At 62.7% G+C, this 56,461-nt stretch carries 54 protein-coding genes (1 of these 54 running past the window's edge); 46 read left to right on the plus strand and 8 right to left on the minus strand.

Annotated elements, in window-relative coordinates; genetic code table 11:
* Positions 1–149: 149 nt before the first annotated feature.
* The 3 genes from JGZ97_RS08090 to JGZ97_RS08100 are packed head-to-tail and all read left to right on the plus strand — an operon-like array spanning position 150 to position 1,147.
* Positions 150–485: a YqjD family protein gene (locus tag JGZ97_RS08090; protein WP_207062113.1), complete on the plus strand. Its 336-nt coding sequence runs from the start codon at positions 150–152 to the stop codon at positions 483–485.
* Positions 486–492: 7 nt separating this feature from the next.
* Entirely contained in the window at positions 493–930 is a 438-nt protein-coding gene (locus JGZ97_RS08095; protein WP_207062114.1) for a hypothetical protein, read from the plus strand.
* Positions 905–1,147, plus strand: coding sequence for a hypothetical protein (locus JGZ97_RS08100; protein WP_207062115.1), 243 nt, complete (start codon positions 905–907; stop codon positions 1,145–1,147). Before JGZ97_RS08095 ends, JGZ97_RS08100 begins: the two co-directional genes overlap by 26 nt.
* Positions 1,148–1,302: 155 nt before the next feature.
* On the opposite strand, the gene JGZ97_RS08105 is transcribed toward JGZ97_RS08100, so the two are convergent.
* Positions 1,303–1,671, minus strand: coding sequence for a hypothetical protein (locus JGZ97_RS08105; protein WP_207062116.1), 369 nt, complete (start codon positions 1,669–1,671; stop codon positions 1,303–1,305).
* A gap of 232 nt (positions 1,672–1,903) precedes the next feature.
* Between JGZ97_RS08105 and JGZ97_RS08110 the strand changes: the two genes are divergently transcribed.
* From JGZ97_RS08110 to JGZ97_RS08130, 5 genes are all read left to right on the plus strand, one after another.
* Positions 1,904–2,488, plus strand: coding sequence for a hypothetical protein (locus JGZ97_RS08110; RefSeq protein WP_207062117.1), 585 nt, complete (start codon positions 1,904–1,906; stop codon positions 2,486–2,488).
* Positions 2,485–3,069 (plus strand): penicillin-binding protein activator LpoB, encoded by a 585-nt coding sequence (locus JGZ97_RS08115; RefSeq protein ID WP_207062118.1) that lies wholly within the window; start codon positions 2,485–2,487, stop codon positions 3,067–3,069. The genes JGZ97_RS08110 and JGZ97_RS08115 overlap by 4 nt, the downstream gene beginning before the upstream one ends.
* A 15-nt stretch (positions 3,070–3,084) precedes the next feature.
* A complete protein-coding gene (locus tag JGZ97_RS08120; protein WP_207062119.1) occupies positions 3,085–4,323 on the plus strand; it encodes a hypothetical protein in 1,239 nt (412 codons plus the stop codon).
* Positions 4,316–5,326 (plus strand): LPP20 family lipoprotein, encoded by a 1,011-nt coding sequence (locus tag JGZ97_RS08125; RefSeq protein WP_207062120.1) that lies wholly within the window; start codon positions 4,316–4,318, stop codon positions 5,324–5,326. The genes JGZ97_RS08120 and JGZ97_RS08125 overlap by 8 nt, the downstream gene beginning before the upstream one ends.
* A 271-nt stretch (positions 5,327–5,597) precedes the next feature.
* Complete coding sequence (locus tag JGZ97_RS08130; RefSeq protein WP_207062121.1) at positions 5,598–5,762, plus strand: hypothetical protein; 165 nt, start codon at positions 5,598–5,600, stop codon at positions 5,760–5,762.
* 139 nt (positions 5,763–5,901) lie between these two features.
* On the opposite strand, the gene JGZ97_RS08135 is transcribed toward JGZ97_RS08130, so the two are convergent.
* Positions 5,902–7,296, minus strand: a complete 1,395-nt coding sequence (locus JGZ97_RS08135) for an L-serine ammonia-lyase (protein WP_207062122.1) — start codon at positions 7,294–7,296, stop codon at positions 5,902–5,904.
* Between the two features lie 319 nt (positions 7,297–7,615).
* Between JGZ97_RS08135 and JGZ97_RS08140 the strand changes: the two genes are divergently transcribed.
* The 6 genes from JGZ97_RS08140 (at position 7,616) to JGZ97_RS08165 (ending at position 14,029) form a co-directional block, all read left to right on the plus strand.
* Positions 7,616–8,221: a helix-turn-helix domain-containing protein gene (locus tag JGZ97_RS08140; protein WP_207062262.1), complete on the plus strand. Its 606-nt coding sequence runs from the start codon at positions 7,616–7,618 to the stop codon at positions 8,219–8,221.
* 425 nt (positions 8,222–8,646) lie between these two features.
* On the plus strand, positions 8,647–9,669 hold the full coding sequence (locus JGZ97_RS08145; protein ID WP_207062123.1) for an amino acid ABC transporter substrate-binding protein: 1,023 nt from the start codon (positions 8,647–8,649) through the stop codon (positions 9,667–9,669).
* 92 nt (positions 9,670–9,761) lie between these two features.
* Positions 9,762–10,955, plus strand: coding sequence for an amino acid ABC transporter permease (locus tag JGZ97_RS08150; protein ID WP_207062124.1), 1,194 nt, complete (start codon positions 9,762–9,764; stop codon positions 10,953–10,955).
* A gap of 4 nt (positions 10,956–10,959) precedes the next feature.
* Positions 10,960–12,066, plus strand: coding sequence for an amino acid ABC transporter permease (locus tag JGZ97_RS08155; RefSeq protein ID WP_207062125.1), 1,107 nt, complete (start codon positions 10,960–10,962; stop codon positions 12,064–12,066).
* 69 nt (positions 12,067–12,135) lie between these two features.
* The gene (locus JGZ97_RS08160; RefSeq protein ID WP_207062263.1) at positions 12,136–12,864 is read left to right on the plus strand and encodes an amino acid ABC transporter ATP-binding protein; all 729 of its coding nucleotides are present in this window, start codon (positions 12,136–12,138) and stop codon (positions 12,862–12,864) included.
* 265 nt (positions 12,865–13,129) lie between these two features.
* The gene (locus JGZ97_RS08165; protein WP_242521620.1) at positions 13,130–14,029 is read left to right on the plus strand and encodes a homocysteine S-methyltransferase family protein; all 900 of its coding nucleotides are present in this window, start codon (positions 13,130–13,132) and stop codon (positions 14,027–14,029) included.
* A 149-nt stretch (positions 14,030–14,178) separates the two neighbouring features.
* Here JGZ97_RS08165 and JGZ97_RS08170 read toward each other — a convergent pair whose 3' ends face one another.
* The 4 genes from JGZ97_RS08170 to JGZ97_RS08185 form a co-directional block, all read right to left on the minus strand.
* The gene (locus JGZ97_RS08170; RefSeq protein WP_207062127.1) at positions 14,179–15,477 is read right to left on the minus strand and encodes a sodium ion-translocating decarboxylase subunit beta; all 1,299 of its coding nucleotides are present in this window, start codon (positions 15,475–15,477) and stop codon (positions 14,179–14,181) included.
* Positions 15,478–15,489: 12 nt separating this feature from the next.
* Positions 15,490–17,307, minus strand: coding sequence for a sodium-extruding oxaloacetate decarboxylase subunit alpha (gene oadA, locus JGZ97_RS08175; RefSeq protein ID WP_207062128.1), 1,818 nt, complete (start codon positions 17,305–17,307; stop codon positions 15,490–15,492).
* A gap of 49 nt (positions 17,308–17,356) precedes the next feature.
* The gene (locus JGZ97_RS08180; protein ID WP_207062129.1) at positions 17,357–17,617 is read right to left on the minus strand and encodes an OadG family protein; all 261 of its coding nucleotides are present in this window, start codon (positions 17,615–17,617) and stop codon (positions 17,357–17,359) included.
* A gap of 223 nt (positions 17,618–17,840) precedes the next feature.
* Positions 17,841–18,686, minus strand: coding sequence for a class I SAM-dependent methyltransferase (locus JGZ97_RS08185; RefSeq protein WP_207062130.1), 846 nt, complete (start codon positions 18,684–18,686; stop codon positions 17,841–17,843).
* A 69-nt stretch (positions 18,687–18,755) separates the two neighbouring features.
* Here JGZ97_RS08185 and gloB point away from each other — a divergent pair, with 69 nt between their 5' ends.
* From gloB to JGZ97_RS08215, 6 genes are all read left to right on the plus strand, one after another.
* Positions 18,756–19,529, plus strand: coding sequence for a hydroxyacylglutathione hydrolase (gloB, locus tag JGZ97_RS08190; RefSeq protein ID WP_207062131.1), 774 nt, complete (start codon positions 18,756–18,758; stop codon positions 19,527–19,529).
* Positions 19,530–19,667: 138 nt separating this feature from the next.
* Complete coding sequence (locus JGZ97_RS08195) at positions 19,668–21,398, plus strand: LysM peptidoglycan-binding domain-containing protein (protein WP_370584030.1); 1,731 nt, start codon at positions 19,668–19,670, stop codon at positions 21,396–21,398.
* Positions 21,399–21,499: 101 nt separating this feature from the next.
* On the plus strand, positions 21,500–23,314 hold the full coding sequence (locus JGZ97_RS08200; protein WP_207062132.1) for an extracellular solute-binding protein: 1,815 nt from the start codon (positions 21,500–21,502) through the stop codon (positions 23,312–23,314).
* Positions 23,314–24,408, plus strand: a complete 1,095-nt coding sequence (locus JGZ97_RS08205; protein WP_207062133.1) for a microcin C ABC transporter permease YejB — start codon at positions 23,314–23,316, stop codon at positions 24,406–24,408. The genes JGZ97_RS08200 and JGZ97_RS08205 overlap by 1 nt, the downstream gene beginning before the upstream one ends.
* Position 24,409: 1 nt before the next feature.
* Positions 24,410–25,441, plus strand: a complete 1,032-nt coding sequence (locus tag JGZ97_RS08210) for an ABC transporter permease (RefSeq protein WP_207062134.1) — start codon at positions 24,410–24,412, stop codon at positions 25,439–25,441.
* A complete protein-coding gene (locus JGZ97_RS08215) occupies positions 25,438–27,042 on the plus strand; it encodes an ABC transporter ATP-binding protein (protein ID WP_207062135.1) in 1,605 nt (534 codons plus the stop codon). Before JGZ97_RS08210 ends, JGZ97_RS08215 begins: the two co-directional genes overlap by 4 nt.
* 6 nt (positions 27,043–27,048) lie before the next feature.
* On the opposite strand, the gene JGZ97_RS08220 is transcribed toward JGZ97_RS08215, so the two are convergent.
* Positions 27,049–27,261, minus strand: a complete 213-nt coding sequence (locus JGZ97_RS08220; RefSeq protein ID WP_207062136.1) for a hypothetical protein — start codon at positions 27,259–27,261, stop codon at positions 27,049–27,051.
* A gap of 186 nt (positions 27,262–27,447) precedes the next feature.
* On the opposite strand from JGZ97_RS08220, the gene JGZ97_RS08225 reads away from it, so the two are divergent.
* The 25 genes from JGZ97_RS08225 to JGZ97_RS08345 all read left to right on the plus strand — a co-directional run bounded on the left by JGZ97_RS08225 (position 27,448) and on the right by JGZ97_RS08345 (position 54,106).
* Entirely contained in the window at positions 27,448–28,569 is a 1,122-nt protein-coding gene (locus JGZ97_RS08225; protein WP_207062137.1) for a phosphoserine transaminase, read from the plus strand.
* 250 nt (positions 28,570–28,819) lie between these two features.
* Entirely contained in the window at positions 28,820–30,271 is a 1,452-nt protein-coding gene (locus JGZ97_RS08230) for a circularly permuted type 2 ATP-grasp protein (RefSeq protein WP_207062138.1), read from the plus strand.
* Positions 30,272–30,273: 2 nt separating this feature from the next.
* Positions 30,274–31,218, plus strand: a complete 945-nt coding sequence (locus tag JGZ97_RS08235) for an alpha-E domain-containing protein (protein WP_207062139.1) — start codon at positions 30,274–30,276, stop codon at positions 31,216–31,218.
* Positions 31,215–34,547 carry a DUF2126 domain-containing protein gene (locus tag JGZ97_RS08240; protein WP_207062140.1) on the plus strand — a complete coding sequence of 1,111 codons (3,333 nt, stop codon included), beginning with the start codon at positions 31,215–31,217 and terminating at the stop codon, positions 34,545–34,547. The genes JGZ97_RS08235 and JGZ97_RS08240 overlap by 4 nt, the downstream gene beginning before the upstream one ends.
* Positions 34,548–34,600: 53 nt before the next feature.
* Positions 34,601–37,153, plus strand: coding sequence for a circularly permuted type 2 ATP-grasp protein (locus JGZ97_RS08245; RefSeq protein WP_207062141.1), 2,553 nt, complete (start codon positions 34,601–34,603; stop codon positions 37,151–37,153).
* Positions 37,150–38,070 carry a transglutaminase family protein gene (locus JGZ97_RS08250; RefSeq protein WP_207062142.1) on the plus strand — a complete coding sequence of 307 codons (921 nt, stop codon included), beginning with the start codon at positions 37,150–37,152 and terminating at the stop codon, positions 38,068–38,070. Before JGZ97_RS08245 ends, JGZ97_RS08250 begins: the two co-directional genes overlap by 4 nt.
* 238 nt (positions 38,071–38,308) lie before the next feature.
* Positions 38,309–39,472 carry a phosphoglycerate dehydrogenase gene (locus JGZ97_RS08255; protein WP_207062143.1) on the plus strand — a complete coding sequence of 388 codons (1,164 nt, stop codon included), beginning with the start codon at positions 38,309–38,311 and terminating at the stop codon, positions 39,470–39,472.
* 151 nt (positions 39,473–39,623) lie between these two features.
* Positions 39,624–41,198: a M48 family metalloprotease gene (locus tag JGZ97_RS08260; RefSeq protein ID WP_207062144.1), complete on the plus strand. Its 1,575-nt coding sequence runs from the start codon at positions 39,624–39,626 to the stop codon at positions 41,196–41,198.
* The gene (locus JGZ97_RS08265; RefSeq protein ID WP_207062145.1) at positions 41,195–41,605 is read left to right on the plus strand and encodes a hypothetical protein; all 411 of its coding nucleotides are present in this window, start codon (positions 41,195–41,197) and stop codon (positions 41,603–41,605) included. The genes JGZ97_RS08260 and JGZ97_RS08265 overlap by 4 nt, the downstream gene beginning before the upstream one ends.
* Before the next feature lie 53 nt (positions 41,606–41,658).
* Positions 41,659–42,294, plus strand: a complete 636-nt coding sequence (locus JGZ97_RS08270) for a YigZ family protein (RefSeq protein ID WP_207062146.1) — start codon at positions 41,659–41,661, stop codon at positions 42,292–42,294.
* Positions 42,291–42,563, plus strand: coding sequence for a hypothetical protein (locus tag JGZ97_RS08275; RefSeq protein WP_207062147.1), 273 nt, complete (start codon positions 42,291–42,293; stop codon positions 42,561–42,563). Before JGZ97_RS08270 ends, JGZ97_RS08275 begins: the two co-directional genes overlap by 4 nt.
* 66 nt (positions 42,564–42,629) lie before the next feature.
* On the plus strand, positions 42,630–43,292 hold the full coding sequence (locus JGZ97_RS08280) for a protocatechuate 3,4-dioxygenase (protein ID WP_207062148.1): 663 nt from the start codon (positions 42,630–42,632) through the stop codon (positions 43,290–43,292).
* A 28-nt stretch (positions 43,293–43,320) separates the two neighbouring features.
* Complete coding sequence (locus tag JGZ97_RS08285) at positions 43,321–44,442, plus strand: HD domain-containing phosphohydrolase (protein WP_207062149.1); 1,122 nt, start codon at positions 43,321–43,323, stop codon at positions 44,440–44,442.
* 274 nt (positions 44,443–44,716) lie between these two features.
* Positions 44,717–45,073 carry a DUF413 domain-containing protein gene (maoP, locus tag JGZ97_RS08290; protein WP_207062150.1) on the plus strand — a complete coding sequence of 119 codons (357 nt, stop codon included), beginning with the start codon at positions 44,717–44,719 and terminating at the stop codon, positions 45,071–45,073.
* Positions 45,063–45,527 (plus strand): ATP-dependent zinc protease, encoded by a 465-nt coding sequence (locus tag JGZ97_RS08295; RefSeq protein ID WP_242521621.1) that lies wholly within the window; start codon positions 45,063–45,065, stop codon positions 45,525–45,527. Before maoP ends, JGZ97_RS08295 begins: the two co-directional genes overlap by 11 nt.
* 84 nt (positions 45,528–45,611) lie before the next feature.
* Complete coding sequence (gene rimK, locus JGZ97_RS08300) at positions 45,612–46,517, plus strand: 30S ribosomal protein S6--L-glutamate ligase (RefSeq protein ID WP_207062151.1); 906 nt, start codon at positions 45,612–45,614, stop codon at positions 46,515–46,517.
* A 1-nt stretch (position 46,518) separates the two neighbouring features.
* On the plus strand, positions 46,519–47,577 hold the full coding sequence (locus tag JGZ97_RS08305) for a succinylglutamate desuccinylase/aspartoacylase family protein (protein WP_207062152.1): 1,059 nt from the start codon (positions 46,519–46,521) through the stop codon (positions 47,575–47,577).
* A 74-nt stretch (positions 47,578–47,651) separates the two neighbouring features.
* Entirely contained in the window at positions 47,652–48,515 is an 864-nt protein-coding gene (locus JGZ97_RS08310) for a LysR family transcriptional regulator (RefSeq protein WP_207062153.1), read from the plus strand.
* Positions 48,503–48,772, plus strand: a complete 270-nt coding sequence (locus JGZ97_RS08315) for an acetyl-CoA carboxylase biotin carboxyl carrier protein subunit (protein ID WP_207062154.1) — start codon at positions 48,503–48,505, stop codon at positions 48,770–48,772. The genes JGZ97_RS08310 and JGZ97_RS08315 overlap by 13 nt, the downstream gene beginning before the upstream one ends.
* A gap of 186 nt (positions 48,773–48,958) precedes the next feature.
* Positions 48,959–49,384, plus strand: a complete 426-nt coding sequence (locus tag JGZ97_RS08320) for a hypothetical protein (protein ID WP_207062155.1) — start codon at positions 48,959–48,961, stop codon at positions 49,382–49,384.
* Between the two features lie 137 nt (positions 49,385–49,521).
* Positions 49,522–49,980, plus strand: coding sequence for a nucleoside deaminase (locus JGZ97_RS08325; RefSeq protein ID WP_207062156.1), 459 nt, complete (start codon positions 49,522–49,524; stop codon positions 49,978–49,980).
* Between the two features lie 57 nt (positions 49,981–50,037).
* Positions 50,038–50,778 (plus strand): sulfite exporter TauE/SafE family protein, encoded by a 741-nt coding sequence (locus tag JGZ97_RS08330; RefSeq protein ID WP_207062157.1) that lies wholly within the window; start codon positions 50,038–50,040, stop codon positions 50,776–50,778.
* Between the two features lie 47 nt (positions 50,779–50,825).
* The gene (locus JGZ97_RS08335; RefSeq protein WP_207062158.1) at positions 50,826–51,140 is read left to right on the plus strand and encodes a hypothetical protein; all 315 of its coding nucleotides are present in this window, start codon (positions 50,826–50,828) and stop codon (positions 51,138–51,140) included.
* 54 nt (positions 51,141–51,194) lie between these two features.
* On the plus strand, positions 51,195–52,301 hold the full coding sequence (locus tag JGZ97_RS08340; protein ID WP_207062159.1) for a substrate-binding domain-containing protein: 1,107 nt from the start codon (positions 51,195–51,197) through the stop codon (positions 52,299–52,301).
* 2 nt (positions 52,302–52,303) lie between these two features.
* Entirely contained in the window at positions 52,304–54,106 is a 1,803-nt protein-coding gene (locus JGZ97_RS08345) for an ATP-binding protein (RefSeq protein ID WP_207062160.1), read from the plus strand.
* Here the strand turns inward: JGZ97_RS08345 and JGZ97_RS08350 are convergent.
* Positions 54,103–56,019, minus strand: a complete 1,917-nt coding sequence (locus JGZ97_RS08350; RefSeq protein WP_207062161.1) for a hypothetical protein — start codon at positions 56,017–56,019, stop codon at positions 54,103–54,105. The genes JGZ97_RS08345 and JGZ97_RS08350 overlap by 4 nt on opposite strands.
* A gap of 237 nt (positions 56,020–56,256) precedes the next feature.
* Between JGZ97_RS08350 and JGZ97_RS08355 the strand changes: the two genes are divergently transcribed.
* Positions 56,257–56,461 carry the 5' portion of a phasin family protein gene (locus JGZ97_RS08355; RefSeq protein WP_207062162.1) on the plus strand. It continues 149 nt past the right edge of the window, so 205 of the gene's 354 nt are visible here — the first part of the coding sequence; the start codon lies at positions 56,257–56,259; the stop codon falls past the right edge of the window.

The raw sequence follows: 56,461 nt of genomic DNA on the forward strand, positions 1-56,461 counted from the left end.
ATTGCAGGCAATACCCCGGCCGTACCGTTAAACACCACTCGGGGCCCCTTGGGGTAGGTAAGCAAACCCGCTGAGCGCAGTCTCCGGCCTCAGAAAAAGGACACCACTATACTGACACTGGCCGCTAGCGGCCCTAAGGGCGAAGGAACATGAGCCAAGGATCCAGCTCTCAGGAGCAGGGTGAGCCGTTGGAATCCACTTCCAATACCAAGGGAGAAAGAGACATGACAAAGGCACAAGCCAATACGGCCGGCGAATCCATATCTCGCCGCGTTGCTGATGAGCTTCACGAGCGCATTGATCAGGCGGCAGAAAAAGGCGAGCAGTTCGAAAATACACTCCACAAGGGTGGCGCCCAGGCGCAACAACGTACCAAGGAGATGACCAGTTCCTTCAATCAGCTGGCCAGAGACAACCCCTGGGCGCTGGTGGGCGGCTCACTCGCCCTTGGCATCTTGATCGGGGCACTGGTCGGCCGCCGCTAAACGACCGATGGCCGCCCCTTACGATCATGAGCGGGCCGACGCCCGGGAAGGGGAGCAGGCCGCGGGGCCGGAGCTGCCCCTTGGCAAAACCGTTGCGGAGTATTTCCAGTCAAACCGGCGCTATATTGCCGAACTGCTGAACCTGCTGACGCTGGAGGTTCGCTACAGTGGCCTGATGCTCGGCAGCGTCATCGCGCTGGCGCTGATCGCGGCCCTCGCCCTGTTCAGTCTCTGGGCACTGGCAAACGCCGCGCTGCTGCTCTGGCTGGTAACGCAGGCCTGGGCGTGGCCTTTCGCACTACTGTTGGGCGCGGGGCTCAACCTGCTGCTATTACTGGCCGCACTCTGGCAGATCAGGCGGGCCCTCGCGCGAATGGGCGTGGACGCAACCCGCCAGGCACTGGGCCTAGGAGGACACAATGCTTCCAAACAAAGCACAGATTGAGGCCCAAGCGCGGGGCCTGGCAGACGCCCGGGCCGATATCCATCATGCAGGGCATCAGCTGCAGACTGCCTTCTGGCAGCGCGCCACCTCACCCAAGGGGCTTGCCGCGAGCTTCGCAGTCGGCTTCGGCATCGGCTATGTGTTCGGCCTGCCGGAGAGCAAGCTCAGCGTCAACCGGCTGGCAGCCCTGACCAATCTGATATCACTGCTGAAATAGCGCGCAGACAGGGGCCATGCCGCGAAAGCCGGTCGTTAACCATTCCCATGAAAAGCGGCTTCCCATGATAAAGCGGCGCGAGACGAAACCCTCAGAGGGGCGAGGCTGCGTTGTTTGACGAGGCGAGTACAACAGCAAACTTACGTCTGCCGGTGCTAACGAATACTGGTGACCTTGTTGACCGGCTCCTTTGACGCCAGTGAAGCATGCTCGTCATTGATCCAGGCCAGCACCTCATCGCTGGTATGAAAGCGCGGCGCACCGGTCCAGAAAGTAGCCATCAGATTGGCGAGTTCAAGCAGCAACTGTTTATAGTGATTGCTAAATAGCCTGTTTCCAAGGCGAGTCGTAAACCACTTCAGAATCATCTTGCGTTCGGGCTCATGGCTGTAGTTGATATGTCCCTTGAGCGACTCCAGCAACGACTCCAGCCGCTCGCGGTCCGCTTCGGAAAGCTCCGCATCCATGGTTACCAACTGCAGCTCGATCCAGATATCCCCGAGCGGTTTCAGTTCGTCTTTCATACCACACCCTCACCCCAAGCAAGGCGCATTGAGCCGCCAATGACTGGCCCCCGGGAAAAACGCGGAAGCTCCAAAAAAGGTTAGCACATGCTGATTTAAACGCGTCCCAGGAGCGGCCCCTTCCGGCCATAAAGCGCGCCTGGCAGGCGGGCCTCGTCAATCGATGAAAACGCCCTTGGCCTATGCTGTTAACAGAGACCTCCAAAGCGCCATACTTACCGAGGAGCAGACGATGGATAGGGGCCTTAAGCGCCTGACTCAGCACCGCTTACTGATGCCAGGACTACTGATACTGGTCGCGACCCTTTGTGCCAGCTGCAGCAGCCGTACCCAGGTTGAATCCGACCTGGGTATCAAAGACGCCCCGCCCTGGGTCAATCAAGGCACCCAGGCTGTGAGCGACCAGCAAGGAAGACTTATCCAGGGGGTCGGCCTCGCCCCCCCTGTCGGCGACTTGGCTTTGCAGCGCGCAACCGCGGACAGCCGGGCCCGCGCGGAAATCGCCAAGGTACTCTCGACCTACGTCGAGGCCACCCTGGATGCGTACAGTCAGAGCCAAGGACCGGCCAGCGATGCCAGCGTGCGCCAGGTGCTGCAGACCAGCAGCCGCGTGGCCCTGGCCGGAAGTCGCATTCTTGCCCATTGGCGGGACACGCAGACCGGCGACCTGTATGCCTTTGCGGAACTGGATTTAAAAGAGGTGGATGCAACATTGGAGCGCACAGAAGCACTGCACGAAGACCTGCGACGCTACCTGCGCGAGCAGGGGCCACAGCGCTTCGACCGTTTCGCCAGGGAAAACGGAGGCCAGCCATGAGAGGCGCCCTAGCCTGCATCTGCCTGTTGCTGGTGGCCTGCGGCACCCAGGTTACCCGGATCGCACCGCAGGAGCAGGTGGATCTGAGCGGCGCCTGGAACGATACCGACTCACGCCTGGTGGCCGAAGCGATGATCGAGGATGCGCTAAGCCATCCCTGGATCACTGATTTTCATCGCGACGAAGGACACCGCCCTGCCGTAATACTCGGCTCCATTCGCAACCTCAGTCACGAACACATCAACGTCCAGGCCTTTCTGGCCGATATCGAGCGCGCCCTGGTCAACTCTGGCCAAGTGACCTTTGTCGCCAACCCGCAGGAACGTCGCCAGGTGCGCGATGAACGTCTTGACCAGGACCTTCACGCGCAGGAGGCAACGCGCAATCCGGCCGGCCAGGAGCTGGGCGCCGACTTTTTGCTCAACGGTCAAATTAACACCATTATCGACGCCAATGACCGACAACAGGTGCGCTACTACCAGGTAGACCTGTCCATGATCAGCCTGGCGGACAACCGCAAAGTCTGGCTGGGTCAGAAAAAGATCAAGAAACGGGTCGATAACGCCAGAATCCGCTATTGATCCAGCCCCGTGTCGATGCCAAATCAACTCTGCTGCTGCCTGGGCGCACTGCTGCTGAGCGGCTGCTCCCTCAGCCACTGGGGCCTCGCCCCCCAGCCCCCGGCACTTACCAATCGAGAGCCCTCCAGCTCGCTGCAAGTGCTGAACGAGGCGGAACCGGCCTCCGAAGACCGACTGTTGCACGGGTTGCAACGGGCCTTGTTTGAACACCTTAACGGCCATTTTGCCGCCAGCAATCTCTTGCTGCATGGAATCACACCGCAGCTCTCGGAACTGAAAGCAACCAGCATCACCGAAACCCTCGGCGCCGGAGCCCTTAATGAAACCCTGCGCGCCTACCTACCCACACCCAGCGAACAAGCCTTGTTGCACCAACTAGCCATGCTCAATTACCTCTTGTTGGGGGAGCCCGCCCGGGCCCGGGTGGAGGCGCTTCAGGCCGATCTGCTCTTTAGGCGTCTGGCCAGCGCCGGCGGCCTTAACGGCCAGCTTGCCAGCACCCGGTTTGTAGCAGGGTTGGTATTCGAAATTCTCGGCGAGTGGGATAACGCCCTGATCGCCTACCGGGATGCTTCGGAGCTGCTGGAAGCCAGGGACGAAACGCCGCCCGCAGGCTTGACGCTAAGCCTGGAGCGCATGCGCCAGCAGCTGGGGCTAACCTCCCCGGCGCCCTCCTCACCCGCTCAGCCCGCGGGGCAAGAGCTGGTAGTACTGCTCTGGCAGGGCCAGATATCCCCGCGGGTCCCGCAGCAACTGCGCCTGTACAACCCGGCGCTACGACAGCACTTGGCGTTTGCACTGCCCATCTACGCCGCCAGCTACCCGCCGCCCCGCGAGGAGCCCATCACCCTTGGCGACGGGCTCTGGCACGCCATGCCGCTGGAAAACCTTGAGCAGCGGGTGCGCGAGGACCTGGCTCGGCAACGCCCGGCGCTGATCGCGGCGGCGACCTCCCGGGCATTCGCCAAGTTCCACATCTCCAGGGAGGCCGGCGCCACGGACGAGATACTGGGAGTGCTGGTGGATCTGGCGTTGACCCTGGGCGAGGTGGCGGACCTGCGCAGCTGGAGCAGCCTGCCTTCCCATATTCTCCTCGCCCGCATCCCCCTGCCCGCGGCGCCAGTCAACCTTGAGGTAGAAATTGGCGGTCGCTCAACGGCGGCGCCCCGCCATCGAATCGGACTTTTATTGCTGCACACGGCCAGCGGCCGGCTGTTCCGCTATCCTGCCATTAAGGAGCCCGCCGATGCTTGATACCCGCCCAGTCCGAAACGCCCTCCTGCTGTTACTCGTCCTCGCCGGCGCAGGGTGCGGCACATCCCCCCTTCCCCCCTGGCAACAATCGACGGAGTCCTACCCACCCGAGCGTTACCTGCGAGCGGACGGCAGCGCTCAAGACCCCAACGACGCCCAACGGCGGGCGCTGGCCAACCTCGCACAGATATTTCAGCTGCACGTCGAAGACCGCGGGCTGGATTTCGTCCAGAGCCAGAGCGCCCGCGACGAAGACCCCGAAGTCATCCGCCGGAGCCGCCGGATCATTGCGGTTTCCGGGGAGCAGGTAATCGAGGGTGCTCGGATCGCTGAACAGTGGCAAGCGAAAGACGGGCGCCACTACGCGCTCGCGGTGCTGGAGAAAGCCCCGGCCGCATTTTCCCTGGGAAGACGAATCGCGGATCTGGACGGGCGTCTGGCGCAGCAGATGCGCGCCGCGAGCGCCGCACCGCCCCTGGCAGCCATTCCCCGCCTGGAACAAGCCCGCCACCTGCAACGGGAACGGGAGGCCCTGGCCCGGAAGCTCGAGGTACTGGAGGCAGCGGCGCCGCCGCCTCCCTACTCCCAAGGCGAAATCGAGTCAGCACTTGAAACCCAGCTTGGACAGCTGCAGTTGCGCTTGGAAGTGCCAGACCCTGCCCTGCACCCCCTGCTTGAAAGCGCCGCCGAATCGCTGGGCATTTCCACCTCGCCCCAGAGCCCAACCCTACTGCAGGCAGAACTGCTGCTGGAGCCGACGGAATGGGAAAGCGGCTGGTACTGGCGGCGCGGTGCACTGCAGCTAACCCTGAGCGGGCCCGAGACCGTCCTCGCCTCGCGGCGCTGGCCGATCAAAGCCGCGGCGCGCAACCGCGCCTACACGGACACCCGGCTGGTTAACACCCTGTCCAATGCCCTACCCGGCTACCTTTATGAGCTCCTCGCTGGCTCCAACGCGGAATCGCGTCAACACCTGCCGCCCACCACCGACCCAGCGCACTGATCGGCACCTGCAGGCAAAGACCTGAAACCCAGGATGAACGCGGCACAACTCTGCGGCAAAAATCACTATTTGTGCGCAATCCAACGAATTGCGCACAACGGCTTTCCCAACCCCCTTTTATTCGATACATTGCCAACGACCCGGGGAGATCCCTTGGGCCAAAACCCAGATTCGGAGGGATTCCGATCAAAAATAAGAAGGGGCATGTCCCCGAGCGGCTGCACGGTGCGAAGGAGGGCCCGGTTCTACCGCCACAGATGAAGTTAACCGAATGGTTATCGAGTGTGTTCGTAACGAAGGGTTTGAAGATCAACTGACGGAAAGCAGCGCCTACCAAGTCCAAGAGCTGGGTAAGAATTCTTATCTGATTCAGAATGATAAGGAAGAGCCCCGCTGGTACGGGCGCCAGCACTTCAACATCAAGCTGGAGGGCTGATTCAGTCGTTGACCAACCTTTCGGGCGCCGTGTTCCGGTGCCCTATTTCCCCCACCGCCTCTTTAACCCGTTCAGACTCCCCGGCCACTAAGCAGTGGTACCGGATTGACAGCCCCCACCCGTTAACAGACCGGCTGCCTCAGCAGGCCACCACGTTGACCGCCAGCCCGCCCTGAGCGGTTTCCTTGTATTTGTCCTGCATATCACGCCCGGTCTGACGCATGGTCTCGATCACACTGTCCAGCGATACCTGGTGACGCCCGTCGCCGCGCAACGCCAAGCGCGCGGCGTTCAAGGCTTTTACCGCCCCCATGGTATTGCGCTCGATACAGGGCACCTGCACCAGCCCAGCAACGGGATCACAAGTCAGCCCCAGGTTGTGCTCCATGCCGATTTCCGCGGCATTCTCGATCTGCGCATTGCTGCCGCCCATTACCGCGGCCAGCCCGGCGGCCGCCATGGAGCAGGCCACACCCACCTCTCCCTGGCACCCCACTTCGGCGGCAGAAAGGGACGCGTTGCGTTTGTACAGCATCCCTACCGCAGCGGCCGTGGCCAAAAAGCAGGAAACGCCCGCCTCGTTGGCGCCGGGCACAAACCGCGTGTAGTAGGCGAGCACCGCCGGTATCACCCCGGCGGCACCGTTGGTAGGGGCAGTCACCACCCGTCCACCCGCGGCGTTTTCCTCGTTCACCGCCATGGCATAGAGATTGATCCAGTCCATCACGCTGAGCGAATCCCGCAGCGCCGCCTCAGGCGCTTGGGTCAGCTCCCGATAGAGATCATGGGCACGCCGCTTGACCCCCAACCCACCCGGCAGCTCGCCGGTTTGCCGACAGCCGCGCTCGATGGACGCCTCCATCACCGACCAGACCTGCCGCAAGCCCGCCTCGACCTCTGCCATCGGACGGCGTGCTGCCTCGTTGGCCAGCACCATTGCAGCGATACTCAGGCCCGATTCATCCCCCAGGGCCAACAACTCCCGGGCATTTGAAAACGGGTAGGGCACCTCGCCCGGACCGGCACCTTCCCCCGCTGGCGCCCCCTCGGGCGCGTCCATCTCCTCCTCGCTGCGTACGAAACCGCCCCCCACCGAAAAATAGCGGCTCTTAAGGGTGCGCACACCGGCGCAGTCGAAGAGTTCAAAACTGAGCCCGTTCGGGTGCTGCGCAAGACGCTCGCCGCACAGGAAAAGCAGGTCCTGGGATTCGCTGAAGGCCAGCCGCTGAACCCCGTCGAGCATCAGGACACGGCTGGCACGGATAGTTTCGACGATCCCGGGCACCCGGTCGGGGTCCACCTTGTCCGGCTGCTCCCCGGAAAGCCCGAGCAGCACCGCCACATCGGTCGCGTGCCCCTTACCGGTCATGGCCAGTGAGCCGTAAAGGCACACGCGAACCCTGCCGGCTCCTTCCAGCAATCCAAGACCTCTTGCCTGGGCCAGGAAACGCTGCGCCGCCCACATGGGGCCGACGGTGTGAGAGCTGGAGGGCCCGATCCCCACTTTAAAGAGGTCGAAAATACTCAGTGACATAGAGACTCCCGGTTGGGTTGCAATGCCAGGGCTGTTTAGACGCCAAGGGCCGAGCGCGGCCGACTGCCGCCGGCGATCACGGGTCCCCGGAGCCTAACAAAGCCCGAGAGAAGCGATCAACTATTTTTCCTTTAGGAAACGCGCACCGCAGAACCGCGTCCCCGGAGATGGCTTAGAGCCTGAAAAAATATTGCGCTATCATTGCGATTTAGGCCGAAATAGTGGCATCCGGCTCAATATCAAAACGGCCTTCGGATGCAATTTGCGTTCACTTTAAGAAACAACGGAGTACCCCATGGCTGATGAAACCCCCGCCTCGATGATCGAGAAAGAACGGGATAAAGGCCGGCAAGGCAGCGAGTCGAACCTGGAGCCGCTTCAGTTGGGAAAACGGGTTCGCGAACTTCGCCTGGCCAACAGCCTGACCCTTGAGGAAGCCAGCCGCCGCACCGGGCTGGCGCGCTCTACGCTGTCGAAGATCGAAAACGAGCAGATCTCCCCCACCTTCCAGGCCGTGCAGAAGCTGGCCCAGGGGCTCGATATCGACATTCCCCAGCTTTTTGTCAGCGCTAGCGACTCGCGCACCTCCGGCCGTCGCGACATCACCCGGGCCGGCGAGGGCAAGCCCCACCCCACCCCAACCTACGAGCACGAAATGCTGGCCGGCCAGCTGACCAACAAGCGCATGCTGCCCTACAAATCCGTAGTCCGGGCCCGTCGCTTCGAAGACTACCCCCAGTGGGTGCGCCACGACGGAGAAGAGTTCCTGCTTATCCTTAGCGGTAGCGTGCGTTTCTACACCGAATTCTACGAGCCGGTGGATCTTCATGCCGGCGACAGCAGCTACTATGACGGAAGCATGGGCCATGCACTGATCTCCATCAGCGACCAGGACGCGGAAGTGCTCTGGGTGACTTCCACCTGAGCGCACCCCGCAAGTGCACCATCAATCACCAGCGCGCACCATTACGGTGCAAGTACAGAGTGGGTAGTTTCCACCCACTCTGTTACTCCCCTCCCCAGGCGCTTAACCCAATAAGCCAAAACAGCGAAAAACCGATGCTAGTTGGCGCTCTAATGCCGACACTCAGCAACACCCTGCACCAACTAGCGATATTGTTGGCCCCATCCGCATTTGCTTCAATCTTTAGGCACCGCAAGGGCTGCGGACCTGTTCCGCCGAGGGCGCCAGTTTGAGCGTTTCAGAAACCGGCGAACGCTTGGCGTTCGAACATGTTTATTATTTTCAACGCCTGGCACAGCCTTTGCTATAAGAACTGCGATTAACCATAAAAATTAACTGTGGTTCTGCCTGTTCGCAGGCAGCGAATCTACCAATAAGGAAAAATCATGAAAAAGATCGCTTCCGTTGCAGCCCTGTCAGCCATCGCCGTGGGCATGTCCACCGCGGCCCAGGCTGAGGGCACTCTCGACGCCGTCAAAGATAAAGGCTTTGTACAGTGCGGCGTCAGCACCGGCCTTCCCGGCTTCTCCAACCCTGATGAGAAAGGCAACTGGCAAGGTATGGACGTCGACGTCTGTCGCGCCATCGCCGCCGCCGTCCTGGGTGACGCGTCCAAAGTTAAGTACATTCCCCTGACCGCCAAAGAGCGTTTCACCGCGCTGCAGTCCGGCGAAATCGACGTGCTGTCCCGTAACACCACCTGGACCCAGACCCGGGACACCACCCTGGGCCTGAACTTCGCCGGGGTTAACTACTACGACGGTCAAGGCTTCCTGGTCAGCAAGAACCTGGGTGTCAAGAGCGCCAAGGAGCTGGACGGCGCCGCGGTGTGCATCCAGTCCGGCACCACTACCGAGCTGAACCTGTCCGACTACTTCAAGCTCAACAACATGCAGTTCGACCCGATCGTCTTCGACACCTCTGACCAGACCGTCAAGGGCTTCGAGGCCGGCCGCTGCGACGTGCTCACCTCCGACCAATCCCAGCTCTACGCCCTGCGCATCAAGCTGGCTGACCCGAGCAGCGCCATGGTACTGCCCGAGGTGATCTCCAAGGAGCCCCTGGGCCCCGTCGTACGCCAGGGTGACGACCAGTGGTTCAACATCGTCAAGTGGTCTCTGAACGCGATGATCAACGCCGAAGAGCTGGGCCTGAGCTCCGCCAACGTCGACAGCATGAAGGAGAGCAGCGACAATCCCAGCATCAAGCGCCTGATCGGTCTTGAAGGACCCAAGGGAGAGGGCCTGGGCCTCGCCGATGACTGGGGCTACCAGATCGTCAAGCAGGTCGGCAACTACGGCGAAGTGTTCGAGCGCAACGTCGGCGCCGGCTCTCCGCTGGGCATCGAGCGTGGCATCAACGCCCTCTGGAACCAGGGCGGCTTCCTCTACGCCCCCCCCATGCGCTAATCCTACCGCGCACCGCCGGGACGGCCTTTGCCGTCGTCCCGGCTCTCATCTATACCTAATTAATTGATTAACTGCCTTCGGGAGCTTTTTCCATGCCCACCGATGTGAACAAAGGCGTGGCGCCCTCCTCGAAACCCAAGTTCTGGAACGACCCCGACAAACGGGCAATGCTGTTTCAGGTACTGATGATCCTAGCAATCGTGGGTTTCTTTTATTACGTCATTAATAACGCGCTTACCAACCTTGATAACCGGGGGATTACCACCGGCTTCGGGTTTCTCAGTCAAGCAGCCGGGTTCGATATCCTGCTGACGCTGGTCCCCTTTGACTCCAGCTATAGTTTTGGCCGCACCTTTATCGTCGGCCTGCTCAATACACTGCTGGTCTCTTTTCTTGGCATCATCCTGGCGACCTTGCTCGGCTTTGTCATGGGGGTGGCCCGCCTCTCCCATAACTGGCTGGTAGCCAAGGTAGCCGCGGTCTACATCGAGACTTTCCGCAACATTCCGCTGCTGCTGCAGATTTTCTTCTGGTATGTAGCCGTGCTTCAGACCCTGCCCTCCCCCCGCCAGAGCATCGAGCTCGGGGCCGGCAGTTTCCTAAACATTCGCGGACTCTATATCCCCTCGCCGGTGTTCGAGAGCGGCTTTTCCGCCGTGGTCATCGCCCTGGTGGCAACCATCATCGGCATCGTGTTTCTGGTACGCTGGAATCACAAGCGCCAGGACGCCACCGGCAAGTACTTCCCTGTCGGCTGGGCCTCACTGGCGCTGTTGATCGTGGTACCCGGCCTGGTATTTCTGCTCGCCGGCTCTCCGCTGAGCTGGGACTACCCGGAGCTGCGTGGGTTTAACTTCCGCGGCGGCACCACCATCATCCCCGAACTGATCGCCCTGCTGCTGGCCCTGACCATCTACACCGGCACCTTTATTGCCGAGACGGTTCGCGCCGGTATTCTCGCGGTCAGCCACGGTCAGACCGAAGCCGCCCACGCGCTTGGCCTGAGCAACAGCCGTACCCTGCGCCTGGTGGTCATTCCTCAGGCCATGCGAGTCATCATTCCACCCCTAACCAGCCAGCATCTGAACCTGATCAAGAACTCCTCTCTGGCCACCGCCATCGGTTACCCCGATCTGGTTTCGGTATTCATGGGCACCACCCTGAACCAGACCGGCCAGGCGATCGAGATCATCTTCATGACCATGGCCGTGTACCTGACCATCAACCTGCTGGTCTCGCTGTTCATGAACTGGTACAACAAGCGCGTCGCGCTGGTGGAGCGTTAATTCAATGATCATAAACGACAAAAAACTGCCTGACCTGCCGCCGCCCACCAGCACCTCCGGGCCTATCGGCTGGCTTCGCAACAACCTGTTCGACACCCCGCTCAACAGCATTCTGACCCTGGTGATCGGCTATCTGCTGGTGACCAACCTGGTTCCGCTGATCCAATGGGCGTTTATCGACGCCGACTGGATCGGCGACAGCCGGGATGCCTGCACCAGTGGCGGCGCCTGCTGGGTGTTTGTCTCGGTGCGTCTGAACCAGTTCCTCTACGGCTTCTACCCCGAGAGCGAGTACTGGCGCATCAACACCCTGTTTGTCCTGCTGGGACTGCTGCTGGCCGGAATGATCTATGAAAAGACCCCCAAGCGGGGCTGGATCGCCCTGTTTACCCTGGTGGTATTCCCGGTCATCGCCTACTTCATGCTCCATGGCGGCTCTTTCGGCCTGCCGGTGGTGGAAACCCACAAGTGGGGCGGACTGACCCTGACCCTGGTGCTGGCCCTGGTGGGCATCGTCGCCTCCCTGCCGATCGGTGTCATGCTGGCACTCGGACGGCGCTCTCACATGCCCATCGTGCGCTCTTTCTGCACCATCTTTATCGAGGTGTGGCGTGGGGTTCCGCTGATCACCATTCTCTTCATGGCGTCGGTCATGCTACCGCTGTTCGCGCCCGAGGAGATCGATCTGGACAAGCTGGTACGGGCCCTGATCGGCATCACTTTGTTCCAGTCCGCCTACATGGCGGAGGTCATCCGCGCCGGCCTGCAGGCCATTCCCAAGGGCCAGTACGAAGCGGCTGACGCCATGGGACTGAGCTACTGGAAAAAGATGGGGCTGATCATCCTGCCCCAAGCGCTGAAGATCGTCATCCCGGGTATCGTGAACACCTTCATCGCCCTGTTCAAGGACACCAGCCTGGTGCTGATCATCGGCCTGTTCGACCTGCTGGCCATCGTTCAGTCGGCCCTGGCCGATCCGAAATGGCTCGGCTACTCCACCGAAGGCTACGTATTCGTCGCTTTCGTGTTCTGGGTCTTCTGTTTCGCCATGTCCCGCTACAGCCAGTATCTCGAACGCAAATTGCACACCGGCCACGGCGCGCGCCAGTAAGCGCGCCAGGTATATAAGAATTAGGAGTTTGTAATGTCTACCGATTCCATGAGCGTCTCCGACCAGGTGATGATCGAGTTAAAAAACGTCAATAAGTGGTACGGTGATTTCCACGTCCTCAAGGACATCAACCTGACCGTCAACAAGGGTGAACGGATCGTCATCTGCGGCCCCTCGGGTTCAGGCAAGTCGACCATGATTCGCTGCCTCAACCGACTCGAGGAACACCAGTCGGGCGATATCATCGTCTCCGGAACTACCCTGACCAACGACCTAAAGCACATCGAGACCATCCGCCGGGAAGTGGGTATGGTGTTCCAGCACTTCAACCTCTTCCCGCACCTCACGGTGCTGGAGAACTGCTGCCTGGCGCCGATCTGGGTTCGCAAGACCCCGCGCAAGGAGGCCGAAGCGACGGCCATGAAGTACCTGGAGCGGGTCAAGATTCCCGAGCAGGCCCACAAGTACCCTGGCCAGCTCTCCGGCGGCCAGCAGCAGCGGGTCGCGATCGCCCGCAGCCTGTGCATGAACCCCGAGGTCATGCTCTTTGACGAGCCCACCTCGGCGCTTGACCCGGAGATGATCAAGGAGGTGCTGGATGTCATGATCGAGCTGGCCCAGGAAGGGATTACCATGCTCTGCGTGACTCACGAGATGGGCTTTGCCAAAACCGTGGCCAACCGGGTGATCTTCATGGACGGCGGCCAGATCATCGAAGAGAACGAGCCGCAGGAGTTTTTCAACAACCCGCAGTCCGACCGGACCAAGCTGTTCCTCAGCCAAATTCTCAACCACTGATACAGCTGCCGATCTTCAAATCGGCCTGCGCCCCCCCAATCCCCGCCTTGTGCGGGGATTTTTGTTTATCCCCCTCGGCCCCTGCCCCCTGACTTATCTAGCGCGCACTTAGCTGGATAGTCCCACGGGCGGCGTCTAGAGTTAACCCGGAGCCAGCAGGTTAAATTAGTCCCGCAGGGCCCTGGCAACGAATCGAGACTTAACGAGCCGGAGGCTGGAAAAGGTGAGACATCGGTTTCCCCCGCAACAGGACGGTGTCCTATACATGACCGAAGGCGGCACCGAAACCGAAATCATGTACAAGTTCGGCTTTGAGCTGCCGCACTTTGCCATGTTCCCCCTGCTCGACAACCCCAAAGCGGTGTCCGCCCTGAACGGCATGTATCAACGCTACCTTGATACCGCCGCCAAGCATGGCTTCAACGCGCTTGTCGGCGGGCTGGATTACCGCGCAAGCCCCGACTGGGGTTCACTGCTGGGCTACTCGAATACAGGGCTCGCCGAGATGCAGTTGCGCGCGATTGAATTCCTGCGGGATGTTGCCAAGCCTTACCAAGGCCAGATTGCCGACATTCAAATCGTCGGCGTGGTTGGACCGCGAGGGGATGCCTACGCCCTGAACAAAACGATCTCCGCCCAGGAGGCAGAGGCGTACCACAGCACTCAGCTGGAGACCCTGCAACAAGCCGATGTCGATCTGGTCTGGGCCGCCACCTTCAACAACGTCCCCGAAGCGGTAGGCGTTTCAAGAGCAGCCGCCCGGTGCCAACTGCCGCTCTGCATGTCCTTTACCCTGGACAGCAACCATCGCCTCAAATCCGGCCCGACACTAAAGCAAGCCATCGAAACCGTTGACCTCAAGGCCGGTGACCGCCGCCCTGACTTTTACGGGATCAACTGCTCACACCCCTTGGAGTTCAGCCCGGCGATCGAACAGGCCGCCTGGTTTGAACGGGTTCGCTGTCTGCGACCAAACGCCGCCATGATGGACAAAATATCGCTCTGTAAGCTCGGTCATTTAGAGGATGGCGACCCCCAGGATCTCGGAGAACAGATGGGCGAACTGGCCCGACGGTTTCCTCACATCGACATCTGGGGCGGCTGCTGCGGAACCTGGGAGCGACACCTCGAGCAGATCGCCACCCAGGTTAAACTGCATCGCTAACCGGTGGGCCCTCGTCAATGCGCTGCACGCTGAGCGAACCCATTTAGAAACGCGCGATTCAGGCGAATAAAAAACCCGGCCAGAGAGCCGGGTTTTTATCCAACCAGTGCCGCTAATTCAACGACGCTGGTATCAGCGCAGGGCGGCCGTCAGCCGACGAACTTGATCATCACCCCGGCTGCCACCGCCGAACCGATAACCCCTGCCACGTTGGGTCCCATGGCATGCATCAGCAGGAAGTTCTGCGGGTTCGCCTCCAGGCCGATCTTGTTAGAGACCCGTGCTGCCATCGGCACCGCCGAGACGCCGGCCGAACCGATCAGGGGATTGATGGGCGTGCTGCTGAACTTGTTCATCAGCTTGGCCATCAAGACCCCGCAGGCGGTTCCGATGCCGAAGGCGATAATCCCCAGCCCCAGGATGCCCAGCGTGTTGATATCCAGGAACTTGTCGGCGCTGAGCTTGGAGCCCACCGACAGCCCCAGGAAGATGGTGACGATATTGATCAGCGCGTTCTGCGCCGTATCGCTCAACCGCTCCACCACACCGCACTCACGCATCAGGTTACCGAAGCAGAACATACCGAGCAGGGGCGCCGCGTCCGGAAGCAGCATCGCCACCAGAATCAGCAGCACCAGCGGGAACATAATCTTCTCGGTTTTGCTCACCGGCCGCAGCTGGGTCATGGCCAGCTTGCGCTCCTCCGGGGTGGTCAGGGCACGCATGATCGGCGGCTGGATCATCGGCACCAGGGCCATGTAGGAGTAGGCCGAAACCGCGATGGCACCGAGCAGCTGCGGAGCCAGCAGGCTGGCCACGTAGATCGCCGTGGGGCCGTCCGCGCCACCGATAATGCCGATGGCGGCCGCATCCTGGATGGAGAATTCCATGAGCCCCAGCGCGGTCAGTCCCACGGCGCCGAGCACCGTGGCAAAGATGCCGAACTGGGCAGCGGCGCCCAGGAACAGGGTCTTGGGATTGGCCAGTAGCGGACCGAAGTCGGTCATCGCCCCCACCCCCATGAAGATGATCAAGGGCGCGGCACCACTGGCAATGGCCACCAGGTAAAAGTTGTAGAGCATGCCGTTGTTGAAGCCACCGTCCATCGCTACCGCTGCGGCGGCATTGTGGGCGCTGTGGCTTGCACTGGCATAGGCCTGCTTGATGACCTTGGGATCGACCGAATCGATCCCAAGGGCCTGGCCGATCTGCGCAATAAGCTCAGGCTTGCCCAGGTGCAGGGCATTCTCCACCGCGGAGAACGCAAGCCCCGCCTCCGGAATGTTGGCGAGAATGCCCCCGAACCCGATCGGCACCAGCAACAGGGGCTCAAAGTTCTTTTTGATCGCGAGGAACAGCAGACCCAGCCCCACCACAATCATCACCGCCTGGCCCCACTGTATCTGATAGATACCGGAGCTGACGAAAAGGTTGATCAGCTTATCCATAGCGCTCGGCCCTTACGACAGGTTCAACAGGGTATCGCCGACCGCGACGGAATCACCCTCTTTGACGGTCACGGCAGCCACGGTCCCGGCGCGCGCCGCACGGACTTCGGTTTCCATCTTCATCGCTTCGAGGATAACCAGCACATCTCCCTCCTGGACCATATCGCCAGGAGAAACCTCGACCTTCCAGATATTCCCCGCCAAGGGCGCGCTCACGGGCTCGCCATCACCGGCGGCGGGCGCCGCCGCTGCAGCTTGGGGCGCCTGAGCCGGTTGAGCGACGGGAGCCAAGGCGCTCACATCGCCACCCTCGGTCACCTGCACCACGTAGCTCTGGCCGTTGACGGCCACGGTGTAGACCTCTTCGCCTCCGGCCGGCTTTGCCGCGACCTTGGGGGCGGGGGCGCTGGCAGCAGCCGCGTCCGCCTCGGTAGGCGCGGGCTCGAAGGCGGAAGCGTCGCCCCGATTCTCAAGAAACTTCAGCCCGATCTGCGGGAACAGGGCGTAGGTCAGGACGTCGTCCAGCTCGCGCTCACCGGTTTCCAGGCGGAAGTCTTTCTCTTTGGCCAGCGCACGCAGCTCCTCGGTCAGCTTGTCCATCTCCGGCGCCAGCAAATCGGCCGGGCGGCAGGTGATGGGCTCGGCGCCATCCAGAACCCGGGCCTGCAGTTCTTTGTTGAAGGGCGCGGGCGCGGCGCCGTATTCACCCTTGAGGATGCCGGCAGTCTCCTTGGAAATGCTCTTATAGCGCTCGCCGGTCAGGACGTTCAGCACCGCCTGAGTACCGACGATCTGGGAGGTGGGGGTAACCAGCGGGATAAAGCCCAGGTCTTCGCGGACACGGGGAATCTCTTCGAGCACCTCGTCCAGCTTGTCGCCGGCGCCCTGCTCCTTGAGCTGGCTCTCCATATTGGTCAGCATGCCGCCGGGAACCTGGGCCACCAGAATCCGTGAATCCACCCCCTTGAGGGACCCTTCCCACTTGGCGTACTTCTTCCGCACTTCCCGGAAGTAGGCCGCTATTTCCTCAAGCAGGTTGATGTCCAGTCCAGTGTCGCGATCCGTCCCCTCGAAAATGGAAACCACGGACTCGGTGGGCGAGTGGCCGTAAGTCATCGACATGGAGGAAATCGCCGTGTCGACGTTGTCGATCCCCGCCTCCACACACTTGACGATGGTAGAGGTGGAAAGACCGGTGGTAGCGTGGCACTGCATATGAACCGGAATCTCCAGCTCCGCCTTGAGGCGGCTGACCAGCTCGAACCCTTCATAGGGCTTGAGCAGGCCGGCCATGTCCTTGATGCACACCGAGTGGGCGCCCATGTCCTGGATACGCCTGGCCATCTCGACCCACATGTCGATGGTGTGGATGGGGCTGATGGTATAGGAGATGGTGCCCTGGGCGTGCTTGCCGTTCTCAAGCACCGCCTTGATGGCGGTTTCGAGGTTGCGTTCATCGTTCATGGCATCGAACACGCGGAAAACGTCGACCCCGTTGACCGCGGCGCGTTCCACGAAACGACGGACGACATCGTCCGCGTAGTGTCGGTAACCGAGGATGTTCTGACCGCGGAAAAGCATCTGTTGCGGCGTTTTCGGCATGGCCGCCTTGAGCTTGCGGATTCGCTCCCAGGGGTCTTCGCCCAGGTAGCGGATACAGGCATCAAAGGTCGCCCCGCCCCAGGTTTCAACGGACCAGAAGCCGACCTGGTCAAGCTTCTCGGCGATGGGGAGCATGTCTTCAAGACGCAGGCGGGTGGCAAAAAGAGATTGATGCGCGTCGCGCAGCACTACATCGGTAATACCCAGGGGTTTCTTGGTATCGGTCATGGTATGGCCTTTTATCTACGCGGAAGTGGATTGAGCTTGATATGAAACGCTACTGCTTGTGGCGGCTGCGGTATTGCCGAATCGCAGCCGAGATTACCGCCACCAGCTGTTCCTGGTCCCCGGCACCCGCTGCGGGCGCCGCCGCGGCGCGGGGCTTGGCGGGAACCGGCACAGGCTCGGGAAGGAAGCGGTTGACCAAGCGGGACATCAGCGTGGTCATGACCACCAACAGGGTCAGAAACACAAAGACGAACCCCATGCCGAAGCCCATCAGTGCCAGACCTTCATTGATCAAGTTGCTCGAATTCATCGAGACGACTCCTGTTGTTTTATTCTCATCATCCAGATAGCCGGGGTCCGGCCATCCTGGGTGGCTCAACCATAGCCCGAGCAGATCATTAAAAATAATTAATATTTTTGATAGAAATCATTAACAAGAGGTTATGCCAGCATCATCTATAGCATAAGCTCATGATATTTATAGCCTTTTAACCCATAAGAGGCCGCAAGAGAAATTTTCCTCACGCTCCGGCTTAGGACTTTGGTCGAGTTTCTCCGGCGGTTTTGTCGCACCCTGTAACCGGGCCAACCCGGGCGGCCTCGGTCTCCGCCCGCGGCAGGGCCGGGCGCACCAGAGGCATCGCCAGGCGCTGCCGCCACCCCCTACCGACCTTGACCCCCGCCAACGTTTCCTTACTGGCGATCGTCACCAAAAAGGCCCCCTGGTTGCGCAGGTAACGGGCGCCCCAGCGCTCGAGAAAGCCCAGGCGGCGCATCCACGCTTGGCTGGTGATCGGTGGCCGGTAAAAGCCGGACAGGGTGCGCTCGCGGCCCAATCCCAACAGGGCGAGCCAGTCATTCAGGCGGTGGCGGCCGATAAAGTGAGCCTGCCAGGGCGGCTGAGCCTTTCGCCGGCGCCACCATCGAAACACTCCCCAGAAACTGACCGGATTGAATGAAACCACCACCAGTTTACCGCCGGGCCTCAGCACCCGGGCCGCTTCGCGCAACAGCTGGTGAGGGCTCTCGGCAAAATCCAGGGCGTGATGCAGCACCACCGCATCGATACAGTCATTTGCGAAAGGCAAACGGTCAAACCCTCCGACGACAGCCTCTTCCGGCATGCCCAGCTCGACCCGGGGAAGGAGCAGGAAACGGTGCCCTGCATTGGCCCCGTCACACAGAGAGGCGTCGGAGAACACACCGATCTGCAGCAGGTGGTAGCCAAAAACCCCCGGCATCACGGTTTTTACCTGCTCCCGTTCGGCTTCAAGCAGGTTGCGGCCCAGCTCGCTCTCAAACCAGCGGGCCACCGCCGATGCGGTGCTGGGGCTGTCGGAGTCACTCAAGGCGTCATTTCCGCGGTTCTTTACGGCCATGGTTTAGAAATCCGTCAATTATAGAGTATCCTGCCCAATCGCCTGGTATCGAAGCTCGAGGTTTTGTCCATGTTAAAGGTCCACCCCCTTCCCGCCTTCAGCGACAATTATATCTGGGTACTGCAGGTTGACGGCTCCAACCGGGTCGCCGTCGTTGACCCGGGCGACGCGAGTCCTGTCACCGACTACCTGAGTGCCCATGATCTGGCCCTGGAGGCTATCCTGATCACCCACCACCACCCCGACCATACCGGCGGTGTTGAAGAACTGGCCGCCACCACGGGCGCCAAGGTGTATGGGCCGGCGCAATCCCCGTTCCAGCGGATCGACCAAGGCCTGAACAACGGAGACCGCATCGAGGTGCTCGGTCTGCCGTTTCAAGTAGCTGCTGTTCCCGGGCACACTCTGGACCATATCAGCTACTTACAAGAGAATCACCCGGCTCGACTCTTCTGCGGCGACACCCTGTTTCTGGCCGGCTGCGGACGCCTGTTTGAAGGCACGCCAAAACAGATGCGCGCCGCCATGACCTGGTTCAAGTCGCTGCCCGACGAGACCAAGGTTTATTGCGCCCACGAGTACTCGCTCGCCAATCTCAAGTTTGCCGCCGCGGTGGAACCCGGCAACGCGCGAATCACGGAAAAAATAGAAGAGTGCCAGGGGCTGAGAGCCCAGGAACGCCCGACCGTACCCAGCTCCATCGGCGTCGAGAAGGCAATCAACCCCTTCATGCGTACCGACCAGCCGGCGGTATCGGATGCGGCCAGCAAAAGGGCCGGGACGCCGCTGGATTCGGAGGATCAGATCTTCTCGGTGATCCGTCAGTGGAAAGACAACTTCTGAGCAGTGGCGCCCCGGGCGGAGCAATCTGCCCATCCTTTGATCTTGGTCCTTGCGAACCGAAAGGGGCCTCCCTAGAATCGCAGGCTATCGTCAACCGCCGCACATCAGCGGCACCAACCAACAGGGGATGGCCACACCGTGACAGTTTTTCGCCACCGCTGGGCACTGGTTTTTGCCGCGAGCTTGCTCAGCGGCTGCCAGTCCCTGCTTCCGATCAAGCCCACTGAGACCGGCGAAGACAACCCTGTGGCGGCGGACGCCGCGAGCAACCGCCCTTTCACGGTAATTACCGGCGTACCGCTCTTCCCATCCGATGAGCAGGACAACTTTGAGCTTGAAACCACCCCGGCCAGCCTGACTGTTGAGCGGTCATCCACCCGACAGCCTGCCGATGCCGCGATCCCGGTGGCACTCGCGGGGCCAGAGACCGCCCCGCCCCCTACCCCGAGCAAAAATCTCTGGGATTTGACCCGGGACAATTTCGGCCTCGACCTGGCCACCGATGATCCGCGGGTTACAGCCCAACTCAACTGGTACAAAAGCCACCCGCGCTACATCAGCCGCGTGGTTGACCGGGCCAAACGCTACTATCACCACGTCCTGCACGCGGTGATCGAACGCGGCATGCCGGCCGAAATCGCTCTGCTGCCGATCGTTGAAAGCGCCTACGACCCCTTTGCCTACTCCCACGGCCGCGCCGCCGGCCCCTGGCAGTTCATTCCCGGCACCGCCCGTCATTTCGGTCTGCGCAAAAGCTGGTGGTACGACGGCCGGCGCGACATTACCGCATCCACCCAGGCGGCTCTGGACTACCTGGAACAGCTGGCCCGCCGCTTCGACGGGGATTACCTGCTGGCCCTGGCCGGCTATAACGCCGGCGGCGGCAATGTCTCCAAGGCCATGCGCCACAATCGCAAGAAGGGACGCCCCACCGACTTCTGGTCACTTTCCACCCTGCCACGGGAGACCAGCGCCTACGTGCCCAAGCTGATCGCCCTGGCCCGACTGTTCAAGGAGCCGGAAAAATACGGCATCGAACTCGAGCCCCTCGCCGACGAGCCCTACTTTGCCGCGGTGGACACCGGCGGTCAGATCGATCTGGCGCAGGCGGCGACGCTGGCCGAGATCAGCATCGACGAGCTTTACCTGCTGAACCCGGGTTTCAACCAGTGGGCCACCGACCCTGAAGGCCCCCATCAGCTGCTGGTCCCCGTTGCCAAGGCGGAGGCCTTCCAGCAGGCCCTGGCCCAACTGCCCGTCGAAAAGCGGGTGAACTGGACCCGCTACAAAATCCGCCAGGGCGACAGCCTCAGCACCATCGCCAAGGCCCATAAAACCACGGTGCAGACCATTCGGACCGCCAACAACCTCAATGACCACATGATCCGCGCGGGACAGATGCTGCTGATCCCCACCGCCTCCGAGGAGGCTAAGATCTATGCTTACAGCGCCGGCCAGCGGCAGGCGAAGAAAAACCAACGTATTGCCCTGCGCTCGGGTAAACAGAAGCTCCGTTACCAGGTGAAGCCGGGCGACAGCTTCTGGGAGATCGCCCAGGAGCACGATGTCGGCGTGCGCGAGCTCGCGAGCTGGAACCAGATGGCCCCCGGCGACCCGCTAAGGGTCGGCAAGGAGCTGGTGATCTGGCAGGCGGGCGGGCAGACCCTGGCCAGCAACAGCGACAGCCGTAACCTGGTCCGCAAGATCGGCTACCGGGTGCGCAGCGGTGATTCCTTCGCCCGCATTGCCAGCCGCTTCAATGTCGGGGTGAACGACATCAAGCGCTGGAACAGCAAGGCGGCCCAGGCGAAGTACCTGCAGCCGGGACAACGGCTCACCCTTTACGTGGACGTAAGAACGGCACACTAGCCCCGTCACCGGGCACTCATCACGGGGTTGGCGTTCGTTTTTTTTGCAAGGGACACGTAAGCTGTTATAAAAAAACGGCTACGGACAAAGGGAACCACGCCATGACCGCCAAACTGCTTCGCCGTACCCTGTTGCTGGCCTTGGGGCTGCTGCCCCTGCTGCTGCAGGCGGCACCGGCCCCCCAGCACGGGATCGCCATGCACGGCGCCCCGAAGTACCCGGCCGATTTCCACCACCTGGACTACGTCAATCCAGGGGCCCCGAAGGGCGGCACGCTGCGCCACTGGGCCCTGGGCACCTTCGACAGCTTCAACGGTTTCATCATCAAGGGCACAGCCGCGGACGGCATCGGCCAGGTCTATGACAGCCTGATGTATAAATCCCAGGACGAACCGTTCAGCCAGTACGGGTTGATTGCCGAGTCTCTGGAGGTCCCGGAGGACCGCAGCTGGGCCATTTTCAACCTGCGGGAAGAGGCCCGCTTCAGCGACGGCGAGCCCGTTCTGGCCGACGATGTGATCCACACCTTCAAGCTGCTGCGCGAGCAGGGCAATCCCTTTTACCGCGCCTATTACGCGGGCATCACCCAGATCGAAGCGCTCTCCCCGACTCGCGTCAAATTTCACTTCGGCGCCACCGATAACCGCGAGCTGCCGCTGATCGTCGGGGAGGTGCCCATTTTGCCGAAACATTACTGGGAGGAGCGGGACTTCACCACCCCCACCCTCGACCCGCCGGTCGGCTCCGGCCCTTACCGGGTCAGTGACTTTGACCCCGGTCGCTCGGTTACCTACGCCCTGCGCCCCGACTACTGGGGCAAGGACCTGCCCGTGAACCGCGGCCGAAATAACTTCGGCACGATTCGCTACGACTACTACCGCGACAGCACGGTCGCCCTAGAGGCCTTCAAGGCCCGCGAGTACGACTTCCGCCAGGAGAATTCTTCCAAAAACTGGGCCACCGGATACACCGGCCCCATGTTCGAAAGCGGCGATGCGGTCACCGAGGAGATTCCCCACAGCAACCCCACGGGAATGCAGGCCTTCATCTACAACACCCGGCGCGAGATCTTCAGCGACCCACGGGTGCGCCGGGCGCTGGCCTACGCCTTTGACTTCGAGTGGACCAACCGCAACATTTTCTACAACGCTTACACCCGCACCCACAGCTATTTTTCCAATTCCGAGATGGCCGCCGATGTGCTGCCTACCCCGGCCGAGAAAGCCATTCTGGAGCCCATTCGCAACCAGGTGCCAGCCGAGGTGTTCAACGAGGTTTATCGGGCGCCCTCCACCGACGGCAGCGGTCAAAACCGCCAGCAGCTGCGCCAGGCCATGTCCATACTGCGCGAGGCTGGCTGGACCGTCCGCGACGGCGCCCTGCGCAATGCAGACGGGAAGCCCCTGGAGTTCGAACTGTTACTGGTGCAGAAAGAGTTCGAGCGGGTAGTGGCGCCCTTTATCCGCAACCTGGAGCGCCTGGGGGTCAAGGTCACCGTGCGCATCGTCGATGTCAGCCAGTACATCAACCGCCTGCGCGCCTTCGACTTCGACATGGTTGTCTACAGCTACGGGCAGTCCACCTCCCCCGGCAACGAGCAGCACGAGTTCTGGCACAGCGAAATGGCCGATCAACCCGGCAGCCGAAACCTGATCGGAATCAAGAACCCTGCCGTGGATTACCTGGTACAGCAGGTGATCGCCGCCCCGGACCGGGAGCAGCTGGTATTGCGCACCCGCGCCCTGGACCGGGTACTGCAGTGGAACCATTACGTGATTCCCCAGTTCCACATCAGTAGCTATCGCGTCGCCTACTGGAATATCTTTGAGCGCCCGGAGAAGCGTCCCGACTACTCGTTGGGGCTGGACACCTGGTGGCTGAACGCCGCGGCAAGGGATGACACGGAACGCAATTGATGGGTGCTTACATCCTGCGGCGGCTGCTGCTGATCATCCCTACCCTGCTGGGCATCCTCACCATTAATTTCCTCATCGTGCAGGCGGCGCCCGGCGGGCCGGTGGAGCAGACCCTGGCCCAGCTCGAAGGGCTCAACACCGACGCCACGGCGCGCATGGGCAGTTCCATCCAGAGCGACGTGGTGCAGGGGGGTAGCGGCAGCGGCGAAGGCAGTTACCGGGGCGCCCGGGGCCTGGACCCGCAGATCGTCGCCGATATCGAAAAGCTCTACGGCTTTGACAAGCCCGCCCACGAGCGTTTTCTGCAGATGCTCAAAAGCTATCTGGTATTCGATTTCGGGCGCAGCCTGTTCAGCGACAAGCCGGTGGTGGACCTGATTATTGAAAAACTTCCGGTCTCCATCTCCCTTGGGCTCTGGACCACACTGATCACCTATCTGGTCTCTGTTCCCCTGGGAATTCGCAAGGCGGTGCGCGACGGCACGCCCTTCGATGTCTGGACCAGCAGCGCGATCATCGTCGGCTACGCGATCCCCAACTTCCTGTTCGCCATCCTGCTGATCGTGCTCTTCGCCGGCGGCACCTACCTCGACTGGTTCCCCCTGCGCGGACTCACCTCCCCCAACTTCGACGAGCTCAGCCTGCTCGGCAAGATCGGCGACTATTTCTGGCACATTACGCTGCCGGTGCTGGCCTCGGTGATCTCCAGTTTCGCCACCCTCACCATGCTGACTAAAAACTCGTTTCTCGACGAGATCAACAAGCAATACGTGCTCACCGCAAGGGCCAAGGGCCTCAAGGAAAACCAGGTCCTCTACGGGCACGTGTTCCGTAACGCGATGTTGCTGATCATTGCCGGCATGCCCGCCGCCCTGATCGGTATCTTTTTCACCGGCTCCATGCTGATCGAGGTGATCTTCAGCCTCGACGGACTCGGTCTGCTGGGCTACGAGGCGGTGATCAACCGGGATTACCCCGTCATCTTCGGCACCCTTTACATCTTTACCTTGATCGGCCTGCTGCTGAAGCTGATCAGCGACATCACCTATGTGCTGGTCGACCCCCGCATCGACTTCGAGAGCCGCGAGGGGTGAGATGACGCTAAGCCCGATCAACCGCCGCCGCCTGGAAAACTTTCGCAATAACAAGCGCGGGTACTGGTCGCTGTGGGTGTTTCTCGGCTTATTCGTGTTCAGCCTGGGCGCCGAGCTGATCGCCAACGACCGCCCCCTTCTGATTCGCTACAAGGGAGAGCTGCACTACCCCCTCTGGCAGACCTACCCGGAGACCCACTTCGGCGGCGATTTCGCCACCGAAGCCGAGTACAAGGATCCCTACCTGCAGCAACTGATCGTGGAGGAAGGCGACGGCTGGATCCTCTGGCCGCCGGTTCGCTACAGCTACGACACCATCAATTACCAGCTCAAGGTACCGGCGCCCTCCCCACCCAGCGCCGAGAACTGGCTGGGTACCGACGACCAGGGGCGGGACGTGCTGGCCCGGGTCATCTACGGCTTTCGCATCTCCATACTCTTCGCCCTGGTGCTGACCGGCGCCAGTTCGGTGATCGGGGTAGTGGCCGGCGCCGTGCAGGGTTATTACGGCGGCAAGGTGGACCTGTTTTTCCAGCGTTTTATCGAGATCTGGTCGGGGCTGCCGGTGCTCTTTCTGCTGATTATCCTGGCGAGTATCGTCGAGCCCAGCTTCTGGTGGCTGCTGGGGATCATGCTGCTGTTCAGCTGGATGCAGCTGGTGGACGTGGTGCGGGCGGAATTCCTCCGCGGACGAAACCTGGAGTACGTGCGCGCCGCCCGGGCCCTCGGCCTCTCCAACCGGCTGATCATGTTCCGCCATATCCTGCCCAACGCCATGGTGGCGACCCTGACCTTCATGCCCTTTATCTTCAACGGGTCGGTGGTCACCCTCACCGCTCTCGATTTTCTCGGCTTCGGCCTGCCCCCGGGCTCCCCCTCCCTGGGCGAGCTGGTGGCCCAGGGCAAGGCCAACCTGCACGCCCCCTGGCTCGGCCTCTCCGCCTTTATCGTCCTGTCGCTGATGCTGACCTTGTTAATCTTTATCGGCGAGGCGGTGCGCGACGCCTTTGACCCCCGCAAGGTGCAACCATGATCGCTGACACCACCTCTCCGCTGGTCCGGGTTCGCGACCTGAGCGTGCGCTTTCACCAGGAAGGGGCCGAGGTCGACGCGGTGCGCGGGGTCAGCTTTGATATCCCTGCCGGGCGCACCCTGGCCATCGTCGGCGAGTCCGGCTCCGGGAAATCGGTTTCCGCCCTGTCGATTCTGCGCCTGCTCCCCTACCCCAAGGCCAGCCACCCGAGCGGCCATATTCACTACCGGGACCAGGACCTGCTGCAGCTGGACGAACCCCAGCTACGTCAGCTGCGGGGGGGGCGCATCGGAATGATTTTCCAAGAGCCCATGACCAGCCTCAACCCGCTGCACACCCTGGAAAAACAGATCGGGGAAGCCCTGCTGCTGCACAAGGGCATGCGTGGAGCCCAGGCCCGGGAGCGCACCCTCGAGCTGCTGCACCTGGTGGGTATCCGCGAGCCTGAAAAGCGCCTGCGCACCTATCCTCACGAGCTTTCCGGCGGCCAGCGGCAACGGGTGATGATCGCCATGGCACTGGCCAACGAGCCGGAGCTGCTGATCGCCGACGAGCCGACCACTGCCCTGGACGTCACCATCCAGGAGCAGATCCTCGAGCTGCTCAAGTCGCTTCAGCAGAAGCTGGGCATGGCCATTCTGCTGATCAGCCACGATCTCAACGTGGTGCGGCGCTATGCCCACCAGGTCTGCGTTATGCACCAGGGCGAAGTGGTGGAGCACAACAGCACCGAAGCCCTGTTCGAGGCGCCCCAGCACCCCTATACCCGCAAGCTGCTGGACGCGGAACCCAGCGGCCAGCCGAGCGCCCTGGCTCCCAACGCCCCTCAGGTGCTGGAAACCGCTGACCTGCGGGTCTGGTTCCCGGTTAAAAAAGGCTTTTTTCAGCGCGCCCAGGAACATATCAAGGCCGTTGACGGGGTCAGCTTGCAGCTTCGCCAGGGCGAGTGCCTCGGGATCGTCGGCGAGTCCGGTTCAGGGAAGACCACCCTGGGGCTGGCGGTTTTGCGCCTGCTCGGCAGCCGCGGCGAAATCAGGTTCGAGGGCGAGCCCATTCACGCGCTCAACCAGAAAGCCGTCAAGCCCCTCCGGCGCCAGTTACAGGTGGTGTTCCAGGATCCGTTCGGCAGCCTGAGCCCGCGCATGACCGTCGGCGAAATCGTCGCCGAAGGGCTTAATATTCACAGTAAAGAGCCGCCGGCGGAGAAAGCGCGCAGGGTGATTGAAGCCCTGCGGGAAGTGGGGCTCGACCCCGAGGCTCGCCACCGCTACCCCCATGAGTTTTCCGGTGGCCAGCGCCAGCGGATCGCCATCGCCCGGGCCCTGATTCTCAAGCCGCGCCTGATCGTTCTGGACGAGCCGACCTCCGCGCTCGACCGCACCGTCCAATCCCAGATCATCGGGCTGCTGAGGGGCCTGCAGGAGAAGCACCGACTCAGCTACCTGTTTATCAGCCATGACCTGTCAGTGGTGCGCGCCCTCTGTCACCAGGTGCTGGTGATGCAGGGAGGCGTGGTAGTAGAACAGGGGCCGGCCAGCGAACTGTTCGCCGCGCCGCGCCAGCCGTACACCCGTCAGCTGCTGGACGCGGCCCTGCTCTGAAGCGGCTCACTGCCGAGCGAGGCGCAGCAGCAGGTGCAACTTGGCCAGACACGCCAGCACCATCAGCCCCACGCCCAGGGAAAACAGCGTGGCTAGCTCAACCCCGCCCACCCCGTAGTAGGCGCCACCTAGGCGGGCCAGCCCAGCCAGAAGACAGGTCCCTATCCCCAGCAACGCAGCCCCGTCACCCACCCAGCGCAACAGTTCATTCATGCTCATTCGGTCTCTGCTCAATGGTTATCCCTCCAGCTTAGGCAAAAATCAGCGCCTCCAGGGGTGCCCCGTCCAGGCTCGGCCCGCGCCTCATGCGCTCTTTAATGGCAGCTTTGAGGCCCCGGGATTTTCCGTTACCATTTGGCGGTTATTTTTGCGATGCCACACTTTCCCCAGCCCAAGGAGTGACGAGTGGAAACACGTCCCGCAGTAAAACCCCAAAACCCCAATTTTTCCTCAGGCCCCTGCAGCAAGCGTCCCGGTTATTCGGTCGCCCAGCTGGACAGCTCGACCCTTGGACGCTCTCACCGCTCCAGCCTGGGTAAAGCGGCGCTGCAAAAAGCCATCGATGACACCCATGAACTGCTGGGCCTGCCCGAAGGTTACCGGGTAGGAATCGTACCGGCCTCGGATACCGGCGCCGTGGAAATGGCGCTCTGGAGCCTGCTGGGCCCCCGCCCCGTGGACGTGTGCGAGTGGGAATCCTTCGGCGCCGGCTGGCACAGCGATATCACCAAGCAGCTCAAGCTCGAGGTCAACCACTACGGTGCCGATTACGGCCAACTGCCGGATCTGAGCCAGACCAACCCGGATCACGACATCGTCTTCACCTGGAACGGCACCACCTCCGGGGTCAAGGTCGACAACGCCGACTGGATCAGCGATACGCGCCAGGGACTGACCATCTGCGACGCCACCTCCGCCGTCTTCGCCATGGCGCTGCCCTGGGAGAAGCTGGACGTGGTTACCTTCAGCTGGCAAAAAGTGCTGGGCGGCGAAGGTGCCCACGGCATGCTGATCCTCAGCCCCCGCGCCGTAGAACGCCTGGAAAGTTACACCCCACCCTGGCCGCTGCCCAAGATTTTCCGCCTGACCAAGGGCGGTAAGCTGATCGAGGGCATTTTCAAGGGCGCGACCATCAACACCCCCTCCATGCTGGCGGTGGCCGACTACCAGGACGCGCTGGACTGGGTGCGCGATCAAGGCGGTGTCGGCACGCTGATCGAAACCAGCAACGCCAGTCTCAAGGCCATCGAAACCTTCGTCGCCGCACGCGACTGGATTCAGTTTCTGGCCGAGAACCCCAGCCACCGCTCCAACACCAGCGTCTGCCTGACGCTCAGCCTGAATGAGGACGAAATCAAGGCCTTGATCAAACTGCTGGAACAAGAAGGCGTAGCCTACGATATCGGCGCCTACCGCGACGCGCCGGCTGGCCTGCGCCTGTGGTGCGGGGCGACGGTCAGCACCGCCGATATCCAGGCCCTGCTGCCCTGGATCGAGTGGGGCTATCATCAGGTAAAAGAGCACTAACCCGCATCCTCACCCCAGCAGCCCGCCTCTGTCCAAGGGGCGGGCTTTTTTTGTCCTCCAAAACTGCCCTTTTTTCACCCCCAGAGCCTGCACTTTCCCCGCCAGCTCCGCGATTCTTTGAGCGCTTTATACTGGCAAAGCAACGAATTATCGCCAATTCTTGATAGATGTCGTGCCACCGTTCCGCGGTGCAGGACACAACTGAATTGTATTAACCGGTCAAACATCAACAGGGAAGCAGGCGCTAGTTATGGCAATCGACTGGAAGCAGTACGACCCCGACGGTTTTTTCGACGAGCTGATCGAATCCCCCGGCAAACCCCGTCCACCGGCGGGTCCGCTTATCGACTACCTCAGCGAGATGGACACCAAGGAACTGGAGGCTCGTCGCCAGATGGCCGAAGCCACCATTCAGGAGATGGGTGTCAGTTTTACGGTCTACACCGAAGGCGGCAACATCGACCGGGCCTGGCCCTTCGATATCGTGCCCCGGGTCATCGGCGCCAAACAGTGGAAGCGGGCCGAAGAGGGGCTGCGCCAGCGCCTCAAAGCGCTGAACATGTTCATTGATGATCTCTATAACGATCAGCAGATTATCAAAGACGGCGTGGTGCCCGCCCATATCGTCCAGAAATCGCGCAACTTCCGCAAAGAGTGCATCGGCATGAAGCCCGCCTTCGGGGTCTGGGCCCATATCTGCGGTACCGACCTGGTGCGCGACAGCGACGGTGAATTCTACGTACTCGAAGACAACCTGCGGGTACCCTCGGGTGTCTCCTACATGCTGGAAAACCGGGCCATCACCAAACGGGTCCTGCCGGAACTGTTCGAGCGCAAGGACATACGTCCGGTTCATAACTACCCGGCGCGGCTCTTCGACACCCTGGTGGCCCTCTCGCCGCGGCGGGTTAAACGGCCGGAAATCGTGGTGCTGACCCCCGGCATCTTCAACTCCGCCTACTTTGAGCACGCCTTTCTGGCCCAGCAGATGGGAGCGGAGCTGGTCGAAGGCAGCGACCTGGTGGTAGGCGACGATGACTGCGTCTACATGCGCACCATCGCCGGTCGCCAGCGCGTCGATGTGATCTATCGGCGCATCGACGACCTGTTCCTCGACCCCGAGGTATTCAACAAGGACTCGGTGCTCGGCGTCCCCGGGTTGATGCGGGCCTGGCGTGCGGGCAACGTGGCCCTGGCCAATGCCCCCGGCGCCGGGGTGGCTGACGACAAGGTGGTGTATGCCTACGTGCCCGATATTATCCGCTACTACCTCGACGAAAAGCCGCGCATCGCCAACGTCAAAACCTACCTCTGCGACGATCCTGACCAGCAGGCCTATGTGCTCGATCACCTGGATGAACTGGTGGTCAAGCCGGCCAACGAATCCGGCGGCTACGGCATGCTGATCGGCCCCCACTCCACCAAGAAGGAGCAGGCTCAGTTCGCCAAGCTGATCAAGGAAAATCCGCGCAACTATATCGCCCAGCCGACCCTGAGCCTCTCCACCGCGCCGACCCTGGTGGGTAAAGGTCGAATGGAACCGCGCCACCTGGACCTGCGCCCCTTCATCCTTCAGGCCAAGGAGACCTACGTCACCAACGGCGGGCTGACCCGGGTGGCGCTGCGCAAGGGCTCCCTGGTAGTGAACTCGTCCCAAGGGGGCGGGAGCAAGGACACCTGGATCGTCAACGAGGAGAGCTGAATATGTTATCCAAAGTCGCCGAACGCCTTTACTGGACCTCCCGCTACCTGGAGCGGGCCGAAAACACCGCCCGGCTGGTCAGCGTCTACGACGCCCTCTTGTTCGACCTGCCCCGGGAAATTGACATCAGCTGGTACAACCTGGTGGAACTCAACGGCGCCCAGGCCCTGTTCGAGGAGCGCTACCGGGTCCAGGACGAACGCAACGTAGTCAAGTTCACCCTGGCCGACGATACCAACCCGTCCTCAATGCTCAGCGCCCTCAACATGGCCCGGGAAAACGTGCGGACCAGCCGCGACGTACTGCCGCCGGCCAGCTGGGAGCTGATCAACGAGCTGCGCATCTTTGCCAACGCCAACATCCAAAACGGCATCAACCGCAGCGCCCGCTACGAGTTTCTCGACCACGTAGTCAAGGCCTGCCAGCAGATCACCGGGCTCTTCTCCTGCACCATGAGCCGCGACGCCTCCTGGCAGTTTATTACCATCGGCCGCCACCTGGAGCGGGTCGACATGGTCACCCGGCTGCTCGATGCCGGCGCCGCCGCCCAGATTCAGGGCGAGGCGGAAACCAACATGGCTATCAGCCAGGTCATCTGGGGCAACGTGCTGCGCTCCAGCAGCGCCGACCTGGCTTACCGGCGCACCACCCGCAGCGCCGTCAGTGCCCAGGAGGTCGCCGCTTTTTTGCTACAGGATCCCGATTTCCCCCGCAGCGTCCGCTTCGGACTCGCCGGCATGCGCCACGCGGCATCCCGCCTGCCCCACGGCCGCGACGTAGTGGGGCAGATCGACCGCCAGCTGGAGGCAATCGACGCCCTTGACGTCGAGACCCTGCTCGACGGCCGCTTCCGCGACTTCCTCAACGAGGTGCAGCTGGACCTGATCGACCTGCACCAGCGCTTCGGTGAAACCTGGTTCTCCTATGATGAGCCGGAGGTCGCATGACCATACGCGCCGCGCTGCACCACATCACCGACTACCGGTTCGACCGCCAGGTGAAGCTGTCCCCGCACACCATCCGCCTGCGCCCGGCCCCCCACAGCCGCACCCCCATCCGCGGCTACAGCCTCAAGGTGAGCCCTGCCAATCACTTTCTCAACTGGCAGCAGGACCCCTTCGGCAACTTCATGGCAAGGCTGGTATTTCCAGAAAAAACCGATCACCTTCGGGTCGAGGTGGAGGTGATCGCCGACATGACGGTGATCAACCCGTTTGACTTCTTTCTCGAAGAACACGCGCAGGAATTTCCCTTCACCTACAACGAGGAGCTGAAAAAGGAGCTGCAGCCTTACCTGGAGGTGGTGGACAAGGGCCCCCTCATCACCGACTGGGTGGCCTCGGTCTCCCGCACGCCCACACCGACCATCGATTTCCTGGTGGCCATCAACCAGCGCCTGGAGCAGGAAATCGGTTACAACATCCGCATGGAACCCGGGGTCCAGAGCAGCGAGCAAACCCTGACCCTCAAGCGCGGCTCCTGCCGCGACACCGGCTGGCTGCTGGTTCAGATTCTGCGGCACCTGGGACTCGCTGCCCGTTTCGCCTCGGGTTACCTGGTGCAGCTCACCGCTGACGTCAAGGCGCTGGACGGCCCTTCCGGCCCCGAGGCGGACTTTACCGACCTCCACGCCTGGTGCGAAGTATTTTTACCCGGCGCTGGCTGGGTAGGCCTGGACCCCACCTCGGGGCTTTTCGCCGGGGAAGGCCACATTCCACTGGCCTGCACCCCCTCTCCCTCCTCGGCCGCGCCCATCGACGGATACAGCGACGAGTGCGAGGTCACCTTCAGCCACCATAATGAAGTGCTCCGCATCCACGAGGACCCGCGGGTCACCAAGCCCTACAGCGACGAAGCCTGGCAGCAGATCAATGCCCTGGGGGCCATGACCGACGCCGACCTGCAGCGCCTGGACGTGCGCCTGACGCAGGGCGGGGAGCCGACCTTTGTCTCCATCGATGACATGGACTCGGCGCAGTGGAACACCGCAGCCCTGGGCGATGACAAGCTGCGCCTGGCGAAAGATCTGCTGCTTCGGCTGCGGGATCGTTTCGCCCCGCAGGGGTTGCTGCATTACGGCCAGGGCAAGTGGTATCCCGGCGAGGAGATTCCCCGCTGGGCCCTGGGTTGCTTCTGGCGCCGGGACGGTCAACCCCTGTGGCGAGACAATAGCCTGGTGGCGCGGGTGGACCGGGATTACGGTGTGGACATCGCACGGGCCCGCGCTTTCGCCGAACGCCTGGCTCAGCAGGCCGGCCTGGAAGCGGACTACCTGATCCCCGCCTACGAGGACAGTCTCTATTACATCTGGAAGGAGCAGAGCCTGCCGGAAAATATCGACCCGCTGAAGGCCGGCATCAAGGACGGCCTGGAACGGCGCAAACTGGCCCAGTTGCTCACCCAAGGGCTCGATGAGCCGGTTGGGTTCTGCCTGCCGCTGGGCTGGAATTACCACACCCAACACTGGCGCAGCGGCCCCTGGCCCCTGCGCCGCGATACCCTGACCCTGATTCCCGGTGATTCCCCCCTGGGACTGCGCCTGCCGCTGGAGTCGCTGCCCTGGGTGACCGAGAAGAAGCGGCCGCGGGCAGCGCCCCGCGACCCCTTCGAGGCGGAGCAGCCCCTACCGGCTACGGGCGCCAGTGCCGCGGCGGCACGCCATGACGCTAAGGATCCCGTTTCCCAAGATAACGAGGAAGTGGTGCGCACGGCCCTCTGCATCGAGCCACGCCACGGACGCCTGTACCTTTTCCTGCCGCCGATGGACCACCTGGAGCACTACGTGGCGCTGGTGGAACTGATCGAGAACACTGCCGCCGCACTAGATCTTCCGGTGGTGATCGAGGGATACGAGCCTCCGCGGGACCCCCGCCTGGTGAACTTCAAGGTAACCCCGGATCCAGGCGTGATCGAGGTAAACATTCATCCCGCCAACAACTGGCCGGATCTGGTTGACCTCACCGAAGCCCTGTACGAAGAAGCACGGCAAGCAAGGCTTGGCACCGAGAAATTCATGCTGGACGGTCGCCACACCGGCACCGGCGGGGGCAACCACATTACCCTGGGGGCCGCCACCGCACCCGACAGCCCGTTCCTGCGCCGCCCCGACCTGCTGCGCAGCCTGGTCACCTACTGGCAGCATCACCCGGGGCTCTCCTACCTGTTCTCCGGTATGTTTATCGGTCCCACCAGCCAGGCGCCACGGGTCGACGAAGGGCGCGAGGAGATGCTTTACGAGCTCGAGGTGGCCTTTGCCGAGATGCCCGACGGGCTGGTGGACAAGCCCTGGCTGGTGGACCGGCTGATGCGCAACCTACTGGTGGACATCACCGGCAACACCCACCGCTCCGAGTTCTGCATCGACAAGCTCTATGCCCCGGGGTCCGCCGCCGGGCGCCAGGGGCTGCTGGAGTTCCGTGGTTTTGAAATGCCGCCCCACCCGCGCATGGCGCTGGTCCAGGCCCTGCTGCTGAGGTGCCTCATTGCCCGTTTCTGGCAGACCCCTTACCACAAACCCTTGGTCCGCTGGGGCACGGAGCTGCACGATCGCTTCATGCTGCCCCACTTCGTCTGGCGGGACCTGCGCGAAGTGGTCCATGAGCTGCAGGCAGCCGGCTACCCCTTCCAGCTTGACTGGCTGGCACCGTTTGAAGAGTTCCGCTTTCCCCACTACGGCAGCACCCAGATCGACGACATGCGGATTGAGGTGCGCTGGGCCATCGAGCCCTGGCACGTGCTCGGCGAGGAAGTCAGCAGCTTCGGCACCGCCCGCTACGTGGATTCTTCGGTGGAGCGACTGCAGGTCAAACTGCAGGGGCTCACCGCCGAGCGGTTCGTGCTGGCCTGCAACGGGCGTCGGGTCCCGCTGCGCCCCACCGGACGCCACGGCGAGTACGTGGCCGGGGTGCGCTACCGGGCCTGGCAGCCGCCGTCGGCGCTGCACCCCACCATCGGCGTCCACACCCCTCTGGTGTTCGATCTGATCGACACCTGGAACGGCAAATCCATCGGCGGCTGCACCTACCACGTCAGCCACCCCGGGGGGCGCAGTTACGAAACCCTCCCGGTCAATGCCTTTGAAGCCGAATCCCGCCGTATCAACCGCTTCTGGGACTTCAACCACTCCCCCGGTACCTTCACCGGACGGCCCGCATTCGACGCCCTGCGTGAGTTTTTTCCCAACCAGCAAGCGCCCAGGCCCATGGCGCCGCCCCCGGAGCAGCCGACCGACGAATTTCCCCACACCCTCGACCTCAGGCGGCGACTGGAATGCTGAGGTGGCCATGGCATACAATCCCCCCACCTCCTACCTGATCGGACTCCGCCCCGATGGATAACCCGGCTCCCATGGTTGATGCGCTGACCTATCAACCCAGCGACAGCGGCTACGACGAAGCCTACGGCAGTCAGTCGCAACCGCTAAGGCACTGGCAGTACCTGCTCGACGGGCTCCAGGCGCTGGGGCCGCAAGGCATTCGCGAACGCCAGCACAAAGCCGACCGCATCCTGCGCGATGACGGGGCCAGCTATAACAGCGGCCACCCCAGCACCAGCCAGACCTGGCCTCTGGACCCGGTCCCGATGGTGCTGGAAAGTGAAGAGTGGAGCAATCTCGAGGCCGGTTTGCTGGAGCGGGCGGAACTGCTGGACCTGATGCTCAAGGACTTCTACGGGGAGCGTTCGCTGATCCGCCACGGAATCCTGCCACCGGAGCTGCTGTACAGCCACCCCGGCTTTCTGAGGGCCTGCCAGGGTATCCAGCTGCCGGGGGAGCACCAGCTGCTGTTCTACGCCGCCGACATGATCCGCGACCAGAACGGCAGCCCGCTGGTGGTCAGCGACCGCACCCAGGCCCCCAGCGGCGCCGGCTACGCCCTGGAAAACCGCACCGTCATGTCGCGGGTGCTTCCCTCGCTGTTTAGGGACAGCCACGTTCATCGCCTTTCCCTGTTTTTTCAAGCGTTTCGACTCAAACTCAACCAAATCGCCAGCCAGATCACCGATGATGTACCGCGCATCGTCATCCTGACCCCCGGCTCACTCAACGAAACCTATTTCGAGCACGGTTACCTGGCCAACTACCTTGGGTTTCCACTGGTCCAAGGCAGCGACCTGCAGGTTAGTAACGGCTACCTGTGGATGAAATCTCTCGGCGGTCTGGAACGGGTGGACCTGGTACTGCGCCGGGTCGACGATTTCTACTGCGACCCGGTTGAGCTCAAGGCCGACTCACACCTGGGCGTCCCGGGGCTGCTGGAGGTGGCCCGGGCCGGGCGCGTGGTGATCGCCAACCCGCTGGGGTCCGGGGTGCTCGAGAACCCGGCGCTGGTGCGTTACCTGCCCCAGGTCAGCGAGCATTTCCTGGGCCGGGAGCTGCGCCTGGCCTCGATCCCCACCTACTGGTGCGGCATTCCCCAGGACATGGCCTACGTGATCGAAAACCTCGAGCGATTGGTGATCAAACCCTGTTTCCGTGGCAGCCGCGAGGAGACCATTTTCGGACACCGACTCAGTACCGAAGAGCGGGAACAGCTGATTGCTCAAATCCGCCGCCATCCCATGCACATGGCGGCGCAGGAATTTATCCGCCCTTCTCTCGCCCCCGCTTGGCACCAGGGCGAACTTCGCCCGCGCCCGGCCCTGCTGCGCAGCTTCGCCGTCGCCAGCCAGGCGTCCTACAGCGTGATGCCCGGTGGCCTGACCCGGGCCGGCAAGACTCCCGATTCGCTCAACATCAGCAACCGCGAAGGGGCCGTCAGCAAGGACACCTGGATCATCGCCTCAGAGCCGGAGAAGCAGCTCACCCTGCGCGAAGTCGAGCCTCGCACGATGCTCCCGGCGAGCGGGCGCACCGCGGTATTCCCCTGCCGGGTGGTGGAGAACCTGTTCTGGATGGGGCGCTACGCCGAACGCACCGAGTCGGCCCTGCGCCTGCTGCGCACCGTTTTCGTCCAGCTCAACAGCACCTATGAGATGCCTCAGGAGAGCCGCAGGCTGCTGCTGCGGGCGGTCACCGAGCTGACCACTACCTACCCCGGCTTCACCCTGGTAGACCCGGACCTAGTGAGCGAACCCGAGGCCGAGCTGCTGGCGGTGGTGCTCGACGGCGAGCGGGTCGGCAGCGTCACCGCCAACCTGAACGCCTTCAGCAGCTGCGCCGACCAGGTCCGGGAGATGCTGTCGGCGGACACCCAGCGCCTGATCAATGACCTGCGCGACCAACTGGGAGAGCTCTCGGTCTCGCTGCAGCCAGGGCTCGCCTCGGCCCCCGAGGAAGCCCTCGACCCGCTGGTCACCTCGCTGCTGGCGCTTTCCGGGCTTTGGCACGAAAGCATGGTGCGCGGCCTGGGATGGCGTTTCATGGACCTGGGACGGCGCGTCGAGAAAGCGCTGCAAACCGTCCGCCTGCTGCGGGCGGCGCTGGTCCAGGGACTGCCGGAGGCGCAGCAGGTCTGGGTACTGGAATCCATCCTGATGAGCCTGGAAACCCTGATGACCTTCCGCCGGCGTTCGCGTAGCGGCAACGACCTGGTGCGTGGCCTGGAGCTATTGCTCTATGATGGCGGCAACCCGCGCTCGGTATACCACCAGTTGACCCTGGTGCAGGAGCACTTGGCGGAACTGCCGGCGGCAGCCCACGGCAGCGGCCTGGCACCCGAGGACCGGCTTATCCTTGAAGCCGCCACCTCGATCCAGCTCAGCGAGCCTGAGCAGCTGGCCGCCGAGGATCCGGAAAACGGCCAGCGTGGCGCGCTCGACCAGCTCCTGGCGCGGCTGCAGCATCTGCTGGAGGAGACCTCGACCCAGATCAGCGGCAAGTACTTCGATCAGGTCAAAGTCCACCACCAGCTCGTACGCACCAGTTGGGATGAAGCGCTATGATCTACCGCGTCCGCCACGTTACCCACTACGAGTACGAGAAGCCGGTGAGCCTTTGCTACAACATGGCCTACCTGCTGCCCCGGAGCACTCCCTACCAGAACTGCCTGACCAGCCAGATCCGCATCAACCCGAGCCAGTCCCAGGGTCGCCGCCGAACGGATTATTTCGGCAACACCGTTTATCACTTTTCCCTGGAGCAGCCCCACTCGGAGCTGGTCGTCGATGTCACCAGCGAAGTGCTGATCCTGGACAGCAAATATGCCCGCAACCTGGAGCTCGACCTGGAGTTCGGCGTTACCTGCGGTCAGGCCCTGGTACAACTTCAGCAGAGTCGGGACCCGGAACTGCTGGAAGCCCGCGAGTTCGTGCTGGACTCCCCCCTGGTGCGGGCCGCCCCGGAGTTGCGCGACTACGCCCGCCACTCCTTCGGTCGCGATCGCCCCCTGCTCTCGGCGGTCCGGGAGCTGACCCGGCGCATCTACACCGACTTCACCTACGACCCCGAATCAACCACCGTGGCGACCCCTTTAAGCGACGTGCTGAAAAAGCGGGCGGGGGTCTGTCAGGACTTTGCCCACCTGGCGATCGGCTGCCTCCGCTCCCTGGGCTTTCCGGCCCGCTATATCAGCGGCTACCTGGAAACACAGCCGCCACCGGGCCAGGAGAAACTGGTCGGCAGCGACGCCTCCCACGCCTGGTTCGCCGTCTTGCTCCCCGGCGAAGGCTGGCTGGAGTTCGATCCCACCAACGACAAGATGCCCGCCGAACACCACATCACCACCGCCTGGGGGCGGGACTACGGCGACGTATCCCCCCTCAAGGGGGTCTTCTTCGACGGTGGCGAGAGCCAGAAACTCAAGGTCTCGGTGGATGTGGAGAACCTGCAGGGGCAGATGCCCCTGGCCGGCACCTATTAGTTAGTCGCCGGGAGCGCGGCATCGGGTTGTCAGGCGCGCTACGACCAAAGCCCCGCTTCAGCGCGTCCCCACACCATGCTAGAGTCCGTCGGAACGCTGATTCAATGGGTTAGGCGGGATACCCTGGGCCACAGCCCGGGCTGCTCCCGACTGTTTAACCCCGATAGCGCAGATCACCCCGCCCGGAATGGTCCGGGCCGAGGGTTCCAGCCACCCAGCCGGAAATGGACACCGCACCATGTACCAGATCAGAACCTACAACGCGATCTCCGTGAAGGGGCTTGAGCGTTTTCCCCGGGATCGTTATGAAATCGCCAGCGAGCTCCCCCACCCCGATGCCTTTATGCTGCGCAGCCAAAAACTGCATGAAGTGGAGTTCCCCGACACGCTGAAGGCGATCGGCCGCGCCGGGGCCGGGGTCAACAATATTCCCCTGGCCCGTGCCACCGAGGCGGGCATCGTGGTGTTCAACGCCCCCGGGGCCAACGCCAACGCGGTGAAGGAGCTGGTGCTGGCAGGCATGCTGCTCGGGGCCAGGGACGTGTACCAGGGAATGAAATACGTCGATACCCTGGCGCCGCAGGAGGGGCTGGATCCGCTGCTGGAAAAAGAGAAGAAACGCTTCGCCGGCACCGAGTTAAGCGGTAAGACCCTGGGCGTAGTCGGGCTTGGCAATATCGGCTCTCTGGTCGCCAACATGGGCCTGGCGCTGGGGATGAACGTCGTTGGCTACGACCCGGCCATCTCCGTGGAAGCAGCCTGGCGGCTCTCCAGCCAGGTGCAGAAGATGGACAACCTCAGCAGCCTCTTCACCCGCTGTGATTACATCAGCCTACACCTGCCGGCCCTGGATGCCACCCGCGGACTGGTCAACGACGCCCTCCTGGGGTGCCTCAGGGAAGGGGCGGTGCTGCTCAACTTCGCCCGCGGGGAGATCGTCGACGAAGCCTCTCTGCTGCGTGCGCTGGAAGGGGAGAAGCTGCGCCGCTACGTCTCGGACTTTCCCGCCAACGCCACCCTGGGACACCCCAAGGTGCTACAGATGCCACACATCGGCGCCAGCACCCAGGAGGCCGAAGAGAACTGCGCGGTCATGGTCGCCGATCAGCTGATCGACTTCCTGGAAAACGGAAATATCCGTAACTCGGTGAACTTCCCCCACATCGCCCTGGCACGGACCACCCCGGTGCGTCTGACCATTACCAACCGCAACGTGCCCAAGGTATTGGGACGAATCACGGCCATCATCGCCGACCACGAAATCAACATCGTCGACATGCTCAACAAGAGCCGTGATGACCTCGCGTACAACATCATCGACCTGGCCGCCATGCCCGGCGAGGACTCACTCAACGCCCTCAACGCGATTGAGGAGGTGATCAACGTCCGGGTGATCGCCTGAGCTCGACGTTCCTGAGAAGGGCAGGACCCCGCCCTTCTCACCTTTAGGCCCCCAGCCCTTCCGCCCCTGCCAACGCCTCAGCCCGGGAGGGCAACCGGCCATTTTCTGGTATTCTCTAGGCGAGGTTTCAAGGTACTCAGGAGTCCGTTCGATGCCCTTTAGTACAGCCTTTTTCTCTTCACACGGCGGTGCCGCCAAACCCTGGTTGGCCTTGACGGCGGCGCTCCTGGTGTTGACTGGCTGCTCCACCAATCCCGTCACCGGCGCCCAGGAGCTGGCCCTGGTTTCCAAATCCCAGGAACTGGATATCGGCGCCCAGCAGTACAGCCCCTCCCGCCAGGCCCAGGGCGGTGATTACCAGGCTGACCCGGGTGTTGAGGCCTACGTTCAGGCGGTCGGGCAGCGGCTGGCGGCCGTCAGCGATCGGGACCTCCCTTACGAGTTCCGGGTCATCAACAATTCGGTGCCCAACGCCTGGGCCCTGCCCGGCGGTAAAATCGCCGTCAACCGGGGGCTTTTGACGGAGCTCAACTCGGAGGCGGAGCTCGCCGCCGTCCTTGGCCACGAAATCGTTCACGCCGCGGCACGCCATGGGGCCCAGAGCATGCAGCGGGGACTGTTGCTCCAGGGCGCCGTGATGGGAACGGTACTGGCCACCCGCAACAGCGACTACGGGCAACTGGCGGCGCTCGGCGCCGGCATCGGAAGTCAGCTGATCAACACCCGTTATGGCCGCGATGCCGAGCGCGAGTCAGACCGCTACGGCATGCAGTACATGTCCAGGGCAGGCTACGATCCCCAGGGCGCGGTCGAGTTGCAGGAGACGTTCGTGCGCCTGGCGGGAGAGCAGCGCAACGACTGGCTGCAAGGACTGTTCGCCAGCCACCCGCCCAGCACCGAGCGGGTTCAGAACAATCGCACATTCGCCGCCACGCTGCCCGCCGGCGGCGAGGTGGGCCGCGAGCGGTACCTGGAGAAGACGGCTCGTCTGCGCAAGGCCAAACCGGCTTACCAGGCCTACGACGAGGGGCGCAAGGCGCTGGCCGAAGGCAACCGCGAGCAGGCCCGGCGTTTGGCGAACAAGGCACTTGCCATCGAACCGCGCGAAGCGCAGTTCCACGCCTTGCTGGGAGACATTGCCCTGGCCGAGGACGATTTCTCCACGGCGCTTGGCCAGTACGACAAGGCCATTAGCCTCAATGGCAACTACTTTTATTACCCCCTGCAGCGGGGCCGCGCCCATGCCCGCCTCGACCATCCGGACGCGGCCCGCCGGGATCTGGAATTGAGCCTGAAGCTGCTGCCCTCGGCTGCAGCCCTGAACATACTGGGCGACCTGGCCCGGGGTTCTGGTGACCTGGAGAGGGCCAAGGCTTACTACACCAAAGCGGCGGGTAGCGACAGTCCGGACGGCAAGGCAGCGCTCAACGCCTTGCTGGAAACCGACCTGCCGGAAAACCCCCAGAACTATTTAAAGCTCAGTGGCGTGCAGGGGCGGGACGGGCAGTGGCTGTTACGGCTGAGCAACCCCACCCCCCGGGACGTCAGCCTAGTGGTGCTTGAACTTGCCTACCCCGACGGCCGCGGCGGATTCAATCGCCGAGAAGTGCGTTACGAGCAGCCCCTGCCCGCTGGCGAGAGCCGGGTGCTGGCCACCGGAGTGAACGTGGCAGGCGCCGCAAGGGACTACCGCAGCCGCCTGCTCAAGGCCCAGCTGAGCCGATGAAGCGCCCTTTTAGCCTTGGCGTCCACCTCTCCTCGGGCTCGCTACTCTACGCCCTGGCCGGAGGGGCTGACACTTGGCTGACCCTGCTGGGTACGGCCCCCTCGCTGGCGCTGGAGGCCAATCCGTTGCTGCGCCAGAGCATGCAGGTCCTGGGGCCGCTCAATGGGATTCTGGTGGTCAAGGGTGCCGTGTTGATCGCGGTCGTCATCTTCGCCGTCGCGGTTTACCGGAGCATCGACCGGGGCGCAGCCTGGGTCTACTACCTAGCGGTATTCCCCCTCTCTCGGCGCTGGATGCACGCCGCCCCCCGGCACTGGCTCAGCGTGGTACCCCTGTATGCCGTCGCCCTGGCCCAGGCCGCCGCGGCCCTGCTCTGGTGGCGGTTGCTGCAACCCGGTTTGGCATAGCCGGTGTTCCCCATTAGACTGTTCGGCTCTTCCAAAGCCCGCACACCGTTCTGATGCTCCCACCCACCTCCCCGCGCAGCTATCCGGTCCCCTCCGCCCCCCACCAGGAGGAGATTGAGGTCAAGCGAAGCCGCTTTATCGCCCGGGCGCACCCCTGTGCGGACAGGGACGCGGCCATGCAGCACTTACAGCAGGCCCGCCGGGATTTTCCTGACGCCTCCCACCACTGCTGGGCCTACCTGGTCGGCGATCCGGAACAACCCGCGGCCCTCGCCAGCGACGACGATGGAGAGCCCGCCGGTACGGCAGCAAGGCCGATCCTTAACGTCATCCAGCACCGGGGGTTGGGCAATATCATGGTCATCGTCATCCGCTATTTCGGCGGCACCAAGCTGGGCGCCGGCGGGCTGGTGCGGGCCTACGGCCAAGCCACGCAGGCCGCGCTGGTGGGGCTGGATACAGAGCACCACGAACCCCGCCGCAGCGCTCGTCTGCACTGCACTTTCGCCCAGGAGCAGGCGGTCCGCCACTGGGCCCGGGTGGAGCATGCCGAAATTCTCGGGGCAGAGTACGGCGATGGCGTCACCCTCTCCCTCACCTTCCCGGCCAGTGCCGACACCAGCCTTGAGGACTTCGCCGCGGCCCAGCGGATCACACTCGCCCTGTGCGACGACGAGGGCCGGCAATGAAGCCCGATCCGCGAACCGCCATGGCGCTGCTCCTCGAAGAGGTACGCAACACCTTTCCCTTTGACATCCCGCCCGCGCGGCTCTGCGACGGCCCCTGCAGTGGCTGCCCGAAGAAGCTGCTCGAGTATCTCGATACCCAGCTCGAGGAGTGGGAAGACCGGCTCAAACATGGGGAAGCCCCCCGGCTTGGCGACCTAGACCGGCTCGGTCGCACAGCCCGCAAAGTTCACCGGGTGCTGGAGAAAAACGGGTTGCTCGGCCCCGCCTAAATCCTCGGGAACCGGCTACGGTCCCGGCAGTCTATGACTGAGTACCCAGCCATGGGAGCGTGATCTATGCAGACACCCCCGCTCGACCGCCGCCGTTTTTTGCTACTGCTCTCAGGCATGGCCGCCCTGCCAGCCTATGGCCTCACCCCCACGCAGCCAGAAGGCCCTTTTTATCCGGCCACCGATCCCACCGGGAGTGACGCCGACCTGACCCGTCGCCTTCCCGAGGGCCCAGTAGCCCAGGGGCAGCCGCTGCTGATCCGCGGTCGCGTCCTGGACGCGCAGGGGGCACCGGTTGCCGGTGCCCGGGTGGAGATCTGGCAGGCCGACACCTTCGGCCATTACCGCCACCCTCGCGATCGCGGGCGGGTGGACCCCAACTTCCAGGGGTGGGGAGAGGCGATCACCGACGCCGGGGGACACTACCGATTCCATACCGTCAAGCCTGCCCCCTACCTGGCCGGGCAGGAGTGGGTTCGCCCGCCCCATATCCACTTCAGGGTCAGCGCCCGAGGCCGCCCGTCGCTCACCACCCAACTTTACTTTGCGGGCGACCCCCTCAATGAACGGGACGTCCTGCTGGCACAGGTTCCGCCCGATCGGCGAGCGGCCCTGATGACCCAGCTCCAGCCCGGAGAGGGAGCCCAGGTCGGGCTGTTCAACTTGGTGATCGGCCCCGACGAAATGACCAATAAACATTTATTGACGCCGGCCGACCCCATTTCCTAACATGGACTGAATGCGAAAGGAGTATTGCATGAAGTCCCCCTCTGACAGTGTTTCCCAACTGACCCGACGGCTACAGACCCTGCACGGGACGCTGCAGCGGATGCAGCCGGACCTTGCCCGCGTCGCCGTCGCGCTTTACGATCCCGATTCCAACGCGCTGCGCACCTACGCCTACAGTACCCAGGCCCACAACCCGTTAACCCACTACGCCGTGCCACTGAAGGCGGTGCCGTCGCTGCAGGCCCTGGCCGCGAGCGGCGAATCCAGGGTCATTGACGATCTAAGCAGGCTCGAGGGCGGCGGCGAACATACCCAGGCCCTGCTCGCCGCGGGACTGAGGTCGAGCTTTACCCTGCCGATTCACCGCGGGAACGAGCTGCTCGGGTTTATCTTTTTCAACTCCACCCGTACCGCCGCGTTCCCCAAGCACCTGCGCCCGTCCCTGGAGATCGCCGCCTATGCCGTCTCCCTGCTGGTGATCAATGAACAGGCAGAAGTGCGTACCCTGCAGGCCAGTCTGAAAACCGCACTGGAAGTGGCCCACCACCGTAACCCTGAAACCGGCGAACACCTGCAGCGCATGACCCGCTATACCCGCCTGATCGCCACCGCCCTGGCCGAGGATCTTGGACTGAGCGATGAGTACATTGAACACCTGGTACTCTTCTCCGCGCTCCACGATATCGGCAAAATCAGTATTCCCGACGCCATCCTGCTCAAGCCCTCCCGGCTCACCGTCGAGGAGTTCGAAATCATGAAAAGCCACACCTGGCGGGGGCGGACGCTGGTGGACGCGCTGATCAAAAACCACGCGCTGGAGTCCCTGGACTACATCGAGATCCTGGGCAATATCGTTGACGGGCACCACGAGTGCTGGGACGGTTCGGGTTATCCCGCGGGTCTTGCAGGAGAAGCCATTCCCCTGGAAGCCCGGATCGTGGCGGTGGGCGATGTCTTTGATGCCCTGACCAACGAGCGCGCCTACAAGGACCGGCTGAGCAACGAAGAGGCCTTCGCAATCATCGATCGTATGCGCGGCGTCAAGCTGGATCCGGCCTGCGTCGATGCGTTCTGCGCACACCGCGCCGAGGTGGAGCAGATTCAAGCCGAGCTCAGCGCGGACAGCACCCCCGACCTCGCTGCCGGTTAGTCCCGAAATTCTCCCGCTCCAAGGGTCGGGAACCCGCCTGCAACGCCGCCGCTCCTGACATCCACTCTGCCATCCACCCTGCCTGGGGCTCGGCTACCCTGCACCCGCTCCCTTTGCAGGCCCACGGCGAGCGCCAACACCGGAGAGGCGCCACGCAGAAAAATTTCTGCTAACGACAAAATTATTTTGTTTTACCCCGGCCGGCGGCTTTTACCATACTCCCACTGCCTCACCCCAACCTCTATGGCCCTGGTTTAGAACAGAGTTTTACACTATGTCCATTGCTCAGCAGCAGCCGGAAAGTTTCGTTTCCGGAACCAAGTACTATGATGATGAGAACTTCCCCTACGGCTTTGACCGCAGCGGCGAATTTACTTCGGCCCAGGTGGCCATCCTGACCCAGAAGGGCAGCGCGCTCAAAGCCCTGGCCCTGGGCCAGCGCGCCCCTGTCACGGCGGAGGAGGAGGCGTTTGTGGCCTTCTGCCGGGGAGACCGGGGCGCCGAAAGCGCGATTGAGCGGGCCTGGGAACGCTATTGCCGTGTCACTCAGAAAGACGCGCGTTTTTTCACCGTCGGCGACTCCCGCCCCGCATCGGCGGCAGACAGCTTCGACGACGATTTTGACGACTGAGGAGAGCATCATCGACGTAGTTCAGGGTAAGCGCAGCATCGGCTGGCGCGAATGGGCGTCATTGCCGGCGCTCGGCATTGAGAAGATCAAGGTAAAGGTGGACACCGGCGCACGCACGTCCGCCTTGCACGCCTTTTTTATCGAAACCTTCGAACGCAGCAATCAGGAGTGGATCCGCTTTGGCATTCATCCCGTTCAGGGAGACCAGACCACGGAGCTCATCTGCGAATCCCCGGTCAAGGAGCGCCGCCTGGTTCGCGACTCCGGTGGTCACCAGGAGCTGCGTCCGGTCATCGAAACCGAGGTTACCCTGGCGGGTCAGCGGTGGCCGATTGAGCTGACCCTGACCAGTCGCGACTCGATGAAATTCCGCATGCTGCTCGGTCGCACCGCCATGCACGGTCGCTTCGTCGTAGACCCCGAACAGTCCTACCTGGGTCAAAAACCGCGTTAACCCGACTTTTCCGCGACGCTCCCGCCCTGCGTGGGTGGTTTCGCAGCCTTTCTTACCTACCGTCCCCTGCTTTGAGATGTAACCATGAAAATCGGCATTCTGTCCCGTAACCCCTCGCTCTACTCCACCCGCCGGCTGCGTGAGGCCGCCCTGGCCCGCGGCCACGAGGTGCGGGTTATCGACGCCCTGCGCTGCTATATGAACATCAACGCCCGCACGCCCAGTATCCATTACAAGGGCGAAGACCTGCTCGGTTACGATGCCATCATTCCGCGGATCGGCGCCTCCATCACGTTCTACGGCTGCGCGGTACTGCGCCAGTTTGAAATGATGGGCGTCTACCCGCTAAATGAGTCAGTGGCGGTTACCCGCTCCCGGGACAAGCTGCGTTCGCAGCAACTGCTGGCCCGCAAGGGCATCGACCTGCCGATCACGGGCTTTGCCAACAAGCCCAGCGATATTCCCGACCTGATCAAGATGGTGGGCAAGCCTCCCCTGGTGCTCAAACTGCTGGAAGGGACCCAGGGCATCGGCGTGGTGCTGGCCGAAACCCAGAAAGCCGCGGAAAGCGTGCTGCAGGCATTCATGGGAATTCGCACCAACATCATGGTGCAGGAGTTCATCGAGGAGGCCGGGGGAGCCGATATCCGCTGTTTCGTGATTGGCGAACGGGTTATTGCGGCGATGAAACGCCAGGCGCCGGAAGGAGAGTTCCGTTCCAACCTGCACCGAGGCGGCTCGGCCAGCCTGGTTCGAATCACCCCCCAGGAACGCCAGATCGCCGTCAAGGCCGCACGCACCCTGGGACTGAACGTCGCCGGTGTCGACCTGCTGCGCTCCGACCGGGGCCCGCTGGTGATGGAGGTCAACTCGAGCCCCGGCTTAGAAGGTGTTGAAAAAGCTACCGAAAAGGACGTCGCCGGGGCTATCATTCGGTTTATAGAGACCAACGCGAAGCAGAACAGAACCCGCACCCGCGGTAAGGGATGAGATGGCAGCCAAACGCGCCCCGTTCGAGATCGCCGAACACCGCGTCAACCCCGGTGAGCGGCGAACCCTGCACCTGGATCTCGCCCGGCTCTATACCCACACCCGCCTGGACCTCGATGTCGAGGTGATTCACGGCCGCCGGCCCGGCCCCACCCTGCTGATCAGCGCCACCATTCATGGCGACGAACTCAACGGCGTTGAAATCTGCCGCCAGCTGCTCAAACATAAGGCGCTGACCCGTTTGCGGGGCACCTTAATCGTGGTGCCGGTGGTCAACATCTTCGGTTTTATTCAACGCAGCCGCTACCTGCCCGACCGCCGCGACCTCAACCGCTGCTTTCCGGGTAGTGAGAAAGGCTCCTTGGGAAGCCGCGTCGCCCACCTTTTCCGCACCCAGGTGCTGGCCCATGCCAGCCACGTGATCGACCTGCATACCGGGGCCGCACACCGCAGCAACCTGCCCCAGATTCGCGCCAACCTCAGCAACCCGGACGCCGAGGGCATGGCCCAGGCCTTTGGCGCCCCGGTGATTCTCGACTCAAAAACCCTCGACGGCTCCATGCGCGAATGCGCTGACGAGATGGGAATTCCGCTCATCCTCTACGAGGCCGGTGAAGCGCTGCGCTTTGACGACAGCGCCATTCGCGGGGGGCTTCGCGGGATTTTAAGGGTCCTGCGCCACCTTGAGATGCTGCCCCCGCTCCAGCGTACCCGGCCACAGTTGGAGCCGGTCACCGCCAACTCCTCCTACTGGGTCCGCGCCCACTACGACGGCATCTACCGCCCGCTGATAAGACTGGGGCAACGGGTCACCCGCGGCCAGGTTTTGGGGTTGATCGCCTCCCCGTTCGGTAATTGGGAGGAGCCGATCACCGCAACCCATCCCGGCATTCTCATCGGCCGCACCAACATCCCCCTGGTCAACGAGGGGGATGCCCTGTTTCATATCGCCCGGTTCGGCACTGTCACCCATCACGCTCAGCGGCGGGTGGAGGCAATCAGTGAGGCGATTGGAGCCCACCGCCTGCCGGAGGACCAGTGGAATTCGCCGGATAAGTAGACCGGGCCGGAGCTTGCAAGGACGCGACAGGGACGTTATATAGGCGGTAATCAACCCAGGAGCCGCCCCCTGTTGTGAGCCATTCCGTCGATACCGCGCTACTGCGCACCTTTCTTGAGGTCCAAAATACCCGCCATTTCGGCCGTGCCGCAGAAAACCTCTACCTCACCCAGTCAGCGGTCAGTTTCCGCATTCGCCAGCTCGAGCTGCAGCTGGGAGTGAAGCTGTTTGATCGCAATCGCAACAACATTCAGCTGACCTCCGCCGGCAAGCGGCTGGTGCCCCATGCCCAGGCCATTCTCGAAGGCTGGCGGCAGGCGATTCAGGAAGTCGGCCTGGAGGAGAACCAGCAATTGAGGCTGACCCTGGGAGCCCCTCCCGGCGTCTGGGCCGCCTACCTGCAAGAGCGCCTGACCCTGACCGCCCGCCAGCAGCCGGGGCTGACAGTGCGGGCGGAAGCCAAGGACAGCCTGGCCCTGTGCCGCGACCTTCAAAACCGGGACCTGGACCTCGTGGTGCTGATAGAGCCGCCGCGCAGCGATGAGTTCATCGCCGAGCCGCTTGGCCAGCTTAACCTGGTGCTGGTGGCCAACCGAGCGGAGCAGGACCTAGCCCTGGTGGGTGAGACCGGCTACGTGCGCCTGGATTGGGGCAGCGGCTTCGCGGCGCAGGAGGCGACGCTGTTCAGCCAGCGCCTGATTCCGGCACTGGAGACCAACCAATGTGCCATCGCCCTGGACTATATCCTGAAGGTCGGAGGCAGCGCCTACCTGCCGGAAACCCTGGTCGCCTCCTACCTGGGGCAGCGCCTGTTCCGCGTCACCCATGCCCCACTGATCGAGTGCAAACTGTATGCCCTGAAGCGCCGGGAGTCGGGGCACAGCCTGGCCCTGGAGTCGATGCTGGCACAGCTCAAGCAATCCCCGTGCGCGAGCTGATCGAAGTCCGCGCCTCAAGCTTTCCCGAGTGCTGGGAAACCTGCGGCACCTGCGCGACCGATGAGCTGCGGGTGGTGGAGCGGTGCGTCGCGCCGGGGGCACGCGTCGCCCTCTACGACTGCCTGCTGGTCCTGGAGGCAACCAAGATCGAGCTGGAAGTGAACGCCCCGTGCGCCGGAACCGTGGACACCCTGCTGGTAGAAGAGGGTGACGAGATACTCCCCGACGAGGTGCTTTTGCTTCTCCTTAAGGACTAATAATCGCGCGCCATCTTTGATTAGTTACTCGCAGTTAATAACCCTACTTTTATAAGGTAATAAAGCGGTGGATATGCTGCGCAAGTTGGTTTAAAGTAGCGCCGCGTGCAAGGAGCACAGGGAGAGTCGGAACGCCACCGCGGATCACGACCGTCCCCAAAGAAAAAAAAGAACCTGGGATAGAGCATGTACCAAGCCACTGTCACCAATGTCCCTCTGTACACCGAGGGTTACTACTTTTCGCCCCACCTGTTTGATAGCGACACCATCGATGCCGTCCAACTGGCGGTCATGTTGGGTACTAACAACGACGGTGAACCGGAAGTCATCCTGGTCGCCGTTCCCGACCGGCAATCCCCGCCTTACCAACTGGCGATCGCCGGCAAGCTCGATGTCCTCGACGCCCGGGGCAGACCGGTCCCTCCAGAAACCCTCAAGACCCTGCCCGTCGGCGAGATCAACGAAGCCACCCTTAGGCGGCGCGGCTGGTCGGTGCGCTCGCGCCCTTACTTCGTCTGGCAAAAGCAGAACGAGCCGGTGGCCGAGACCCGGTCAAAGACCATCTACGCCAGCGTCCACCACCAGCTCAAAACCCTCTCTGCGGTAATGTGAGCGGGCTGCCTCCGATTTCAGCATCAACGGCCCGCTGGCGCGCGCGTTTAAATGACCTCAAGCAACGGCTAAACGCGTACCGCTACGACCCCGCGTTTCCCGACGAGGCCGGTGCGCTGCACTGCTGCAGACTTGCCATGACGGCGCTCGAGCAGGGTTGCCGGGGTGCCGGCGCGATTCTGATTTCTGGTCACGGACAGATGTTGCTGCAGGATCACGACCGTGTTTTTCTGGGCGGCTTTCACCCCCACCGCCACGCCGAGATGGGGTTGCTTGAGCAGTTCGAAGGCCGCGGCTTCGATCTCGACCGGACCGGCCTCACCCTAATGACCACGTTGGAGCCTTGTCCCATGTGCCTGTGCCGCAGCCTGGGTCACGGTATCGGTCACCTTCGCTACCTGGTCGCTGATTCCGAAGAAGGGATGGCGCAAACTATCGAGCAGTTGCCCCCCGCCTGGCGGGAGCTGGCCCGCTTGCAGACGCGCAGCCCGGCTGATATCAGCCCGGAACTGCGCGCCCTGGCCAAGGACCTGGCCTTTGCCGAACAGGCGCAGCTACAGCGCCGGTTTCTCAACCACATCCGTCCTGACAACTAAGCGCAGCGGCGGTTTGCACCGCCGGCCCCGGACTGTTTTTTTTGCGGTAAGCGTCCCATGCCCCCTGAAGAACTTTTAATTTTTTTGTGCTTTACCCTGGCGGCCAGTTATATCCAAGCAGTCGCAGGCTTCGCGTTCGGTTTGATTCTCATGGGCGCGGCCAGCGTGCTGGGCCTGGCACCGATCGGTTTCGCCGCTATCGTGGTGAGCTTCACCTCACTGGTCAATATCCTGGTGGCGCTCAGAGGGCGGCGCCGGCAGATCCTTGGCGACGTCGCCGTGGCCCTGCTGGTCGGGCTGGTGCCGGGGCTGGCGCTCGGGGTCTGGCTGCTGGCTTACCTCAGCAACCACGCGACCGACGCCTTGCGCCTGCTGCTGGGGCTGACCATCCTGGGCGGCGGCCTGGTGCTGATGCTACGCCCCTCTCCCTACCGCCAACGGTCGAGGGGCTGGACCTTCGCCCTGACCGGTTTTATGGGCGGGGTCTCGGGAGGTCTGTTCAGCGTCGCCGGCCCCCCCATTGTCTTTCACCTCTACCGTCAACCCGAGGTCATGCTACGGCTCAGTTCGACCCTGTTGATGGTATTCGGGGTCGCCACCCTCGGCCGTATCCTTCTGGTCGGCCTGCAAGGCCAGATCACCGAGGCGGTGCTTACCACCAGCGCACTGGCCATCCCGGTGGTAGTGGCTGGCACCCTGGCCGGACGCCACTTCCCGCCTCCGCTTTCGGAAACGGAGTTAAGGCGCCTGTGCTTTCTGTTGCTGACGTTCACCGGTGGAGCGCTGGTTTTCGGTTGAGCAGGTCACTGGCTACACTGTGGAGCAGCCCCCTCCGCGGAGTCCGCATGAGAAGCCAGTCCGTTACGACCCTTATCGCACTGTTACTGGTCAGCGGCTGCGTCTATTACCCGCGGCAGATCCAGGCGTATGACCCCGCGTGTCAGATCGTCGCCCGCAAGCTGGTACTTGAAGGCAGCAGCGCCGGCTATATCAACTTCAGCTGCACCAATGAAGCCTGCCTGCTGCCACTGATCCCCGCCGCAGCCTCAGCGGTGATATCCGGCTCAATCGTGCTCGTCGGCAATGTCATCTACTGGCTGGAGCGACAAGGCCGCTGCCGTCCGACGACTTCGGCGCACTTTCCCCGGGCAGGGGATTAATCCCAAGGCGCTTTGTGTGTACACTAGCATCCCCTTTGTTTTTGTAAGTTTTTTATGCTGCGTGCGCTCGCCATTCTTCTCACCTGCCTCAGCCTGCTCCTTGGGCTTGAATCAGCCCACGCGCTGCCCCGCCAGGCGTACTGGCTGCTGGAACAGTTTTTCAGCCAGCACCCGCAAGAGGCGGCGCGCCACAGGGCCTTCGAACAGCAGGTCAACCCCCCTCCCCGGGCTCTGAGCATTGAGCAACCACGCCCTGTACGCATTGCCGCCATTTATCCGGGAAATCAGGTCTCAGACTACTGGCGCCTCAATCTAGAAGCATTCCGCCACCGCCTGGACCAGCTGGGTCTGGACTATCGCCTTGAAAGCTACTTCAGCCGCCCCGCCACCGAGGTCGCCTTGCAGGAGCAGCAGTTGGTGGAGGCCCTCTCCACCGATCCCGATTATCTGCTCTACACCCTGGACAGCACCCGCCAGATGCGCAGCATTGAGCGCCTGCTCTCCCAGGCCCGCCCCAAGATCATCCTGCTCAACATCACCACACCGATCCGCGCCTGGGAAAGCAACCCGCCCCTGATGTACGTGGGGTTTGACCACCACCAGGGCACCCGCCAGCTGGCCGACGCTATCCTCGAACAGGCCCCGGCACCCCGCAAGTTTGTCATCCTTTACCGGGACCGGGGCTATGTCTCCGAGGCCCGGGGCGGCACCTTCTTGAATATTCTTAACGCGCGCGGCATCGCGCCGCTCTCCAGCTATTACACCGAGGCCGACCGTGAGTCGGCCCGTGTCGCCGCCCTGGATGCCCTGGAGCGTCACCCCGACCTTGAATTTATCTTTGCCAGCTCCACAGACGTGGCGCTGGGCGCCGCGGATGCGCTCAAGGCCAAGGGCCGGGGTGGCGAGGTACAGATCAATGGCTGGGGCGGCGGCGAGGCTGAACTTGAGGCCCTGCAAAAGGGCGAACTCAACCTGACCGTCATGCGGATGAACGACGACAACGGCATCGCCCTCGCCGAGGCCATTGCCAACGACATACAGGGAAAACCGGTTCCCCAGGTCTACTCCGGGCGTTTTACCATTGTCACCGACCAGGACGGCGCGCAGGCCATTGAAAAGCTGCGTAAAGATGCCTTCCGCGCCTCCCTCTTCAAGGACTGAGTGTGAGTCGCACCTACTCCATCTTCACATTACTGGGAGGCGCCCTGCTGCTGGCAGTCTTCCTGCTCACCTCAAGCCTGCTCTATTTCCAGTACCAGTCGGGCCGAGCCCTCATTGAGCGGGAGATGGAAAGCCGGTTTCGGCAAAAGCACGCCCTGCTTCAATCGGTATTACACGGAAAGCTTGGGCAGCTTCAGAACCAGCTCTACCAACTCGTGGAGCACCTGCCAAAGGAGCAAGGAGAGGATGCTTACGCAGACTACCGGGTGCAATTGGATCAGCTGGCCGCCACCAAACGACTTCCCCAGTACGACCTGCTGATCCTGTCCGACGAGCACGGACATGGCTGTGTTGACTACAGCCCGGCTTTTCTTCGCCACGGAAGCAACTGCCGGCAGATCATTTCACAGTACCGAGGCAACTCAGACCACTGGCACCGGTTTAGCCGTGGTGAGGAAGAACCTCCCCGTGTCGGCCTCTTTACCCGCGAGCCCCTGCTGACCCGCACTGGCCGGGTAGCGGGCTTTGTTTATGGCGGCATTGAGCTGACCAACAACCTTTCGCTGGTCACAGAAGCCAGAGCCTTGGCCGACAGCCCGGATGGAGCCCTGGGGCTTGGCTTCGGGGACGCGCTGCTGGTCAGCACCGCCCCCTCGGAAAGCGCTGAGACCCAGGCCCTGCAACGGCTGCTTGAAACGCCAGCCCAGATACGCTTCCAGGACCGTGATTTCACCGCCAGCGGGCGGAGAATCGCCTTGCCCGGGGACCGCAAAACGCAGCTGAAGTTTCTGGCGGTGATCAGCAACGACAGCGCCCGCAACCTGCTGGAAGACCTGGTTGCACACTCCGTGCTGGCCCTCGCGTTCAGTGTTTTGCTGGCAGGCCTGGCGGCGCTGTTCGCGGTGAGGCTGACGCTGTCCCCCCTGCAGCGCCTGCTGGCCCTTGCCAAAGAGGCGGCGGAAGAGCGCAAGGCCACATTCAGTCCAGGGCCGGTAAGAGAATTCAACCAGCTCAGCCAAACCATCGCCGATACCGTGACCGACCTGAAGCGTTCGCGCCAGCGGCTGGCCCGCTACAGTCAGGAACTGGAGTCAAGCAATCAGCAGCTCTCCGACAGCATGCGCCAGAATCAGAGCCTGCTGGACCAGATCATCCACCTGCAGGAGCAGGAGCGCAAACACCTGGCCCAGGAGCTGCACGACGACTTGGGACAATCCCTTGCAGTGGTGCGCACCGACGCCTACCTGATTCAGCGGATGGTGCCCCCTGAACACGCTGCCTACCAGAGCGCTCAGTCCATCTACCAGAACGCCCAGGAGATGTACGATGTGGTCTACCGCCGGATTACCAGTCTGCGCCCAATGCCGCTGAACGACCTCGGCCTGGTTGACGCTATCCGGTTCATGCCGGCGCTGGAGAGCTTTACGCAGCACGGAATCGCGCTGGAGCTGGTGCTGCCGCAAATTCCAAAAGCCCTGCCCGAGTCGATGGAGATCAACCTCTACCGGATTGTTCAGGAAGGGCTGACCAATGTACTGAAACACGCCAGCGCCTCCAGGGCCTGGGTGAAACTGAACTTTCACAAGGAAACGGTGGAGCTGGAAATCGGTGATAACGGAGTAGGCATCCAGACCCCGGTCGAGCCGCGAATGGGTTACGGTTTCGGTCTATCGGGCATGATGGAGCGGGCCCGCGCGCTGGGAGGCTCCCTGGAAGTCAGCTCGTCACCTAGCCAGGGAACGCTGTTAAAAGTCAGCGTGCCGGCGCCGGACACGGCCGTTTCCATCTGCAGCTCGATGGGTTAATCGGCCGCAGGATGAATCCAGAGAACCGGCTCCTTGGCCGCGGCCGCCGGTGCCGGCAGTTCCTGGTAGTACCCCAGCCAATCGGCGTCGAGCGGTCCCAGATGGGCCACCAGGTCACAGGGGTCTGCGCCTTGCTGGGCAATAAACCTCAGGTAAGCCGCAAAGAGGGTACGCCGGCTTATCCCGGCAGCCCCGGGCAGTCCTGCGTCGAAGGCCGCGCAGCTGATCAGGGTATCGATTCCCTCACCGCCCAACGGGCGACCGTGACGATCTCGCCAGAGCGGACTTTCTAGGTCTAAGCCCCGTGCACCGGCCAGACAGCAGGTCGCTTCACTCAGTTGCAGCTGCCCCTCTTGCGCCCCGGCAAGCTCGATTCCACCGGGTCCGAAGGCCGAGCCCCGCAAGCCGCTGAGGCGTTGCGGCTGCACGCCGCTCAGCAACAAGCGCACCGCCAGTTCGGCACCGTCATCGGCCGCCTCCACCAGGGCACGACACTCTTGCGCTGTCAGTATCCGGTCCCCCTCGGGGATCGCATCGGGCAGCGCCATTGCCGGTTCACGCACCAGTTTTTCCGGCTCGCTCATGGGCAGCCCCATCCCACCTGCAACCAAGATGTCGGGGCCCTCTCGCGGAGTGAGCAGGCGGTAAAGAGAGACCACCAGCAAGGCAAAACCAAGCGCTGCCGCGAGACTGATGCCCGTATCGCGCCAGTAGTTCGGCGCGTAAGGCTTGCGTGGGGTGTAGGGTGGCTCCAGCAGTTCAATATCCATGCGATGAGGCGCCTCTACTTCGAAGGCGACCAGCCGGTCCCTCAGTTGCTGGGCCTGCTCCTCTAGGGCAGCCATCTCGGTGCTCATACCCGCAAAGGTCTGGAGCTGGGTGCTGGAGGTCTGAACCTGCCCTTGCATGGCGTTGAGTTCCCTGGCAAGGCGACTCTCCCGATCCCTTGCACTGGCCAGGGTGCGGTCGGCCTCGGCCAGCGACGAGCGCTGACTATCCAGGCGCAGGCGTTCTGATCTTTCCCGTATCAGGCCCAGCTTGCGCTCAAGCGCCTGCACCTGCGGATCCATCGCCAGGTACTGTTCAGTAAACCGCTGCCGATAATCTTTCAGGGTTTCTTCCAGCTCGGTCGCGCGCTGGCTGAGCTGGTCCAACCCCCGCTGGTCCTGGGGCCGAATCCAGGTTTCCCCCCGCTCAATGGCTCGTTGCAGCGCCTGGCGCTGCGAGGCCGCTTCCGCCCGCGCCTCCGCGGCGCGGTCAAGAGCAGCCCCCAGAGCCTTAACCTTGGCCAGGGCCCTGTTTTCATCCCGCTCCAGGGAAACGATGCCATGTTGCAGACGGAATGCCTCCATCGCCTCCCGGCGCTCGGCAATGCGCTCCTCCAGATCCTGCAGCTGCGCCTGGAGCGTGGTGCGGGTATCGAGCGTGGCATCGGAGCGTTCGCCCACGAAACGCTCCCGGTAGTGCTCGATCCAGCCCGCCAGGGCCGGCGCCAGAAGCGCGGGATCCTCACCCACCGCCTCCAGCTCCAGCAAGCGGCTCTGCTCCAACAAACGAACCCCGAGCATCGCGCTCAGGCTTTCAGTATCCACGCCGAACCCATGGGCGCCCAGTTGCTTGCCAACCTCCTCCAACAACTGATACCCCAGCAGGCGGTGCCGGTGAATCACCAGCTGTTCACGGACAAAGGCTTCGGGGACCGGCTCTGCCTCACTCGCAGCCACCGAATCCACCCGTATCAATGCGGTGCTACGGTACACGGGGTCACGCAGCCAGGTATACGCCAACGCCAATACCGCGGTGATCAGAAAGCTGAAGAGAAAAAGGCGCCCTCGCGTCCGCCGCTGGGATGGGAAAGCCAGTGGTTGGACCCCGGCCATGGGTCCTTCATCAAATACCTGGGTCGAATGCATTTCGCGCCTCCTGCGATGCCCCTATTGAAGATAGCAGCAGTTCGGCAACGGGCAGGTAGGGATAGAGGCTGATGAAAAAACGCTCCCGGACGCCGCACACTGACGTGCCTGCGATCGACACCCAGGCTCCTGCCCCGGCTTGAGTCATTAAAGGACCGGCCAAGCCCAAGTACCGCTGTCCATAAGCTATCTTGAAAGGTGCCCTGCCCCCTCACCACTCGACCGCAAGGAGAAGCCATGTCCGACAACACCAGCGGCTGGGAAGCCAGCCTAAAACCCGTACTCGATATCTCGGAGGTTAACCGCCAGGCCCTCGAGCGGGTCACCGCCCTGCAGACCAAGTGCCTGGGAGACCTGCTGGAAGCCAATATGAAGCAGATGCAAGCGGTGATCGGCAGCAATCCGCAGGCACTAGGCACACTCCAGATGGACTACTACCGGG

This window comes from Motiliproteus sp. SC1-56 (genome assembly GCF_017309075.1).
GTDB lineage: Bacteria > Pseudomonadota > Gammaproteobacteria > Pseudomonadales > Balneatricaceae > Motiliproteus.

Coding starts and splice junctions, on each gene's coding strand:
- JGZ97_RS08090 (WP_207062113.1), top strand. CDS start 150: ATGAGCCAAGGATCCAGCTCTCAGGAGCAGGGTGAGCCGTTGGAATCC.
- JGZ97_RS08095 (WP_207062114.1), top strand. CDS start 493: ATGGCCGCCCCTTACGATCATGAGCGGGCCGACGCCCGGGAAGGGGAG.
- JGZ97_RS08100 (WP_207062115.1), top strand. CDS start 905: ATGCTTCCAAACAAAGCACAGATTGAGGCCCAAGCGCGGGGCCTGGCA.
- JGZ97_RS08105 (WP_207062116.1), bottom strand. CDS start 1,671: ATGAAAGACGAACTGAAACCGCTCGGGGATATCTGGATCGAGCTGCAG.
- JGZ97_RS08110 (WP_207062117.1), top strand. CDS start 1,904: ATGGATAGGGGCCTTAAGCGCCTGACTCAGCACCGCTTACTGATGCCA.
- JGZ97_RS08115 (WP_207062118.1), top strand. CDS start 2,485: ATGAGAGGCGCCCTAGCCTGCATCTGCCTGTTGCTGGTGGCCTGCGGC.
- JGZ97_RS08120 (WP_207062119.1), top strand. CDS start 3,085: ATGCCAAATCAACTCTGCTGCTGCCTGGGCGCACTGCTGCTGAGCGGC.
- JGZ97_RS08125 (WP_207062120.1), top strand. CDS start 4,316: ATGCTTGATACCCGCCCAGTCCGAAACGCCCTCCTGCTGTTACTCGTC.
- JGZ97_RS08130 (WP_207062121.1), top strand. CDS start 5,598: ATGGTTATCGAGTGTGTTCGTAACGAAGGGTTTGAAGATCAACTGACG.
- JGZ97_RS08135 (WP_207062122.1), bottom strand. CDS start 7,296: ATGTCACTGAGTATTTTCGACCTCTTTAAAGTGGGGATCGGGCCCTCC.
- JGZ97_RS08140 (WP_207062262.1), top strand. CDS start 7,616: ATGATCGAGAAAGAACGGGATAAAGGCCGGCAAGGCAGCGAGTCGAAC.
- JGZ97_RS08145 (WP_207062123.1), top strand. CDS start 8,647: ATGAAAAAGATCGCTTCCGTTGCAGCCCTGTCAGCCATCGCCGTGGGC.
- JGZ97_RS08150 (WP_207062124.1), top strand. CDS start 9,762: ATGCCCACCGATGTGAACAAAGGCGTGGCGCCCTCCTCGAAACCCAAG.
- JGZ97_RS08155 (WP_207062125.1), top strand. CDS start 10,960: ATGATCATAAACGACAAAAAACTGCCTGACCTGCCGCCGCCCACCAGC.
- JGZ97_RS08160 (WP_207062263.1), top strand. CDS start 12,136: ATGATCGAGTTAAAAAACGTCAATAAGTGGTACGGTGATTTCCACGTC.
- JGZ97_RS08165 (WP_242521620.1), top strand. CDS start 13,130: ATGACCGAAGGCGGCACCGAAACCGAAATCATGTACAAGTTCGGCTTT.
- JGZ97_RS08170 (WP_207062127.1), bottom strand. CDS start 15,477: ATGGATAAGCTGATCAACCTTTTCGTCAGCTCCGGTATCTATCAGATA.
- oadA (WP_207062128.1), bottom strand. CDS start 17,307: ATGACCGATACCAAGAAACCCCTGGGTATTACCGATGTAGTGCTGCGC.
- JGZ97_RS08180 (WP_207062129.1), bottom strand. CDS start 17,617: ATGAATTCGAGCAACTTGATCAATGAAGGTCTGGCACTGATGGGCTTC.
- JGZ97_RS08185 (WP_207062130.1), bottom strand. CDS start 18,686: ATGGCCGTAAAGAACCGCGGAAATGACGCCTTGAGTGACTCCGACAGC.
- gloB (WP_207062131.1), top strand. CDS start 18,756: ATGTTAAAGGTCCACCCCCTTCCCGCCTTCAGCGACAATTATATCTGG.
- JGZ97_RS08200 (WP_207062132.1), top strand. CDS start 21,500: ATGACCGCCAAACTGCTTCGCCGTACCCTGTTGCTGGCCTTGGGGCTG.
- JGZ97_RS08205 (WP_207062133.1), top strand. CDS start 23,314: ATGGGTGCTTACATCCTGCGGCGGCTGCTGCTGATCATCCCTACCCTG.
- JGZ97_RS08210 (WP_207062134.1), top strand. CDS start 24,410: ATGACGCTAAGCCCGATCAACCGCCGCCGCCTGGAAAACTTTCGCAAT.
- JGZ97_RS08215 (WP_207062135.1), top strand. CDS start 25,438: ATGATCGCTGACACCACCTCTCCGCTGGTCCGGGTTCGCGACCTGAGC.
- JGZ97_RS08220 (WP_207062136.1), bottom strand. CDS start 27,261: ATGAGCATGAATGAACTGTTGCGCTGGGTGGGTGACGGGGCTGCGTTG.
- JGZ97_RS08230 (WP_207062138.1), top strand. CDS start 28,820: ATGGCAATCGACTGGAAGCAGTACGACCCCGACGGTTTTTTCGACGAG.
- JGZ97_RS08235 (WP_207062139.1), top strand. CDS start 30,274: ATGTTATCCAAAGTCGCCGAACGCCTTTACTGGACCTCCCGCTACCTG.
- JGZ97_RS08240 (WP_207062140.1), top strand. CDS start 31,215: ATGACCATACGCGCCGCGCTGCACCACATCACCGACTACCGGTTCGAC.
- JGZ97_RS08245 (WP_207062141.1), top strand. CDS start 34,601: ATGGATAACCCGGCTCCCATGGTTGATGCGCTGACCTATCAACCCAGC.
- JGZ97_RS08250 (WP_207062142.1), top strand. CDS start 37,150: ATGATCTACCGCGTCCGCCACGTTACCCACTACGAGTACGAGAAGCCG.
- JGZ97_RS08255 (WP_207062143.1), top strand. CDS start 38,309: ATGTACCAGATCAGAACCTACAACGCGATCTCCGTGAAGGGGCTTGAG.
- JGZ97_RS08260 (WP_207062144.1), top strand. CDS start 39,624: ATGCCCTTTAGTACAGCCTTTTTCTCTTCACACGGCGGTGCCGCCAAA.
- JGZ97_RS08265 (WP_207062145.1), top strand. CDS start 41,195: ATGAAGCGCCCTTTTAGCCTTGGCGTCCACCTCTCCTCGGGCTCGCTA.
- JGZ97_RS08270 (WP_207062146.1), top strand. CDS start 41,659: ATGCTCCCACCCACCTCCCCGCGCAGCTATCCGGTCCCCTCCGCCCCC.
- JGZ97_RS08275 (WP_207062147.1), top strand. CDS start 42,291: ATGAAGCCCGATCCGCGAACCGCCATGGCGCTGCTCCTCGAAGAGGTA.
- JGZ97_RS08280 (WP_207062148.1), top strand. CDS start 42,630: ATGCAGACACCCCCGCTCGACCGCCGCCGTTTTTTGCTACTGCTCTCA.
- JGZ97_RS08285 (WP_207062149.1), top strand. CDS start 43,321: ATGAAGTCCCCCTCTGACAGTGTTTCCCAACTGACCCGACGGCTACAG.
- maoP (WP_207062150.1), top strand. CDS start 44,717: ATGTCCATTGCTCAGCAGCAGCCGGAAAGTTTCGTTTCCGGAACCAAG.
- rimK (WP_207062151.1), top strand. CDS start 45,612: ATGAAAATCGGCATTCTGTCCCGTAACCCCTCGCTCTACTCCACCCGC.
- JGZ97_RS08305 (WP_207062152.1), top strand. CDS start 46,519: ATGGCAGCCAAACGCGCCCCGTTCGAGATCGCCGAACACCGCGTCAAC.
- JGZ97_RS08320 (WP_207062155.1), top strand. CDS start 48,959: ATGTACCAAGCCACTGTCACCAATGTCCCTCTGTACACCGAGGGTTAC.
- JGZ97_RS08325 (WP_207062156.1), top strand. CDS start 49,522: ATGACGGCGCTCGAGCAGGGTTGCCGGGGTGCCGGCGCGATTCTGATT.
- JGZ97_RS08330 (WP_207062157.1), top strand. CDS start 50,038: ATGCCCCCTGAAGAACTTTTAATTTTTTTGTGCTTTACCCTGGCGGCC.
- JGZ97_RS08335 (WP_207062158.1), top strand. CDS start 50,826: ATGAGAAGCCAGTCCGTTACGACCCTTATCGCACTGTTACTGGTCAGC.
- JGZ97_RS08340 (WP_207062159.1), top strand. CDS start 51,195: ATGCTGCGTGCGCTCGCCATTCTTCTCACCTGCCTCAGCCTGCTCCTT.
- JGZ97_RS08350 (WP_207062161.1), bottom strand. CDS start 56,019: ATGCATTCGACCCAGGTATTTGATGAAGGACCCATGGCCGGGGTCCAA.